Genomic DNA, 57,671 nt, shown 5'->3' on the forward strand with positions numbered 1-57,671 from the left:
GTCCATGTGGTGCTGGTGGACAATGGCCGCTCCACCATCTACCAGGACGACGAACTGCTGGACACCCTGCGCTGCATCCGTTGCGGTGCCTGCATGAACCATTGCCCGGTCTATACCCGTGTGGGTGGCCATGCCTACGGTACCACCTACCCCGGCCCCATCGGCGCGATCCTGATGCCCCACATGGTAGGCCTGGACGAAGGGCGGCACCTGCCCACGGCTTCCAGCCTTTGCGGCGCCTGTGGCGAAGTCTGCCCGGTGAAGATTCCCATCCCGGACCTGCTGGTGCGCCTGCGCCAGGAATCCGTGGACGGTGATACGGTGCACCCCGCAAAGGTTGCCGGCCATGGCGCCAAGCGCAGCACCGTGGAAGCCATGATCTGGAAAGGCTGGAGCTGGATGCATGCCCGGCCAGGGATCTACCGGCTCGGCACCGCCCTGGGCGCACGCTTTCGCAAACTGCAGCCGGGTAAGATCGGCGGCTGGACACAATACCGCACGGCTCCGAAGCTGGCCGCAAAAACCCTCCACGAACGGATGAAGGAGCGCAGCCAGTGAGTTCCCGCGACGCTATCCTGCAACGCCTGCGCCACCGCTCCGGCGGCGAGCTGACCGCTCCGGAATGCGATTTTTCGGTGCTTGACCGGCCCGAGTGGACCACCGCTGAAAAACTGGACATGTTCGAGCAGACCATCGAATCCGTCCATGGCGAAGTACACCGCACGACCGAGTCCGGCTGGATTGACCGGCTGGCAGAAATCCTGCAATCCCGGGGCGCCCAGTCCCTGCTGATTGCGAAGGATCACGAGATCGGCCAAGCCTTGCAGAGCGCCACGAAAGGCCGTGAAGACCTGCCGCACCTGCTTATCTACGACGAGCCGGTGGAAAGCTGGCAGGAAACCCTGTTCAGCGAAGTGGACGCGGGCATTACCTCCACCCGTGGCGGCATTGCCGAAACCGGCTCGCTGATCCTGTGGCCTTCGGTGGATGAACCACGGCTGATGAGCCTGGTACCACCCATTCATATTGCGGTGCTGAAAGCCAGTGAGCTTTACACCACCTTCCATCAGGCCATGCAATCCCAGGGTTGGGCCACTGGCATGCCGACCAATGCGCTGTTAATCTCCGGGCCATCCAAAACCGCCGATATCGAGCAGACCCTTGCCTACGGTGTCCATGGTCCCAAGGAATTGATCGTACTGGTTATTGAATGATCCGAGGCGCATTACTGATCGCCCTGGCCGCCCTCCTCTGGGCGACCACGGGTATTGTTGCAAAATTTCTGTTTACCGGCTCTGAGCTGCAGGCGGTGACCCTTGGCTTTTTACGCCTGGTAGTGGCTCTGCCGTTTTTCTTTGCGCTGATGCGCCGGGAACAGCGAGCGCTGGCCCACCGTTCCACGCCCTTACCGACGTTTACCCGCAAATCACTGATGCCGCTGGTTGCCCTGGGTTTCTTCCAGGCCGTTTACCAGGGCAGCTACCTGCTCGCCGTGGATATGACCGGTGCTGGCATTGCCACGTTGATTGCCCTGTGCCTGTCGCCTGTACTGGTGGCTATCCTGGCGGCGCCGCTGCTGGGCGAAAAACCCGGGCTGGTCACCATCCTGGCTCTGGCCGCAGCCATTGCCGGTACCGCCATGCTGGTCATCAGTGATATGGACAGCGCCGGCAGGCTTCGGCTCGGGGGCATCCTGGTGGCGGTTCTGGCGGCTTTTGTGTACGCCGGCTTCACCCTCACCAGCCGCCACACCTCCACCGGCACTCCGGTGTTCACCACGGCGTTTATCTGCTTCTTTACAGCGGCGCTAATCCTGTTACCGGTAGTGGCTTTCAGTGGTGGCTTTGCAGGGTTGGACAGCCTGGGGCCGGGACAATGGCTGATGGTGGCTTACATCGGCGTAGTGCCGACCTGCCTGGGGTATGTGAGTTTCTTCACTGGCATGAAGACGACGCCAGCGACGCTATCCAGCATCATAGTGACTCTGGAGCCGTTGTTCGTGGCCTTGCTTGCGTGGGTGTTACTGGGCGAGCGACTGGGCGTGATTGGAATAACCGGTGCACTGGTGCTGACCGCGGCTGTCATCATCGCGTCTAAAAGCAGTGCCGGGAACCGGCCCGACACTGCCTGACAGACTTACGCCCCTTATGCTTGCCGGCGCTGTTTTTCTATCATGTTCGGCTGCAGGATTTCGATCCAGTAGCCATCCGGGTCCTTGATGAACGCAAGGCCTTTCATCTTGCCATCGTCCGGCTTTTTGACGAACTCCACACCCAGCTTTTCAAAACGGTCGCAGGCACTGTAGACATCCGGCACGGCTATGCCGATGTGGCCAAAGCCCTGAGGCTCGTTGTTACCGTTGTGGTAGCTGAAATCGTTGTCGTTCTCGGTGCCCCAGTTATGGGTCAGTTCCAGTATGGCTTCACGGCCGAAGGTGTAGGTAGTGCGGTGGCCGTCGTCGTGAGGGACCCTGTTGGCGTGGCGGTCGTCGAGGTAGGCCATGAAGTAAAGCGTGAACTTCATTTCCGGGAATTCGAGCTTTCTGACAAGGCGCATGCCCATTACCCGAGTGTAGAAGTCCATGGAACGCTCGGGGTCTTTGATGCGCATCATGGTCTGGTTGAAGACATAACCTTCGGTTTCGGGCACTGATGCTTCGTGCAGGCCGGGGGCTTGTTCGAAGTGCTTGGGCATGGGGGGCTCCCTTTTTTATGCGTTCAGGATTCAATCTTATACCTGTGTGCGATTCGGGAAGATTTCAAGGGCGGGAGTTAACGGATAAAAAAGACCCCACAGTCAGAGACACAAACCTGTGGGGTCTTGAAAACCTATACCAGTTGGTGTTCTTCGCCTTCGTAGTAGGCCTCTACTCTTGGGTTCATCACCTTCCTCCACAGTGGCGGAATCATTGCCAGGACAACCATGGCGGCGTAGCCGGCCGGGAGCTGTGGGGCTACTTCGTGGTGACGGAGCACCTGGTAGCGGCGCTTGGCCCAGGCGTGGTGGTCGCTGTGGCGCTGGAGGTGGAACAGGAACACGTTGGTGAGGAAGTAGTTGGAGTTCCAGCTGTGTTCCGGGCCAGTGCGTTCGTAGCGGCCGTTTTCGAGCTTGCGGCGGTGGAGGCCGTAGTGCTCCAGGTAGTTAACGATTTCCAGCAGGTTGAGGGCGATGAAGCTCTGGCCCAGGAAGAAGGCGGCACCCAGCCAGCCGAAGGCGACGGTGAAGGCGACCAGTGCCAGCGCGGAGATGCTGTACCACCAGATCAGTTCGTTGCGCCAGCTAAAGGCTTTGTGACCTTTCTTCTCCAGGCGCTTGGCTTCCAGTTTCCAGGCGTTCATGAAGTTGCGGGCGTAGGCCTGGGGCAGGAAGTTGTAGAGTGACTGGTTGTAGCGCGATGACGAAGCGTCTTCGGGGGTGGAGACGTGTACGTGGTGGCCGCGCAGGTGTTCGACCTTGAAACCGGCATAGCACACCAGGGACAGCAGGAAGCCGCCGGCCCAGGTTTCAAGTTTGCCGTCTTTGTGGATAAGTTCGTGGGCGACATTGATGCCCAGGCCACCCACGATGCCGACAGAAAAGATCCAGCCAATGCCGCCGGCCACACTGAAGGTGCCGGAGGCCAGCACGAACATGCTCCATACCAGCAGCACTGCAAAGGCGGCAACCCAGCCCAGGGTGATGAACTTGTAGAATACTTCGGTGTTCATGCGGGGCGTGTCCACTTCCTCGTCCGGGTTGAGGGCGTCTTTGCCCAGCAGCAAGTCAAGGATGGGGATAATGCCGAACACCACCACAGGAACGCCCCAGGCGAACAGGTTCACCCACCCGGAGGCCTGCCCGGCCGCCAGCAGTAACGGTGGTAGCGCCAGAGGCACCATCGCAATCAGATAGCTGTACTTCTTGAGTGTCAACAGCACCTTCCGGCGTGCGGATTCGGTGCCCAGGGTCAATGGTTTGGTACTCACGGGTCTTCCCTCATTGGCTGTTGCATTGGATCTTGGTGATCGCTTGTTGTTATCTGCATTATTGTCCTACAATATTACAGTCGTCAACCTGTGAATGGTATTTTTTGATCAATATCAGCTTTGGCCGGCGGTAACTTCCTGACAATCCAAGACTAAATGGCTGTGATAAACTCATTCCGCATTTCCCCTGTTCAGAGAGCCCTTATGGATTTTCAGGTTCCCAACACCCTTGCCGAGCAGATTGCCAACTACCTCGCCGAGCGCATCATGACCGGCCAGATCCGGCCCGGAGAGCGCTTGCAGGAGGCCACCACCGCCAACGAGCTGAAGGTGAGCCGGGCTTCGGTGAAGGAGGCGCTGTACACGCTGGAGCGCTGGCACCTGATTGAAATCACCCCGCGCAAGGGCGCCTCCGCCACCAAGCTGGACGCGGTGCACGCCTCCGAACTTTATGACGTGTACATGCACTTGCTGATCATGCTGGCGCGGCGCCTGTGTGAGCGTTGGCAGGAGGAAGACAAGGCGGAGTTATTGTTGGCCGTTGAAAAGGTGACCGGCCAGATGCAGAGCAAAGACGCCAATATTGCCGCTGTGGTGGAAGCCAGCTTCAATGTGATGGAGGTGTGCTGCGGGGTGGTGGGCAATCCCTACCTCACCGAGGCGCTGACCAACTTCAAGCCGGCCGTCAGCCGAGCGTATTACCTGAGTGCGGACCGTTACCGGCAGGATCTGGACCGGACCGGCCGGTTTTTCACCCGCCTGACGAAGGCCATCCTGGCGCGGGATACTGACGACTCCGAGGCCCTGGTGGCGGAGTTTGGCGCCCATCAGAAAGAGCTGATCCAGCAGGCGCTGGCCTCTTCGGCCTGACCGGGTCTGTGATCCAACTCACAGACAGCTGTTGCTATCAGGCATACTGTAACAGTCTGTAACAATAATCGGGGCCACCATGACACGTCGAAACACCCGAAAGCGCCTGGAACAAGTCACACCTGCCCTGGGCAGGTTCTTTACCCTGAGCCTTGCCGCCAGCCTGTCACTGCCTGTGATGGCGGACTTCCGGCCGCTGGATGACACCACCATGGGTGAAGTCACCGGCCAGACCGGTGTCACCATCGAGATGGAAACCAGGGTCGAGATGGACCGCCTGAGCTGGACCGATGAAGGCTCACTGAACGTTGATGGCATCCGCCTCTCCGGCCACAACGACACCGTGCTGGACAACCTCAAGTTCACCCTGGATATCGCCGGCCAGGATGAAGTGCTTACCCACGGCTTTTCTGAGATTGCCCGCCGTGCGGACGCTGGCCTGCTGGACACGTCCAATCCGGACGTCGCTGACGCCCTTGCCCGCTATGCAGTGGGCGGTGGTTATGGCAAACAGTTCGACAGCGGCGACCTGGTGATTCACCTGGGCGCTACAGACTACGGCGACCCCACCAGCCTGGACGATTACCTGCAGGCGGTAGACTTTGAACTGGCCGTAGACAGCGTTGAGGCCACCGGTTCTGCCGGTACCGCCAGCCTGTTTTCCAATGTGATGCTGCAGGGCTACATCGGCCCTACCGACCTGGTGATCCGCAACCAGGGCAACAACACCCGCACACTGGCCAATGGCAACGAAGTCTCCGGTTCGGAACTGCAGCTCGACACCCACTTCGAGATCACCGACGGCAGCCTGGACTGGGATGCCGCCGACGTCATCCTGCTGTTCAACTTTGCCGCGGTCGGTATTGAGGGACTGCAGATCCATAACCGCCGGGGCGACGACACGCTGGGGCACTTCGGGATGGCCAGCGCCACCGCGAAGCTCTCACGGGGCACCAGCGCAGTGTCCGGCAAAGAAGGGTTGTCCATCCATGACGTGGATTTCCGGGCCGATATCGATATGCCGGTGTTCAAGGTAGGTGGCACCAGCATTGGTTCGGTGCAATTCACGGACTTTGCCATTAAAAACACCACCATGATGGTGTATGGCCACTAGACAAGCCCCCCGCTAACAACAGTAAACTGCCCGTCTCCTAATGGCGGGCAGGTCATGACCAACATCCCGGATCGAGATTACCAACAACGCGCGTCCTGGCGCAGGCTGACTGCTTTCAGCCTGATTTTTATTGCCATGACGGCGGCCGGGCTATACGCGGTGTACGACCAGTTTGCCGGACGTAGCGTCACCTTTGACATGCGCCTGGTTTCCACGCAAGCCCTTGTATCCATTGTTGCCCTGCTGATCGTTTATTTCACGGCCGACGGGCTGCGGCTGCACTTTACCCTGCGGGCCCTGGGGCACCGATTGCCCTTCCCGGTGATTTTCCGGCTGGTGTTCATTAACCTGTTCTTCTCCAACGTCACCCCCATGGCTACCGGCGGCGGCTTTGCGCAGATCTGGTACCTGCAGCATCATGGGGTTCCGGTTGGGCGGGCCACGGCAGCAACCACCATCCGCACTGTCATCGCGGTGATCTTCATTTTTTCCCTCACGCCGGTCTTTCTGCTTACCCTCAGCGCACTGGACAACCAGCCCCTGGTGGGCGAACTGGGGCCGATACTGGCTTTGCTGATCCTCCTCTATCTCGGATTTTTCATGGTGCTTCTGTTCCGCACGCAGTGGTTGATTGGCCCACTGGGGCGACTGCTAGGCTTATTGCACCGGTTCCACCTGATCAGTGAGCGCAGGCATCGTCGCTGGCAGTTCAAGGCCAAACGGGAGATGCTGCGCTTCGCCCTCAGCTTTGGCCACTACCTCAAGGGGCCAAAACAGTTTGTTGCGCTGTCAGTGATATTCACCTTCATATTCCTGCTCAGCCTGTTCAGTTTTCCGGCGCTGCTGATCTCGGCACTGGATTACGATGTAGACTATATGGTGAGTACGGGCCTGCTGGTGGTAACCACCTTCGTGATGTATTTTTCACCAACACCCGGTGCATCCGGCATATCGGAAGGCGTATTCGGCAGTTTCTTCCGCGACATACTCACGGCCAATCACCTGGTACTGGTGACCATCAGCTGGCGATTCATCACCATTTATATCGGAATGCTGACAGGGCTTGTGGTTCTGCAGCGGGAACTGGTGAGGAACCGAAGGGAAGCCCCATGACACGGCGTCATCCACTAAAAATCCTTTTCTACGTCACCCTGGCGATCGTCATCCTGCTGATCGGGTACAAGGGCTACCTGAATTTTTTCGAGCCGGATTTCGAGGCTCTGCACACGGAGCAGGTAGCCCGTATCAGTGACGAACTGTCCGATGCCGGAGGTTTCAGCTTTGCGGTTGTGGGCAATATCAACAACTCCATTGGCGTCTTCGAAGAACGCATGATTCCGGTACTCAACCAGGCGAACCTGGACTTTGTCGTTTCGGCCGGCAACGCCGTCAGCGGAGGTGGCGAAGACAAGTACCGGGCCATCCAGGGCACCCTGTCCCACCTGGAGATCCCCTACCTGCTCACCTTTGGTGAGAATGAGTACGAAAACTTCGGCAGTTACCGGTTTTACGACCATTTCGGCCCCCACTTCTTCAGCATAAAGGCGGGCGGTGCCCGGTTTATATTTCTGGACAGCACCGGCAAAACGCCCTGGCAGTGGCAGATCCGCTGGCTGAACGACCTGTTGGATCAGGAGCCCAACCAGTTGCGTTTTCTGTTCATCGGGCACCCGTTGCTGGAACCGGATCAGCAGGCCCCGTTCGAGCGGGACGATGATTTCCTTGAGCCGCCGGAGTTCCGGCAAGCCCTGCTTGAGGCCATTGCCAGGCACGATGTGGATATGGTGTTCTCCGCCAACCTGTCCCTGTATGCCGACCAGGTTCAGGGCGATACCCGTTTCATCACCACCGGAGGGGCCGGGGGGCTGGTGCTCAACGATGACACCAGCTTCTACCATTACGTGCGCGTGGATGTGAGCGAAGACGGGGAGATCAGCCACTCACTGGAGCGACTGGAGGCCGCGCAACATCCGGTGCTGAGCACGCTGGAATCCCTCTGGTTCTTCATCTACTCCCTGTTCTATGTTGGTTATGTGAACTTCATTTTGCTGGTCGCTGTATTCGTGCTGATCAGCATCAAGCTCTACACCGCCATTTTCGTGGAGAAAGACTACTACCCGGACTATGACCTGGACCCACAACCCTGGCTGTCCCGGCCATTGCGGGTCGCCATGTTTACCAACAACTACCTGCCATTTATCGGCGGCGTCCCCATCTCTATCGAGCGCTTGCGCAAAGGCCTGGAAACCCTGGGCGATGCCGTGCTGATTGTGTGCCCGAGGTATCGTGACCAGCCCAGGCAGGAAACCAACGTGGTTCGGGTTCCGTCACTGTTGTCCATGGGCGAGGATCGCGAATTCCGGCTGGCCAATATTTTCCTTCCTCAGATCCGTAAGCGACTGAGGGCCTTCAAGCCGGACATCATCCACCTGCACCACCCGATCTGGCTCGGGGGATCCCTGGGGCTGTTCATCGCCCGGCGTCTGAAAGTGCCGGCGGTGTACACCTACCACACGCGTCTGGAGCATTACGCACACTTTGTTCCCCTGCCGGGCAATCTGTTCCGCAATCTGATTTCTCACGAGCTGATCAAACACTTCGCCAACAAATGCGATGGCGTTATCGTGCCCACCTACTCCACCGAGGAGTACCTGCGGATGATTGGCGTCAAGAGCCCCGTGTTCGTTCAGCCGACCGGCATTGAGTACCAGCGTTTCCAGGAAGTGGATGATGAAGATGTCCGCAAGTTGCGGGATTCCCTGGGAATCAGTGATGAAACCGTGTTCATCAGCGTCTCGCGGCTGTCCAACGAAAAGAACATCGATTTCATGATCAATGCCATCGACGAGCTGCGCCGGCGTTCCGACCGCCCATTCCGTTTTCTGATGATTGGTGAGGGCCACCAGCATCAGCGGCTTCAGCAGCGTATCGATGAACTGGGATTACAAAAGCACTTTACACTGGTTGGCTCCATCCCCCCGGATGATATGGCCACCTGGTATCACCTGGGCGATGCCTTCCTGTTTGCCTCCAAATCCGAAACCCAGGGCATGGTTATCCTGGAAGCCATGGCCGCGGGGCTGCCAGTGGTTGCAGTGCGTTCGAGCGGCATTGATGATGTCGTGCGCCATGGCCATAATGGATTCAAGACACCGGAGAAACAGGATCAGTGGTGTGATCGCGTTCAGCAACTGCTGGAGGATGAAGCGCTACGCGAAAAACTGGCCGCCCACGCCCTGGAATTTGCGGCAGATTATTCGGTGGAACAGTTCGCCCGGGATGTGCGGGAAATCTATGCCCTTACCCTGGCACGATCGGCTTCCCGGTGACCGTATCAAGGTTACACTTCCAACACAGAATATGATCGGTTTAGACTGGGAAAACGTACCTGTCAGGTACCTTTTAATTCCGGAGACAGACTGTGACAGGCATTCCCGTTGGTATCAGCACCTGCCTGCTGGGCAAGGAAGTCCGCCATGATGGCGGCCACAAGCATTCCCGCTTTTGCACCCAGGTGCTTTCCCGCCATTTTGATTTCCGCTCCATCTGCCCGGAGCTGGAAGCAGGGCTGGGTGTGCCCCGCCCCGCCATCCATCTGCGGGAATACAAGGATGGCCTGAGGCTGATCGAATCCAAAGGCACGGCAGACCATACCGACGCCATGCAGGGATTTATCGACCAGGTAATGCCCACTCTGGCGGATCTTCGCGGATATATCCTGATGGCCAAATCACCCAGTTGCGGCATGGAGCGCATCAAGGTGCACAACGCTGATGGCAATGTGACCCGCCGCGATGGCCGGGGTCTGTTTGCGGAGGCGCTTATGCATCACTACCCGTTGCTGCCGGTGGAGGAAGAAGGTCGCCTGAACGACGATGCACTGCGGGAAAACTTCGTTGAACGTGTGTTCGCCTACGATGACTGGATGCAGAACGTGGCCGGTGACAACCTCACTGCCCGTGCCCTGATTGAGTTCCACACCCGCCACAAATTCCAGCTGCTGGCCCACTCCGAGAAAATCTACCGCCAGTTGGGGCCGATGCTCGGAGATCTGAAATCAGAGCCGCTGAAAGACATTGCTGCCCGATACATTGCCTCCTTCATGGAAGCAATGACCCTGCGGGTGAGCCGCGGCTCCCATGTGAATGCCATGCAGCACCTGATGGGCTACCTGCGTGATTCCATGGCGGATGAAGACCGGAAGGTGCTGATGGAGCAGATCGAGGCTTACCACCGGGGTGAAGTGCCCCTGGTGGTGCCGATGACGCTGCTGCGGATGGCCCAGCGGCGGGAACCGGTGGATTACCTCCATACCCAGAAGTATCTGACCCCCTACCCGGACGAGCTGGGGCTCCGGAACCGTGTTTAACGGCTCGAATCAGAAGCCGTAAAGCAGCGACAGGGAGATTTCGGTATCGGTATCGTCTGCACCCTCAGGCTCATCCGAAATATGCTGCACCAGGTAGGCCAGCTTCATTGAAAGGTTGCCAACAACCGTGGCCTGCAAGGAGGTTTCGGACTCTGTCACGGTGTTGTTTTCGTCCAGCCCAATTTCTGTGCTCAGCTTCTGGCGAAACAGGGCATTCTCAGACAACGCGCAGTCGAACTGGCCCGCCAGCCGGGCGATGGCCTCTTCTTCGTCCCGGTTGCCGTCTGAATCAGGCTCCTCCAGTTTGTTGAACCGGTAACCGAGACCAGCCGACAGGTCGAGGAAGGAGTCCTCACCGCGCTGCCAGATCTGGTTACCGTAACCGGTGGTCAGGGAGGACTGAAAATCGTACCCGGAGAAACGATCGTCCTCGTAGGCGCCACGGACAAATACGTACTGACTGCCCTCGAACTTGTAGTCGGACTGCAGATTCGCCCGGTATTTCTCGGCAGTGGTGACATCGTCTGACCGGGAGTAGGCAGAGCGAAACTCACCCGTGTTGCGCCATTCAGCCTCTTCGTATTTCAACGCAATGCGGCTGTTAATGTTGGTCTCCTCTGTGTTGCCCGAGGTTATCAGGACACCAACCTCACCCTCACCGTCCCAACTTTCAATGTCGTCACCGAATGCCAGGGGTGACATGGCCAGTAAAACAAGTGCAACGGTTGTTCTGAACTGCATGAAATCTCCTCGTTTAAGGGTCAGGATCTGGCGCGACGCCCGCCAAGGGCGCTTTTTCGGGCTTGCTGTTCACGCTCTGCCTTTTTCCGGGCCTTTCGCTCTGCAATGATGCGCGCAGCATCGCCACCGACATGGGCTTCGCCACGCTCCTCAGCCAGACGCATCTGCCGCTCACGCTCGGCAAAGCGGGCTTTCTGCGCCTCTGTCAGCGAGTCGATACAGCGGTGACAACTCACCCCCTGCTCATACTCCGGGCGCTGCTTGTCTTCCTCGGTGATCGGCCGGCGGCAGGCATGGCATTGGTCGTATTCGCCTCGCTCCAGCTTGTGGTTCACCGTTACCCGGTCATCAAATACAAAGCACTCACCGCGCCACAGACTCTGCGATTCCGGAACTTCTTCCAGGTACCTGAGAATGCCACCCTTGAGGTGATACACCTCCTCAAAGCCCTGCTCTTTCAGGAACGCCGTGGATTTTTCACAACGGATGCCCCCGGTGCAGAACATGGCAACTTTCTTGTGCTTTGACGGATCCAGGTTCTCCTTCACATACTCGGGGAACTCGCGGAAGGTATCCGTAGCCGGGTTCCTGGCATTCTCGAAGGTTCCGATCTCCACTTCGTACTGGTTACGGGTGTCCACAACCATTACATCCGGGTCTGAGATCAGATCATTCCACTCCTTCGCGTCCACATAGGTGCCCACGATGCGTTTCGGGTCGATACCTTCCACACCCATGGTGACGATCTCTTTCTTCAGCTTCACCTTGGTGCGCTTGAAGGGCTGGATATCCACAAAGGATTCCTTGTAATCGATGCCCTCAAATCGCTCATCGGCGTCCAGCCAATTGCGGATGGCATCCACACCCGCACGGCTGCCGGCGATGGTGCCATTGATGCCTTCACGGGCGAGCAGCAAGGTGCCGTGCACATCTCTTTCAAGCATCAGGTCCAGCAGCGGCTGGCGAAGGGCTTTGTAATCATTCAGAACTGCGAACTTGTATAGCGCGCAGACAACAACATCCTGGCTCATGAGTCTGGTTACTCCTGCGGGCCGGACCGTAAATCCGGAGCATGGTTAATAATCGCCCAAGGGCGCGAGGCGGCCATTCTAACGAATCCGGGCGCAGGAAAGTATTACGGGGAGTTACAGGGGCAATTCTGAGCAGAACCCGGCACCCGGGAGGGCGCCGGGAAATCACGTGCTGATGCAGATCAGAACAGTACTGCGAAACCGATGGAGACGCCTGAGATTTCCGCGCCGTCCTTGTCGATATACTGCATGTACTCGCCGTTGACCTGGAAATCTTCATTGATGTTCAGGTTGGCACCCAGGCCATAGGAAATGTCGGACTCCGACTCTGAAAGACTGGCTGAGCCACCAGGTCCGGTCGCCGATACTGTCAGCTCACCCTTGGTCGCACCAACAATAACGTAGGGATAGACGGGGCTTTCGTTAGGAAGACCCAGCGCCATATAGCCACCGACCATGTAATCGAGTTCCAGGTCAAGGGAGACGTCATTGAAGCTGGTTGAGTCATCCCCGGCGCCAAAACCGGCACGGAACTCGGCGGAGAGGTAGGGGTTGATCCGCACGCCGGCTTTTCCGACCAGTGCGCCCAGATCGAATTCTTCGGAAATACCGTCTTCCTCATAAGTCAGGAAGGCATAATTCAGGCCGACATAGCCGCCTTCAACAGCGTCCTGAGCGGAAGCACCGGATGCAAATGACGCCAATACGGCAAGCGCAGACCCCAAAACAATCTTGTTCTTCATTGCTTACTCCTTTATAGGGCCAGCCCAGCGACCCCAACCACATGTGTTTATCCATCACTTTTCGGGCGGGTGGATAATAATTCATTTTTCACTCCGTTTCTTTGAGGCCAAACAAAAAACTCCCGCAGAGCGGGAGTTTTCAGGAACTTGAACAAGGAGTGAGAGCCCTCAGTCAGCCAGTTCACGCTCGACAACGGCGGATAGCTGCCCCCAGCCCGGGCGGGTCAGGCGGACGTTATCGACGAGCACGGTTGGCGTGCTGGTGACACGGAGTTGCATGGCTACGCGCCGGCTCTGCTCGATTTCTTCAATGTGCAGGTCGGTATTCATACAACGGCGGAACCTGCGATCTTCAAGTCCCAGGTCATTCGCGTACCGGCTGAAGGTGTCTATGGGGCTACCGGAACCACTCCACTCGGTCTGCATATCAAACAGCTGGTCATGCATTTCCCAGTAGGCGCCCTGGTCACCGGCACAGCGTGCCGCCTGGGCGGCAGGCATGGCGTTGTCGTGTTGCTGAAGCGGCAGGTCAAAGTACACAAAGCGTACCTTGCCAGAGTCGACATAGTCCTGCTTCAACTGCTGGGTGGCGTCTGAAAAGCGCGCACACGCCGGGCACTGGTAATCCGCAAACTCCCGCACTACCACAGGCGCGTCATCGTCACCCATTGATACCCCGTAACGGTCCAGCTCTGCAGGAAACGGATCGGCGTTGGGGGCTGCAACCGGCAGTTCATCGGATGTGGGGGACGGGCTTGCGGTGAGGAAAAACACACCAACCGCAACAAACACCAGAACAATAACGCCAAGGCCGGCATAGAGTGGCTTGCGATCTTTCTGCTTGCGGGGCGGTGGCGCACCGGTTTCCTGTCTTCTTTTTGCTTCGCCCATGATGGAGCTCCTTGTTGTTTATTCGTTTCTGATCGTTTTCAGGCGGTAACGAGCACGCTAAGATCCTTTATACCGTACATAAGTTCCAACAGAAATTAAGGAATTCTCATGGCGTTACCTGAATCACTGACAAACTCGCTGAACCTTCCCCTGGTTGCGGCACCGATGTTTCTGATCTCCGGCCCGGAGATGGCGCTTGCCTGCTGCAAACAGGGCATCGTTGGTAGCTTCCCCGCGTTGAACCAGCGCAGCAGCGAGGATTTCGAGAAATGGGTGATTCAGATGAACGAGGGCCTGGAAGATTTCCGCCAGACCCATCCGGACCAGAGAATCGCGCCCTATGCGGTCAACCTGATTGTCCACCGCACCAACCCACGCTGGGAGGCTGACCTGGAACTGTGCGTGAAACACCAGGTGCCCATTGTGATCACTTCCCTTGGCGCCGCCACCCGCGTGACCGAAGCTGTGCACAGCTACGGCGGCCTGGTTTTCCACGATGTGACCAACCAGAAACACGCCCACAAGGCAGCGGAAGCGGGAGTGGATGGCATTATAGCGGTCTCCGCCGGCGCGGGCGGCCATGCCGGCACCATCAACCCGTTCGTGCTGGTGCATGAAATTCGCGAGGTGTTTGACGGTATTATCCTGCTCGCTGGCGGGTTGTCCAAAGGCGAAGATATTCTGGCAGCCCAGGCCATGGGCGCTGACCTGTGCTACATGGGCACCCGGTTTATCAACACGACCGAATCACAGGCGGAAGCGGCCTACCAGAACATGATTATTGAGGCGGTATCCGGGGACATCATTCATACCCCGGCGGTTTCAGGTATTCCTGCCAACTTCATGCGCCAGAGCCTGGAAGCGGCAGGCTACCCCATGGACAAACTGAACCAGGTGGCAGAGCTCGACTACGGTGAAAAGCTGAAGCCGGTGGATGACGAGGCCAAAGCCTGGAAAACCGTCTGGTCCGCCGGCCAGGGGGTGAGCCAGATTACGGATGTGGTTTCGGTCAGTAATCTGGTTGAACGTATTGGCAACGAATATCGGGAAGCCCGTTCGCGGCTTTGCGATTAGTCGTCGTCATCTTTTTCGAGTTCGATTTCGGTGGCCACCAGGTTTCCATTGTTGAGCTGATCGTATTCGACCTCGATGAGAGGGCGCTCTCCGTCATCGACCAGGCTGAGTAAAGCATCAAAGGTGGTGTCGTCAAACTCTGTACCAGTGTTGGTCTCGATGCTTACGCCCAGAACATTAAATGCAGTACCCTGGATGCTTCGCAAGCGACCGACCAGCTCGAACTCTCCGTCAGCCTGGTCATCATCAATCTCAACCTTGAATGCTTCGAGGTAAACACCCCCATCGGTGTTGACTCGCTCGACACCGCTGACTTCAACCTGTTCAGGGCCACCAAGATCCTCGAGTCTGATGTTGTTTTCATCCTCGCGGACCATGGCGGTAAGAGGTGTGACCTGAACCAGAACACCTCCGATTCGGAAGCTCTGATCATTCACATTGACACTGTTGACGCCAATGCGCCCCTCAACTTCTGACTCGCCTTCGCGCAGCGTGATTTCTTCTGCTTCAACCGTCCCATCGTCGAGGAATTCGCCTTCCACCTGAATCAGAAGATCAGGCGTTAGGTCCTCGTCGGTCAGCCCGTCGTCAAACTCGGTATCGTCGGTCACTCGGACAAACAGGCCGTTGATCTCGAAAAGGCGGGTTTGCGGATTAATTGCCAAGCTCACCGGACCGGCAAATTCGATGTCATCGTCATCCCCCCCGCGATATCGACGAAGATCGTCCTCTGCAATCTCACTGGCGAAGAGCACATCACCTTCAAAGCTTCCTTCAACCTCAACAAAGGGGCTGCCGGCAAGCTCGGAAATGCCGATTCCGTCAAACCCGGTATCATCACGGTCACACGCGACCGTAATATCTCCTATTTCGAATCTGCACAGGTCCGCATCAAAATTGCTGACCTGGCCCTCAAGTTCAATTTCATTTTCCTGGTCAAAGGTCCCCGATGCAGAGTCTGAAAGAGCGCCCACGAAGCTGGCCCTGAACTCCCCATTTGGCAGTCGCCAGGCGCTGACCCTGACGAAATCGCCGCTGATCAGCTCGATAACCTGTTTGCCTTTTACCACCGTCTGGTTATCGATGTGAACAACCAGGCCATACATGCTGAGCCTGGCGGTCTTGGTTGCCGGGTCCCACGGCTGCGTAATGACGACCTCTCCCCGGAGCGTATCGTCATACTCAACGCGGTTAGCCGTACCCTGACCATCATCCCGCCATTCACCATCAACCCGCAGAATCATTCCCTCGTCCAGTTCCGACTCTGTGGTTATGCCGTCATCGCTCTGAACCTGTCCGTTCAGACTGCCGGTATCAAACCGGACCCCGTTAACAAACACACTGCCGAACCCCGAAACCGGCCCCACACTGGACCCCGTGCCACGGATGCCGCCGTCCGCGACATCGAGGTTGTCACTGCCACCGCCTCCGCATGCGGTCAGGATACCGATGGCCAGTGCGCTTAACGAAAAACGGGTAATCAGGTGGATGGACTTCGGTTTCATGGGGGTGTCTCCCTGGCACTGGCGAATAACAGCGTGGTTACCAGATCCGTGGGCTGCCAGCAGTGCCCGGTTTGTGGAAAGGTTTCACGGTTCGTCATTCCTGTTCTCCACTGACATCTGGCTGAACAGGGTCTTCAAAGTAGAAAATGCCCACTCCGGTTCTGACAGCTTCCCCGGTCGCCTTGTTTTCACCATGGCCTGCAATATCTCGGTCATGGGGGCCGAGCCACTTGTCCAGTTGTTCCAGCATGGCCTGCGACTGTTGCGCCGCATACCGGCGCCAGCGCCCCATGACTTCCGGCGGGATATTGTCGTATACCAGCGTTCTCTGGAACAGGGGCTGACCGTCAGCCCCACTGCCCACCAGATTATGATCAATGGTCGCTATCAGATCTGATACGTCCTCACCGAAGATCTGGAGCATTTCTTCGCTGTCACCCGTCGGAACATAAGCCCTTTGGCGCAATGCCAGCTTCCCGGAGGCCTCAGTTGCCACCACGCCTACCCGCATCAGTTCTTCCAGGACGGCTCGCGGGGTCATGTCGCCGCTGTAGCGCTTCACGAGCTCACTGAAGCTGAGCGGGCCATCGAATGGAAGTTCTGCCGGCGCGCCCTCACCGGTCTGGAATGCACAATCATGAACCCAGCCGGAGACCACGCGGGAGGCGCGATTTTCATGCCGGGCGCCCGGGGTACCCTCATGTTCCCCTGCCAGGATTTCCCGCTGCTTTCTGACTTCCTTTCGCGTCAGGCCCGTCATCACCGCAGCGCGGGAATCCGTTGGTTTTTTACGGTTGTCGGCGAAATCTTCCAGGGCGGCATCCACGTAGGCACGCCTGACCAGCTCCGCAAACTCCGCAAACGGAATACCGTTGCGGAGCAGCAGGCGTGCCATGGGGCGCAGAATGCGATACAGCGCCCTATGCAGGGGGGTGGTATCGGAGCTTTTCATATTTGGGATTGTATTCCCATTAAGACATCAGCACCAATCAGTCATCTTCCTCGATCTCGTCGATCACATAGTCACCGCCAGTATTGCGGAGGTAATCGATCTCTACCTGATTCCCCACGCTGATATCAGAGAAATCCGCCTCACCGCGGAGCAATGTGAGGCCAAGGACCGTAATTGAGCTGTCGGTAACGGCTGTTACCCGTCCTTCCATCTCATAGCCATCGTCATCATCGTCGTCTTCACGCTCGATCTTGATGGCTTCCAGGTAATCGCCTCCGGACGAGCGCTGGCGACCTTCCACCTCAATGAAATCGCCAGCACGAAGGCTTTCAATATCGCGGGTTCTCATCGTGATGCTGTCATCATTGTCGTCATCGTCATCTTCGATGAGCGTGTTGCCGGTCAGCACCACACGAACGCCGCTGACGACCAGTTCGTCGTCACTCTTCGATTCAATGACACCTTCCAGTTCTGCATCACCGTCACGAGACTCGATCTCTTCGGCTATCAACACACCGTTACGGAAACTGCCCTCGACTTTCACCAGCAAGCCATCGCCAAGCTCACTTTCCCGCAGGCCATCGTCAAACCCGGTACCGCTATTAACCCGGACAGTAATTCCGTTGAGGCTGAACTGCCGGCTGACATCGTCGTAGTCACCGGAAATGGCCCCGGCAATTTCGACATCATCGTCGTCATCGAAAAGGTCGTCTTCATCCTCGATTTCCTCTGCGATCAACACTCCGTTCTGGATATAACCTTCAATCTCCACAACGATGCCGTTTGCGAGATCGTCCCGCTCCAGGTCGTCATCGAACTCGGCGCTCTGGTAATCCACATCAATGCCGTTGATCTGGAAGGTCTGGGCGACTGTGTCCAGGTTGCGGACCACACCTTCCACTTCCACTTCGTTCGCATCGCCGAAATCATCGCTCACCGGCTTCACGCCCACGTAGCTGGCGCGGAAAGTGCCATCATCAAGGCGCCAGGCACTGATCCGAACCCGGTAGGTGCCGGGGCTGACACCGTTCAGTTCTGCCGGCGTGGCACCCTTGAAGACCGTCTGCCCGTCCACCAGAATTTCCTGCCCGGCGACTATCAGCGTGCCGTCACCATCAAGCAGGTCGGGACCGTTCCAGGTAGCGGACTGAAGTTCGCCACGGAGAGTGTCGTCATAATCCAGGCGATCGGCCTCGCCCTGTCCATCATCGTCCCAGCGGCCACGAACCTTGAGAATCATACCTTTCTCGAGCTGGGTCTCCCGCTCGATACCGTCGTCGCTGTTAACACTGCCATTGGTATTAAACCGGGTGCCATTTACGTACACACTGCCAAACCCGGACAGCGGCCCGACACTGGCGCCGGAAGATGCGGTGTCACTACTGGACGAACCGGAACCACCACCGCCACAGGCGGCCAGGGAGCCTGCGATAACACCGGTCATGGCCATTTTGATTGCTGTTGCCAAAGGATTGCGTTTCATCGGCCTTCTCCTATTCATTGGGATTATTTTCCCAAATCTATAATTGGGAAAATATTCCCATTTCTGGAAGTTGTCCAGTTTCTGAACATGAAGATTTTGTGAACTTTCCGGCCCCATGGGCGTAAGCTACTGAACACACGAATGAAAACAGGGGAAGAATAATGCTGGGATTTCTGAAGGGCGATCCGAAGAAAAAGCTGCAGAAAGCGTATGAAGCGAAGCTGCAAAAGGCGCTGCACGCCCAACGCAACGGCGACTTGCGCACCCATGGCACGCTGATGGAGGAAGCTGAGAAGATTTACGCGGAACTGCAGAAATTAGAGAAGGAGTAGGTTTTTTTGCCTGGTGGGTGGGCCGGCTGGCACACCCCTGTTCAAAACACGCCCGTAAATACGTCCCTGTAGGGCTCGGTCGCGCCATCCCTGGCGCTCCACGGTTTTGAACAGGGGTGTGCCAGCCGGCCTTCTGACTACGAGTCGCCTAAAAACTGCCTGAGTTGCCGGTTAAGGCGATCGACTTCACGTCGCATTTCCTGGACCTCATCAAGGAGCTCAAGCGACATCGCCAGGCCAGGCAGGTTCATCTTCAGATCCCGCTGCAAACGCTGGGCCTTGCGGAGACGAGCCAGGGCGTCGAGATCGAACTGCCATTGGCGTGCTTCCGGTGATTCCTCCACAGGAGCGATCACACCGTAGTTCACCAGTTTGATAACGAACTCCGCATGGCAATCACCACGCTCGCAGACCTCCCGCAAGGTGAATGTAGCGGTTGGTTCCACCAGTTCGGCGCTCAGAATCCGGTCTTTATCAGTCATCCTTCACCCCGCTCACACATGCAGTTTGCTGCGTGGATTGAACCCTTTTTCAGCCTCGGCCAGCTGCTTGTACAGCGCCTCGGCTTCTTCGCTGTGCCGCTCCGGCATCACAATCTGCAGCACCACAAGTTGATCCCCCGGATGCTTGCCTGGCAGGCCTTTGCCCTTGAGGCGCAATTTACGGCCGCTGGAAGAACCCTTGGGCACCTTCACGTTCACCTTTGAGCCAACGGTGGGCACCGTGACCGAGGCACCGAGAGCGGCTTCCCAGGGTGCAATGGGCACGGTCACAAGTATATCCCGCCCTTCTACCGTGAACATGGGGTGCGGTGCGTATTCCACTTCAATAAACAGGTCGCCATTCTCCGCACCACCAATCCCGGGCGCGCCCTGACCTTTCAGGCGGATATGCTGCCCTTCTCTCATGCCGGCGGGGATCTTCACGTTCAGGGTTTTCTGACGTGGCACTACGCGGCCGTGGGCATCCGGCTCATGAACACTGAACGACACCTGCTTATCGCAGCCGTGGAAAGCCTCCTCCAGGAACAGCGCCAGCCGGGCGTGAACGTCTTCACCCCGCATGCGCATGGAGTGGCGCTGCCCGCCGAAGCCAGCCCCCGGACCGGCTCCCCTGCGACGGCCACCGCCGAAGATTTCCTCAAAGAAGTCACTGAACTGCGCTGCATCTGCTTCAGTATAACCACCGCCACCAAAGCCGGACGCACTCTCCCATCCAGGAGGCGGCTGGAATGACCCGTCTTGCCGGGCACCATATTTCTTCAGCTCGTCATATTCGGCGCGTTTTTCGGGGTCTTTCAGCACTTCATAGGCCTCGCCGACGTCTTTGAATTTGTCGGACGCATCAGCTTCCTTACTGACATCCGGATGGTATTTCCGGGCCAGTTTGCGGTAGGCCTTTTTGATTTCCTCGGGGGAGGCAGACTCACTCACACCAAGTACGGCGTAATAGTCTTTGAAGTCCATTCTTTTCCTCACACCTGTTTAGAATGCTGGGCATTGTTTACCCGGTTACTACCACTATATTTGATGAGGAAGTGGAAATTACAAGGTGGGGGCGTATCAGAATTGATGCGTATCAGTTGTCTGGCCATGGTTGTCCGCTTGTTTTCACCCCCTGGCCTATCTAGGCTTGATGAGAGATGAGAAACATTTCAGGCAAGATGTGCCCCTTATTTTCGTTTCCGTTACAGGAGGTGATCTCCCATTACCCAAAAAGCAGATCTGGAGCGAAGGGCCGGCTGGAAACGTTCTCCCATACTCGGGATGCTGGCCAGCATCGCTTTTGTGGGTGTTATTCTTGCGATCCTCTATTCCCTGGGGATCCATGAACGGGTCGTGGTCATGCTTCAGTGGTTTGAAGACCAGGGCGCCTGGGCTGCCCTGTTATTCATTCTGCTGATGACGGTCACTGTGGTTGCCCTGCTGCCCGGCGTTTTGTTTACCACTGGCGCGGGCTTCGTATTCGGGGTGATGGAAGGCACCGTGTATGTGGTCACCGGGACGGTGTTGGGGGCTTCCCTGGCTTTCCTGATAGCCCGGCATCTTTTTGGCGAACGGGCAAAAGAATTTGTGATGGCCAGAGCACGCCTGCGGCTGATGAGCAATGAGCTGACGCCCCATGGCTGGAAAATCGTGCTTCTGACCCGGCTGATTCCGTTTTTTCCCAGCAAGCTTTCAAACTATTTCTTCGGCCTGACCCGATTTTCGTTTCGTGGCTTTGTCGGAGGTTCCGCCATAGGTTTCATACCTTTCTCGCTTCACAACGTTTACCTGGGGTCTATCGCAGCCGACCTGACCGTTCTGGGAGTGCGGGAGACCGGCCGCTCCCCTCTGGAGTGGGCCATATACGGCGCCGGGTTCGCCGGCACCCTGGCCGCTGTCATTTATCTCAACATCCTCGCCCGCCGCGCCCTGTCCAAATACGCTGACGAAGAGCACAGCCTGGAGATCAAACAGTGACCTGGATGAAATGGCTACCCTGGCGTTTCGTGGTTAAAACCGTCGCCCGCAAACACGGCTTTCTGGACCCCATCGCCCTGCTCTCCAGACTCCATGGATTTGCCCAGCCTTCGGAAGTCGGCGAACCCATCGAGCTGCTACGGGCCGGTGTGGTTTTCCACGCCCGGGGCCTGATCAACAGCCGGGTTATCCAGCACAATCTGGACTGGGTCTGGCCCTACTGGATTGAGCGGCAGTTTGACCCAAAGGATCCTTCGTTCATTCCCCGGGCGTTTTCCATTACCCATATCAACCTCAGCAACCGGAACTGGACGGCAGTGGGGCACCCCGACTGCGACGAACTGCCAATCGTGGACCCGAGGGGCCTGCTGACACCGTTTTTCGACAGCTGGTCACTGGACGGCTGGCTGCTGGCTGAAGACGGCCGCTGCCTGCTGCCCTCACGGGTAAAGGATTCACGCCAGTGGCAGGATGTGGGCGAGGTGATCAGCGTCAATACCGAGTCATCCATGGACGGCCTGGAACTCGGCAGCAAAGCCTGGGTGGAGCTGGAATCCGGCGTTCCGGTGTGCAAATTCCGGCTGCGGGCCAAGTCGCAGGTAGCCGGTTCACTGGTGCTGGCACTGCGGCCGTCCAATCCCGAGGGAGTGAGTTTCATAAACCGCGTCAGTCTCTCGAAAGACCGGGATGCCTGGACGGTGGAGGGCGATCGCTCAGTCACCTTCAGCGCTCCTGCCGAGCGGCACCATGTCTCGGATTACCGGAACGGTGACGTGCACATTCATTTGACCGACCGCGAGGACCAGACCGAGGGCGTCTGTGATGTGGGCATGGCCACCGCGGCAGCGCTGTTTTCCGTGAAGGCCGGGGAAACCCGCGAAATCACCGCCAGCATTCCCCTGAGCGACACCCGGGCACGGCTACCCCTGGCCGATGCCTGGCAGACAGAACGGGAAGGCCACGCCCGCCTTGTGTGTCCCGAACCTCACTACCAGTTTCTCTATGATGCTGCGGTTGCGTCCCTGATCCTCCACTCTCCGGACGATGTCTATCCCGGCCCATTCACCTACAAGCGGTTCTGGTTCCGCGATGCGGCCTTCATCATCAACGCGTTACTGTGCATCGGACTGACCGGACGGGCTAAGCGGGCCCTGTCCCGCTTCCCCCAACGCCAGACCAGTCGCGGTTATTTCCGCTCCCAGGAGGGCGAGTGGGACGCCAACGGAGAAGTACTCTGGATACTCAAACGCTTTTTTGACCTGACGGGTCGTCGCCCGGAAAAACACTGGCATGACCCCATAAGTCGTGGCGCCCGGTGGATTACCAACAAGCGCCTGCGCAAGGAAACCGAAGCGCCCCACGCGGGGCTACTGCCAGCAGGTTTCAGCGCAGAGCACTTGGGCCCGAATGATTACTATTACTGGGATGACTTCTGGGGCATCGCGGGGCTTAATGCCGCTGCGGACATGCTGGCGGTCGACAGCCCGGAAGACAGCCGGGCTTTCCGGGAAGATGCGGTCGATTTTACGAAGGCAGTCGACCGCAGCCTTGAGCGCTGCCAGACGCGTTTGAAGCGGCCAGGCATGCCAGCCTCCCCTTACCGGCGCCTGGATGCGGGCGCCATAGGCTCCCTGGCGGCGGGTTACCCGACCCAGCTCTGTGCTCCCGATGATCCACGCCTGCTGGACTGCGCTGAATTTCTGCTGGAGCGGTGTTTCGTCGATGGGGCCTTTTACCAGGACATGATTCACTCCGGCCTGAACGCCTACCTGACCCTGCACGTGGCTCAGGTGCTTCTGCGGGCGGGAGATTCCCGCTATCTCCAGCTGATGGATTCAGTGGCCGAACTGGCTTCGCCTACTGGCCAGTGGCCCGAAGCCATCCATCCCGGCACCCTGGGAGGCTGCATGGGAGACGGCCACCACGTCTGGGCGTCAGCCGAATGGGTGCTGATGGTGCGCAACTGTTTTGTGCGGGAAGAAGGGGAACGCCTGGTACTCTGCGGTGGTATACCCGAGCGCTGGCTGGAACAGAACGAGACCATCAGCTTCGGCCCAGCGCCCACAGGCTTTGGCACTGTCTCCGTCAGCGTAAGGCCGGACGCAGCTGGTTCACACAAAGTGGAATGGACGGCCGAGTGGCACTCGGAAGAGCCGCCCATCGATGTGAAGCTGCCAGGGTACGAACCGGTAGTCGCGAGCCCGGGTACGGGCTCGGCGACACTGGAAAGACCCTGACTACAACGTTTACTTGACCTTGGGGTCCAACTCGCCAGAAGCGTAACGCTCAAACATGCGCTCGAGGTTAACCGGTTTGATCTTGCTGGCGTTGCCGGCAGTTCCGAAGGCTTCGTAGCGGGCAACGCAGACTTCCGTCATTGCCTTCATGGTTTCCTTCAGGAACTTGCGCGGGTCGAACTCGGCGGGATTCTGGGCCAGAAAGCGGCGGGTTGCACCGGTGCTGGCAAGACGCAGGTCGGTGTCGATGTTGACCTTGCGAACACCGTGCTTGATGCCTTCCACGATTTCCTCAACCGGCACACCGTAGGTCTCGGGAATTGCACCACCGTATTCGTTGATGATCTTCAGCCACTCCTGGGGTACGGAGCTGGAGCCGTGCATCACCAGGTGAGTATCCGGAATGCGGGCGTGGATGGCCTTGATCTGGTCGATGGCCAGGATGTCACCGGTCGGTGGACGGGTGAACTTGTAGGCGCCGTGGCTGGTGCCAATGGCGATGGCCAGGGCATCCACGTGGGTTTTCTTGACGAAATCCGCGGCTTCTTCCGGGTCGGTCAGCATCTGGCTGTGATCCAGGGTGCCTTCGGCGCCAATGCCGTCTTCTTCACCGGCCTGGCCGGTTTCCAGGGAGCCCAGGCAACCCAGTTCGCCTTCTACGGAGACGCCACAGGCATGCGCCATTTCCACAGTGCGGCGGGTGACATCGACGTTGTACTCGTAGTCCGTCGGAGTCTTACCGTCTTCACCCAACGAGCCGTCCATCATCACCGAACTGAATCCCAGCTGGATGGAACGCTGGCACACAGACGGGCTGGTGCCATGGTCCTGGTGCATGACCACCGGAATATGGGGAAACTCCTCAATGGCCGCCAGAATGAGGTGACGCAGGAACGGCGCACCAGCGTATTTGCGGGCGCCGGCAGAGGCCTGAACAATCACCGGAGAGTCGGTTTTATCGGCCGCCTCCATGATCGCGCGCATCTGCTCAAGGTTGTTCACGTTGTAAGCCGGCACACCGTAACCATGCTCGGCGGCGTGGTCCAGCAGTTGCCGCATCGAAATCAGGGCCATGGGGTTGTCTCCTCAATTAATTAAATGTCTCTGGCAGACTTTCAGATCTGGAGTCTGCTGCGGAGGGCCGAGAAGCCCTACCGGAACACGCTGTGAATACGTCCCTGTACGCTCGACAAAAACATCCATGTTTTTGACGGTCCCGGTAGGGCTTCTCGGCCCTCCTTGCGATTCAACTATCTGCTATTCGCCGCGTTCTTCTAGAACGGCGACGGCCGGTAGCGTTTTTCCTTCCACGAATTCCAGGAAGGCACCGCCGCCGGTGGAAATGTACGAGATTTTGTCACTTACACCGTACTTGTCAACGGCGGCGACAGTATCACCACCGCCAGCCAATGAGAAAGCATCGCTTTCAGCGATGGCTTTCGCCAGGGACTGGGTGCCGTTGCTGAACTGGTCGAATTCGAAGACGCCAACCGGGCCATTCCAGAGGATGGTTTTGGCATTTTTCAGCAAATCAGCGAACTGGCCAGCGGTTTCCGGACCAACATCGAGGATCATGTCGTCATCACTGACGTCGGAGATGTTCTTGGTGGTGGCGGTCGCGGTTTCCGAGAATTCGCTGGCGACCACGACATCCACTGGCAGCGGGATTTTAACGCGGGAGGCGATTTCCCGGGCGGTGTCGATCAGGTCGTGTTCGCACAGGGATTTGCCTACCGGGTGACCGGCAGCTGCCAGGAAGGTGTTGGCGATACCGCCACCGACGATGATCGAGTCGCAGACTTTTTCCAGGGCGTTCAGCACGTCCAGCTTGGTGGATACTTTGGAGCCGCCGACAATGGCGACCACGGGCTTGACCGGGTTGTCCAGGGCCTTGCCGAGTGCTTCCAGTTCGGCCGCCAGCAGCGGGCCGGCGCAGGCTTCGGGCGCGAAACGGGCAACACCATGGGTTGAGGCCTGGGCGCGATGGGCGGTGCCGAAGGCGTCCATTACATACACATCGCACAGGGCGGCGTACTTTTTGGCGAGCTCTTCGTCGTCTTTCTTCTCGCCCTTGTTGAAGCGCACGTTTTCAAACAGAACCACTTCGCCGTCGGCTACTTCAACGCCGTCCAGGTAATCGGTGATCAGGCGCACGTCCTGGCCCAGCAACTTGCCGAGGTGATCGGCCACCGGCTTCATGGAGGAAGCTTCGTCGTAAACGCCTTCTTCCGGGCGACCCAGGTGGGACATCAGCATAACCCTGGCGCCGGCGTCTTTTGCGGCCTTGATGGTGGGCAGCGAGGCGCGGATGCGGGCGTCGCTGGACACTTCACCATTTTTTACCGGTACGTTCAGATCTTCACGGATCAGTACCCGCTTACCGGCGAGGTCCAGATCGGTCATTCTCTTGATGGCCATAACATTCTTCCTTTGATCAGATCTTTTGCGTTTGGGTCGTGGTTGGGTGTCGGATTACGGCTTCGCCTAATCCGACCTACGGGTGGTCGGTCGTAGGTCGGTTGTAGGTCGGATTAGGCAAAGCCGTAATCCGACAATCAGCCGCTGGTTTTCTTCAACCAGCAATGGCTGACGTCCAGCATCCGATTTGCGAACCCCCACTCGTTATCAAACCAGCACAGCACCTTTACCATGGTGCCGCCGGTTACCCGCGTCTGGCCCCCGTCCACGATTCCGGAATGGGCGTCGTGGTTAAAATCGGAGCTGGCCAGCAGCTCATCGGTGTAGCCCAGAATGTGCTTCAACGGGCCACGGGCGGCGTTTTTTAACAGGTTATTCACCGCCTCCACAGAAGTGCTTTGCCGAACGTTCACTACCATATCGATGGCCGACACGTTCATGGTGGGCACGCGCATGGCCACGGAGCTGAACCTGCCTTCCATATGGGGAAGCAGGCGTTCGATGCCTTTGGCCAGGCCGGTGTCCACGGGAACAATGTTGTGCAGGGCGCTGCGGGTGCGGCGCAGGTCCTGGTGATGGTAGGCATCAATAACCGGCTGGTCATTCATCGCGGCGTGAATGGTGGTGGTGCTCCCCTGCTCCACACCCAGGGCCTCATCCAGTATCTGGATGACCGGCACCAGGCAGTTGGTGGTGCAGGAGGCTGCAGCCACGATGCGGTCCGTTTCGGTTAACTGGTCCTGGTTTACGCCATAAACCACCGTGCGATCCACGTCGGATTCGGCCGGCTGTGAAAACAGCAGGCGGGCAGCACCGGCGTTCAGGTGTTGCTCCGCCGTGGCCCGGTCGGTGAAGGCACCGGAGCACTCCAGCACCAGATCCACGCCCAGTTCATCCCATGGCAATTCCGAAGCCTCGGGATGGCGAACCACGCAGATCTGGTCACCGTTCACCACCAGGGAATCGCCCTCGACCCTTATCTCACCCTGAAATCGACCATGGGTGGAGTCGTAGCGGGTGAGGTGGGCAATGGTGTCGATATCCGCCAGCTCGTTAATCGCGACCACCTGCAGGTGGTCGCGAAAACCGTTCTCATAGAGCGCCCGCAGGACACACTGGCCGATACGGCCGTACCCATTGATGGCGATGCGATGCGGTGCAGCGGTACTCATCAGGCTTCCAGCAGCTCCCCGGCGACGGCGATCACGTTGTCGACAGTAAATCCGAACTCCTTGAACAGCTCGCCCGCAGGTGCGGACTCACCGAAGGTGCTCATGCCCACAATGCGGCCGTCCAGGCCAACGTACTTGTACCAGTAGTCTTCGATGCCGGCTTCGATGGCAACGCGGTTGGTCACTTCCAGTGGCAGGACTTCCTGCTTGTAGGCCGCGCTCTGGGCATCAAAGGTGTCCGTGCTCGGCATGGAAACCACGCGCACCTTGCTTCCTTTCTCCCGCAGTGCAGCTGCCGCGTCCTGAGCCAGCCCGAGCTCGCCACCGGTGGCAATCAGGATCAGATCCGGAGTGCCTTCGCTGTCGGACAGAATGTAGCCACCTTTGGCCACGTTCTGCAGCTGGGTCGCGTCACGATCCTGATGGGGTAGTCCCTGCCGGGAGAACACCAGGGCCGTCGGGCCGTCGGTGCGCTCAAGTGCAGCTTTCCAGGCAACAGCGGATTCCACCGTGTCGGCCGGGCGCCAGGTGCTCATGTTCGGCGTGGTGCGCAGGCTGGCCAGCTGTTCGATGGGCTGGTGCGTGGGACCGTCTTCGCCGAGGCCGATGGAGTCGTGGGTGAAGACATAGATGGAGCGTTGCTTCATCAGGGCTGCCATGCGCACGGCGTTGCGGCAGTACTCCATGAAGATCAGGAAGGTGGCGCCATAAGGCACAAAGCCACCGTGCAGGGCAATGCCGTTCATGATGGCGGCCATGCCGAATTCGCGAACGCCGTAGTAAATGTAGTTACCGCTGGCATCCTCTTTGGTCACCGGCTTGCTGCCATTCCAGATGGTGAGGTTGGAGCCGGCAAGGTCAGCGGAGCCGCCCAGCAGTTCCGGCAGCAGTGGGCCATAGGCGTTCAGGGTGTTCTGGGAAGCCTTGCGGCTGGCGACGGTCTCGCCCTTGTCCTGACACTCCTGGATGTAGGCCTGGGCCTTCTCCGAGAAGTCCGCTGGCAGCTCACCGGCCATACGGCGCTTGAACTCGGCAGCGAGTTCCGGCTCGGCCTTCTCGTAAGCAGCGAAGGCCTGCTCCCACTCGGACTGAGCAGCCGCACCCTTCTCGCGGGCATCCCAGGCGCCATAGATTTCTGACGGAATTTCAAAGGCACCGTGGTTCCAGCCCAGCTTTTCGCGGGTCAGGGCGACTTCATCTTCACCCAGCGCGGCGCCGTGACAGGCTTCGGTGCCCTGCTTGTTGGGGGAGCCGAAACCGATAATGGTCTTGCAGCAGATCAGGGTGGGCTGGGACGTGTTGGCCCGGGCCGCTTCAATGGCACTGCGGACCGCTTCCGGGTTATGGCCATCAACCTCGGGAATCACCTGCCAACCGTAGGATTCAAAACGCTTGGGGGTGTCGTCGGTAAACCAGCCGTCGACCTCGCCATCAATGGAAATGCCATTGTCGTCATAGAACATAACCAGCTTGCCCAGGCCCAGGGTGCCGGCAAGGGAGGACACTTCGTGGGAGATACCCTCCATCAGGCAGCCATCGCCCAGGAACGCATAGGTGTAGTGATCAACAATGTTGTGGCCGGGGCGGTTGAACTGCTCGCCCAGGGCCTTCTCCGCCAGTGCAAAGCCAACCGCGTTGGCAATACCCTGCCCCAACGGACCGGTGGTGGTTTCTACACCCGGCGTGTAGCCGTACTCCGGGTGACCCGGGGTTTTGGAGTGCAGTTGACGGAAGTTCTTGATGTCATCAATGGAGACGTCATAGCCAGTCAGGTGCAACAGGGAGTACTGCAGCATGGAGCCGTGGCCATTGGACAGCACAAAACGGTCACGATTGGCCCACTTGGGGTTGGCCGGATTGTGGCTGAGGAAATCATTCCAGAGTACCTCGGCGATGTCCGCCATACCCATGGGCGCGCCCGGGTGGCCGGATTTGGCTTTCTGAACCGCATCCATGCTCAGCGCGCGAATGGCGTTGGCGAGATCTGTGCGAGATGGCATTGACGTTTCTCCAGTATTGGTCGGCAAAAAGGTGAACAGTTAAAAAGAAGGCGCGTATTTTCGCCGATTAGTGACCACCGGGGCAAATCGGCGTCACTCTTTTTACGCCTGTTCTCTGTGGCGCTTATTGATGACAGAAATTTTGGCTGACTTTTCAATTAGATCTAACTCTATATCAATTTATTTTGATATAGATATTGATTGGCCGGACAGACACCCCTAAACTTCTCTCCATGACATCCATAACCACGCACGCAAATGACCTGTCCTCAATGGACGCCCTGGCACCGATTTTCAAAGCGAGCGGTGACCCGTTGCGCCTTGAAATCCTGCGTGTGTTGCGCCGGGACACCTTTGGCGTTCTGGAACTGAGCCAGTTGTTCGATATGCGCCAGTCCGGTATGAGCCACCACCTCAAAGTGATGCACAAGGCCGGTCTGCTGGAACCCCAGCGCGAGGGCAACGCCATCTTCTACCGGCGCCCCCTGAACCTGGAGAGCGACAAGCTCACCGACCAGACCATTCGCCAGGTATTTGAAACGGTCGATCGTATCCCCCTGCCACAACACCTGCAGGGAAAAATCGAGGCCATCCGTAACCAGCGTGCTGACCAATCCCAGGCTTTCTTCGCCCGCTATGCGGAAAAATTCCGCGAGCAACAGGAGCTGATTGCCGCGTTCGAGTTGTACGCCGAACCGGTGGCCAACCTGATCCGCAACCGCTCCACCCGGCATGACTGGAAAACCGCCCTGGAAATCGGCCCCGGCGAAGGTGCATTCCTGCCGGTGCTGTCGGCCATCTGCGAGCACGTGGTGGCCCTGGACAACTCCCGAGACATGCTTGCCAAAGCCTCCCGCACCTGCATCGACGAGCGTCTGAACAACGTCGACCTGATCGAAGGCGTGACCGACAACCTGCTTGCCCGGGGGGACGATTTCGACCTGGTGGTGGCCAATATGGTGCTACACCACGTGCCCAGCCCGGCTGATATCTTTCTGGACGCCGCAGCACTGATGAAAACCGGCGGCTGCCTGATGATCAGCGACCTGTGCAGCCACGACCAGGACTGGGCCAAGGAAGCCTGCGGCGATCTTTGGCTGGGCTTCGAACCGGAAGAACTCACCAGCTGGGCCGCAGAAGCCGGCCTGATTGCTGGTGAGTCTTTGTTTATCGGCCTCCGCAACGGATTCCAGGTGCAGGTAAGAGAATTCTGGAAAAACCCGGAGTCTGCCTGAAGGCAAGAAATAAAAACTGTATCAATTTTTTTTGATATAGAATTATGCAGACTCTGAAAACTGATTTACGATAGCGACATTGAAACAGCCGGCAGAAAGCAAACACCCGACGCCGGCGCGAATTTGCAACGCTCACAGAGGAGCAACCCTATGTCTGATTACAGCGTCTTTACCTCCGAATCGGTCTCTGAAGGCCATCCTGACAAACTGGCAGACCAGATTTCTGATGCCGTACTCGACGCCATCCTCGTGGACGACCCCCACGCCCGGGTTGCCTGTGAAACCATGGTGAAAACCGGCGTTGCCATTATCGGCGGGGAAATCACCACCAGCTCCTGGGTTGATCTGGAAGACCTGGTCCGGGAAGTCATCAAGGACATCGGTTACACCTCGTCCGACGTGGGCTACGACGGCGACACCTGCGGCATTATCAACATCATCGGCAAGCAGTCCGTGGACATCGCCCAGGGCGTTGACCGCAAGAAGCCGGAAGACCAGGGCGCCGGCGACCAGGGCCTGATGTTCGGCTACGCCAGCAACGAAACCGACGTGCTGATGCCGGCCCCGATCACCTTCTCGCACCGCCTGGTCCAGCGCCAGGCCGAAGCCCGCAAGAGTGGCCTGCTGCCATGGCTGCGCCCGGATGCGAAAAGCCAGGTCACCTGCCGCTACGAAAACGGCAAGGTTTCCGGTATCGACGCCGTGGTGCTGTCCACCCAGCACGACCCGGACGTCACCCAGGCGGACCTGAAAGAAGCGGTGATGGAACTGATCGTCAAGAACGCGCTTCCGGCAGAACTTCTGCACAAGGACACCCAGTTCCACATCAACCCCACCGGCAAGTTCGTCATCGGCGGCCCGGTAGGTGACTGTGGCCTGACCGGTCGCAAGATCATCGTCGACACTTACGGCGGCATGGCCCGCCACGGTGGCGGCGCCTTCTCTGGCAAGGACCCGTCCAAGGTGGACCGCTCCGCGGCTTACGCCGGCCGTTACGTTGCCAAGAACATTGTTGCCGCTGGCCTGGCGGAGAAGTGTGAGATCCAGGTGTCCTACGCCATCGGCGTGGCGCAGCCAACATCGATCTCCCTGAACACCTTCGGCACCGGCAAGATCAGCGACGACAAGATCATCGAACTGATCCGCCAGAACTTCGACCTGCGGCCGTACGCCATCACCAACATGCTGGACCTGCTCCACCCGATGTACCGTGCAACAGCGGCCTATGGCCACTTTGGTCGCGAGCCGGTTGAGATGACCGTTGGTGGCAAGACCTTTACCTCCTTCCCATGGGAGAAGACGGATCGGGCGGACCTTCTTAAGGATGCCGCTGGTATTTAATTTGGATTTGGATTTGGGTTAGCCCGCTACTGATGGGGTGGCGGCGCTGAGGTAACCCTTTCATGGACACGCTACAAGCACGTCCGTGTGCGCTTGGGGTCGGCCATCCCTGGCCTCCCACAGTCCATGAAAGGGGTCCCTCACCACCGCTTCGCATTTGGTGAGGGCTTCTCTAGACAAGCTAAATGAACGTTTTATGTCTCCCGCTGAGATTTCGACGGAGACGGTTTTAAAGGCCAATTTGATGGCCTTGGTCGTACAAAGACGGCGATCACCAAAATTTGAACGAGGCGGTGGGGGGATTCTCTCCCCGGAATGTGGGAGGCCATGGATGGCCGACCTCAAGCGCACATGGATGTGCTCGTAGCGTTTCCGGGGAGAGAATTCCCCCACCGCCGACACACCGAATTGAGAGGCCACGGAAACAACCACCGAGGCCAAAGAAACGACAGGAGCAACACCATGAGCACTCCAGCAGAAAAACTGAACCAGTCCGATGACTTCAAGGTCCGTGATATTTCACTGGCGGCCTGGGGGCGTAAAGAGATCAACATCGCTGAAGGCGAAATGCCAGCGCTGATCAAGCTCCGTGAAAAGTACAGGGGTGAGCAGCCGCTGAAAGGCGCCAATGTCATGGGTTGTATCCACATGACCATCCAGACCGCTGTATTGATTGAAACCCTGATCGAACTGGGCGCCAACGTGCGCTGGTCATCGTGCAACATCTTCTCCACCCAGGACCAGGCTGCAGCGGCCATCGCTGAGCGTGGCATTCCCGTGTTTGCCTGGAAAGGCGAAACCGACGAAGAGTACGACTGGTGTCTCGAGCGTACCGTCGGTGCCGACGTGGAAGGCTGGGAACCCAACATGATCCTGGATGACGGCGGCGACCTGACGGCGCTGCTGCACGAGAAGTACCCGGAAGTCCTGGCCAAATGCCACGGTGTGACCGAGGAAACCACTACCGGCGTACATCGTCTGCAGGAAATGATGCGGGACGGCAAGCTGAAGGTGCCGGCCATCAACGTTAACGATGCCGTGACCAAGTCCAAGAACGACAACAAGTACGGCTGTCGCCACAGCCTGAACGACGCCATCAAGCGCGCTACCGACCACCTGATGGCCGGCAAGAAAGCGCTGGTGATCGGTTACGGTGACGTGGGCAAGGGCTCTGCCGCTTCCCTGCGCCAGGAAGGCATGATCGTCAAGATCACCGAAGCCGACCCGATCTGTGCCATGCAGGCGTGCATGGACGGTTTCGAAGTGGTGTCTCCGTACCTCGACGGCGTGAACACCGGCACCGAAGCCGGCGTGGACAAGGCGTTGCTGCAGAATACCGATTTGCTGGTAACCACCACCGGCAACATGAACGTGTGTGATGCCAACATGCTCAAGGCTTTGAAGACCGGTGCCGTGGTGTGCAACATCGGACACTTCGACAACGAGATTGATACCGCCTACATGCGCAAGAACTGGGAGTGGGACGAGGTCAAACCGCAGGTACACGTGGTGTATCGCGACAAGGCCACCAACGACCACCTGATCCTGCTGTCCGAAGGCCGCCTGGTGAACCTGGGTAACGCTACCGGCCACCCGTCACGGATCATGGATGGCTCGTTCGCCAACCAGGTGCTGGCGCAGATGTACCTGTTCGAGCGCAAGTTTGCCGATCTGCCGGAAGACGCCCGTGAGAAGGGCATCTACGTTCAGGTTCTGCCCAAGCACCTCGACGAAGAAGTGGCCCGCGCCATGGTGGAAGGTTTTGGTGGCGTGATCACCAAGATGACGCCGGAGCAGGCGAGTTACATTGGTGTACCGGTCGAAGGCCCGTACAAGCCGGAAAGTTACAAGTACTGATCAGGTAGTAGCAGCATGGAAACCCAGAAACAGTTCAAGCGCCGCTTCAGCTTTGAGTTTTTCCCACCCAAGACCGACAAGGGCTGGGAAAAGCTGCAGGGCGTTCGCAACACGCTGGCAGAGGTTGACCCAGATTTCTTCTCTGTCACCTTTGGCGCTGGCGGCTCCACCCGGGACCGCACCGTGCAAACGGTGCTGGACCTGCACAAGCGGGGCGTGTCCACGGCACCGCACCTGTCCTGTGTGGGCGCCACCCGCGACAGCATTGCAGAACTGCTGGACGTGTACCGTGAAAACGGCATCAACCGCATCGTCGCCCTGCGGGGCGATATGCCCTCCGGCATGGGTGCGGCCGGTGAGCTGCGCTACGCCAATGAGCTGGTGACATTCATTCGCGAGCACAGCGGCGATACCTTTAATATTGAAGTAGCGGCCTACCCGGAATTCCATCCCCAGGCCCGGACCGCGGAAGATGACCTGAAGAACTTCGCCCGCAAGGTCGAAGCCGGCGCCAACAGCGCCATCACACAGTACTTCTTCAACGCGGACAGCTACTTCTACTTTATTGACCGGCTGGAAAAAATGGGCGTTACCATTCCGGTGGTGCCGGGCATCATGCCCATCGTCAACTTCTCCAACCTGACCCGCTTCTCCGACATGTGCGGCGCGGAAATCCCCCGATGGATCCGCAAGCAGTTGGAAGCCTACGGCGACGACAGCGACAGCATCCGCAAGTTCGGCGAGGAAGTGGTCACCCGCATGTGCGAAAAGTTGCTCGCCGCCGGGGCGCCGGGGTTGCACTTCTATACCCTGAACCAGGCGGAGCCCAGTGTCAGTATCTGGAAGAACCTGGGGCTTGGTGAGCGGGAGAAGATTGCGTTTTGATGGCGGTTTTTTGTGTCGGATTACGGCCCTGCGGGCCTAATCCGACCTACATTCCAATACCGACAATTTTGCAGTAAACCGTAGGTCGGATTAGGCCCGAAAGGGCCGTAATCCGACAAATTCCTCCTACCTCCCCCCTGAATTACCCCCACCCAACCATTTGATTTCCTGCATTTCTCCGGTTAATGGTCTAAAGTATAAAAGTTGCAGTTCCATTAACTGCCCCCGGGGAGAACTGGCTTGATCAGCCTGCATTTCCGGAGCACTCCACCAGGTGCACGGGCAACAAAAGCAAAAACGGGAGATTGTATGAGCACCAAATGGATTAAAACGGTTGGCGCAACGCTGGCATTCACCGTGGCCGCAGGAACCGTCAGTGCAGAGACCCTGCGTGTCGTCACCGACCCCAGCTTCGTACCTTTTGAGATGATGGATCAGGAAACCGGTGAGATGATCGGCTTCGACATGGAGATCATCCGCGAAGTAGCAGAGCGTGCCGGCTTTGAGATCGACCTGAACACCATGGACTTCAACGGCATCATTCCTGCCCTGCAGACCGGTAACGTGGATATCGCCATCGCAGGCATCACTATCACCGAAGAGCGTGGGGAAATCGTCGATTTCTCCGACCCGTATTACGATTCCGGCCTGCGGATTATGGTGCGCCAGGACAACGATGAGGTCGAAGAGATTTCTGACCTCGAAGGCAAGAAAATCGGCACCAAAATTGGCAGCACCAGTTACGACTACCTGGTGAAAACCCTGGACGAAGACGACGGCGTAACGCCGTATCCGGGCAGCTCCGACATGTACATGTCTCTGATGTCAGGCGCTGTTGACGCGGTTTTCTATGACGCGCCCAACGTTGGCTACTTCGCCAAGACCCGAGGCGAAGGCAAGGTGAAAACCGTTGGCAAGCTTTATGAAGGCCAGCAATACGGCATCGCGCTCAAGAAAGGCAGCGAATGGGTGGACGACGTCAATGACGCCCTGGCTGAGATCAAGGAAGACGGCACCTACAAGGAAATCTACGAGAAGTGGTTCGGCCCCCTGCCGGAAGACAAGTAAAACTGAGAACCACAGCCGGGGCGCACAATGCCCCGGCTGGCAACTCCCCATCCAACGGAGACATCCACTGTGGAATTCCAGTTTCAGTTTGACTGGCAGGCTGCCATCAACTCGATTCCTTACCTGCTTAAAGGTATTCCCTACACGCTTCTTATTTCCTTTGGCGGCCTTGCCATCGGCTTTGTTCTCGGCATCATTTTCGGCTTGCTGAGTATCAATAAAAAGTGGTTCTTGCGCTGGCCTGCCACTGCCTACATCGAAATTTTTCGCGGCACCCCGATCCTGGTTCAGGTGCTGTTCATCTTCTATGGTTTGCCCGATCTGGTGGGCGGCCCGATTGACCCGCTGACCGCCGGTATCGCAGCCATTGCCCTGAACTCTGGCGCCTACATCTCGGAAGTTGTCCGGGGCGGCGTGCAGTCTATCGACAAGGGCCAGACCGAAGCGGGCCTGTCGCTCGGGTTGTCGCGATCCCAGACCTTCTGGTCGATCATCTGGCCCCAGGCTTTCCGCCGCATGATCCCGCCACTGGGCAACCAGGCGATCGTGAGCATCAAGGACACCTCCCTGTTCTCGGTCATCGGTGTGGGTGAGCTGGTTCGTCAGGGCCAGGTGTATATCGCCAATACCTTTACCGCCTTCGAGGTCTACTTCGTGGTGGCGCTCATGTACCTCGCGATTACCCTCTCCCTCTCTCTCGTGCTCCGCTACATCGAGCGGCGCGGACTGGCTTCTGTCTGAAGGATAGGTACCCATGACTCAGATCGTGCAAATGCGGGGCTTAAACAAGTACTTCGGTACCCTGCATGTCCTCAAGGAAATCGACCTTACCGTTGAAGCCGGCGAAGTGGTGGTGATTATCGGCGCCAGTGGCTCCGGCAAATCCACGCTCATCCGCTGCGTCAACGGCCTGGAAGAGTTTGAATCCGGCAAGCTGATCGTGGACGGCAATGAGCTTGCGCCGAAAAGCGGCAATCCGAAAGCCCTGGCGGAAATCCGCAAGGAAGTGGGCATGGTATTCCAGCAGTTCAATCTCTTCCCGCACCTCACCGTGAAGAAAAACATCATGCTGGCACCCATGAAGGTCAAGGACACTCCCCAGACCATCGCCAATGCGACCGCAGAGCGGTTGCTGAACCGCGTGGACATTGCCAGCCAGGCAGACAAGTACCCCACCCATCTGTCCGGCGGCCAGCAACAGCGGGTAGCCATTGCCCGTGCGCTGGCCATGGAACCCAGACTGATGCTGTTCGACGAACCCACCTCGGCGCTGGACCCGGAAATGATCGGCGAAGTGCTGGATGTTATACGGGAACTGGCCAGGGAAGGCATGACCATGATGGTGGTCACTCACGAGATGGGCTTCGCCCGGGAAGTCGCCGACCGCGTGATCTACATCCACGAAGGCCAGATTGTCGAGGAAGGCAAGCCGGCGGATGTGTTCGACAACCCGCAGAATGAGCGTACCCAGTCGTTCCTGAGCCGGGTGCTGTCGCACTGATCATCTCACCCGTCACGCGCTCTAGAGCAACTGGCGGGTGATTCTGTACTCCTTCTCGATCTTGGTATGGGAATCATCCGCCAGAAACCGGGCAATCTTCTTGCCCAGCAGTGGCACTTCGCACAGGACATTCAGCGTGACGTAGTTGATACAGGCCCGGTCTGTGCCCTGAAGCCGCATGTTGCCCTTGATTTTTGCCGGAACGCCCTCGATCCGCACCCGGAATTCGCAATGCCATTCGCCGTCGTCCTTGCGGAGCCAGTGCTCTTCCTGCCGCACCCGGTTCCACTCCCGGTGAAAGCCGGAGAGAATACCGGGCACCTCGGTTGAGGCCATCATTTCCCGTTCCACCACAACCTTCGCCGATAGCTCATCGCGGCTCAGTTCCGGTACCCGCACGTTACGGGAACCCAGTCGCTGGTTTTTCTCGTGGATGTGGGCTTCGTCGAAGAAGGCGCCCAGCACCCGCTCCAGGCCAGCATCGTATGAATGTCTCAGTTCCAGTTCCATAACGGCCTCCGTGAATGAATGACCCGATTGTGGGCAAGGCGTGCTGCAGGCACATTGGCCCACCGGTCATTGGTGGTTGGCACAGTGGTCAGCGGCCGCTGTTAACTGTAATATCCGCACAGGTTAACCGCCGAGAATTCATAACCTGAGCGTCTGACGGAGATTTATCATGCGTAATGCTGACCTCGTCGCCCGCGGCCTTAAATCCGTATGGCATCCCTGCACCCAGATGAAAGACCATGAAGGAACTTTGCCACTGGTTCCGATCAAGCGTGGTGAAGGCGTCTGGCTCGAGGATTTCGAGAACAACCGTTACATTGACGCGGTGAGCTCCTGGTGGGTCAACCTGTTCGGTCACGCCAATCCGCGAATCAACGCCGCGATTCAGGAACAGATCGGCCAGCTGGAGCATGTGATCCTGGCCGGATTTACCCACGAGCCTGTGGTAAACCTGTCAGAACGGCTTATTGAAGTGACCCCGGAAGGCCTCAACAAGTGCTTTTACGCCGACAACGGCTCTTCCGCGATCGAAGCGGCGCTCAAGATGAGCTTCCATTACTGGAAAAACCACGGCAAGCCGGGCAAGAAAAACTTCGTGAACCTGAGCAACAGTTATCACGGAGAAACCCTGGGCGCCCTGGCCCTGGGCGATGTTTCACTCTACAAGGACACCTATCAGCCGTTATTGATGGAAGTGCTGACGGCGCCCTCTCCGGACGCCTTCAACAAGGAGCCGGGTGAAACTGACGAGGAATACGCCCTGCGGCAGTTCGAGGCCATGGAGGCGCTGCTCGCAGAAAAACACGATGAAATCTGCGCCGTGGTGGTGGAGCCCCTGATCCAGTGCGCCGGTGGCATGCGCATGCACCACCCCATTTACCACACCAAACTGCGTGAAGCCTGTGACCGGTATGGCGTGCACCTGATCGCCGACGAGATTGCCGTGGGATTCGGCCGCACCGGTACCCTGTTTGCGTGCGAGCAGTCCGGCATTACGCCGGACTTCATGTGCCTGTCCAAAGGCCTGACCGCCGGCTACCTGCCGCTGTCCGTGGTGCTCACCACCGATAAGGTCTATAACGCTTTCTACGACGACTATGAAACCCTGAAGGCGTTCCTGCACAGCCACAGCTACACCGGCAACCCCATCGGCTGCGCCGTTGCCCTGGCGACCCTGGACATCTTCCGCGACGACAATGTGATCGAGAACAACAAGCGCCTGAGCACCTGCATGGCCGACTCCGTGGCCCACCTGGCGGACCATCCCAACGTTGGCGACATCCGCCAGCACGGCATGACCCTGGCGGTGGAAATGGTCAAGAACAAGGCCACCAAGGAGCCTTTCCCCTGGCAGGAGCGCCGCGGCATCCGGGTATACCAGCACGCCCTCACCCGACAATCGCTGTTGCGGCCGCTGGGCAATGTGGTCTACTTTATGCCCCCTTATGTGATCACCGAAGAACAGATCCGCCACTTGGCCCAGGTGGCCACTGAAGGCATCGAAATCGCAGTACGGGACTGACCAACACACCATGCGCATCCCTCGTATCTACACCGACTCTCCTCTGAAAGAGGGAGCCACGGCTGACCTGGACGACAACGCGGCACAGCATGTTGGCCGCGTGCTGCGCATGCAGCCGGGCCAGGAACTGCTGCTGTTCAACGGCGACGGCAACGACTACCCCGCCACCATCACCGAGTCGGGCAAAAAACGGGTGGAAGTCCGGGTTGGCAGTCCGATGGAAAACGCCACCGACTCTCCCCTGGAGATCGTCCTCGGACAGACACTCTCCAAGGGTGACCGCATGGACTACGCCGTTCAGAAAGCCGTGGAAATGGGCGTCACCCGCATCGTGCCCCTGACCACCGAACGCTGCGACGTAAAACTCAAGGGCGACCGCGAAGACAAACGCCTGCGCCACTGGCAATCCGTCGCCACCAGCGCCGCCGAACAATGCGGACGCGCCCGGGTGCCCGAGATATTACCCGTGATGACCCTGGAGGACTGGTTCGAACACACCGGTAACTGTGACCTGCGCCTGGTCCTCCACCACCGCACCGAACAGTCCCTGAACACCATGACCAAACCCGCCCGGGTCGCCCTGATGATCGGCCCTGAAGGCGGCCTCAGCGCGGACGAAATCAACGCCGCCGAAACCGCCGGCTTCCTCCCCGTCGCCCTCGGCCCGCGCGTCCTCAGAACCGAAACCGCGCCGGTCGCCGCCATGGCCCTGTGCCAGTGGCTATGGGGCGACATCGGCAGTTAAACAATATCCGACCGTGCCGCCGTCGCATGCAGGCAGCCAAGTCATTGACAGAAGCGACGCCTGACAACATGATCCCTGTCGAGTAAAAAGCTGAATCTGTGGAAGACAACTCCGTGATTCGGGCTGCATGACGGGGAGGGTTCTCCAAAACTGTGCGGAGCCATGGATGGCGGAGCTCAAGCGCCACATGGATGTGCTTGAGCGTGTTTTGGAGAACCCTCCCCGTCATGCAGCAGGCACCAAATCACCAATAACCAGCAAAAAAGCGAACACCGGATGACAAGCCTGCTAAGCAACCCAGAATTCTGGCAATACCTCAGTATCCCGGTCATTGCCGCCCTGATTGGCTGGACCACCAACTGGCTCGCCATCAAGATGACCTTCTACCCGCTGGAATTCGTCGGCATACCACCATTATTGGGCTGGCAGGGCATCATCCCCTCCAAGGCGCGAAAAATGGCCGCCATCAGCGTCGACGCCACCATCTCCAAAATTGGCACAGTGCGGGAAATCTTCCAGCAGATCGACCCCAAGGTACTCGCCGCCCACATCATCTATACCGTCGAACCCCGCACCGAAGAATACGTCGATGAACTGATGCTCAAAGAGCACCCCACATTCTGGGAAAACCTGCCGGCCTCCGCCAGAAACATGGTCTACGACCGGGTACGGAAATCCACGCCGCAACTGGTGGACAACCTGGTGGGCGACGTATCCGACAACATCGAAGACCTGCTGGACATCAAGAGCATGGTCATCGAACGTCTGGCGAAAGACAAACGCTTGCTGAACCGGATATTTATAGAGTGTGGCGAAGTGGAATTCCGCTTCATCATCAACTCCGGCTTCTACTTCGGTTTCCTGTTCGGCCTGATACAAATGACCGTCTGGTACTTCTACCAGAGCTGGTGGGTGCTGCCCTTCTTTGGTTTGCTGGTGGGCTGGGCCACCAACTGGATCGCACTGAACGTGATCTTCCGGCCGCTGCATGAGAAGAAAGTCGGGCCTGTCCGGCTGCAGGGGCTGTTCCTCAAGCGCCAGCAGGAAGTGGCCGAGTCGTTTTGCCACATCGTGACCCATGAAATCCTCACCGTCGGTAATATCATCAACGCCATACTCGAAGGCCCGAAAGGCGACCGTGCACGCAACATGGTCAAAAAGCACATCAAGCCACTGGTGGATGAAACTGCGGGCATGGGCAAGGCCCTGACCCAGGTGGCCTTTGGGCCAACAGGATTCGCGACCCTGAAGAACCAGGTAGGACAGAAAGCCATCGATATTTCCCGAAGCTCGTTCAACAACCCGGTGTTCGAAACGGACCGGGCCAGAGCCGTGGAAACCATCATGGTTGAACGCATGATTGCCCTGTCCTCGGAAGAGTTCCAGGACCTGCTGCGCCCCTGCTTCCAGGAAGACGAGATCAAGCTGATACTGGTGGGTGCCTTCCTGGGCTTCGCAGCCGGCATCTGCCAGCTGGTCTTTGTATTCGGCGGCTCGATTCTCTGATTTTTAGCGCCGGAAAACGGACAGTTATGTCGGTTTATGCTAGGCATAACGGCTGCCGGGATCTATACTCCGAGAGTACGGGTATGTATTTCCCGGCGACTATTCTTTTCCCGGAGGCATCGGATGCCAGGCTTTTTTTCCTGGATTTCAGGACTATTCACTTCCGACGAGCCAGTCATCGCCTCAACCCCTGAATCCCGCCTGCTTAATCCATCTGCGCCGGTGGATGACAATTCAGCCACAGATCCCGCACTGATCGACCAGCTGGAAGAAAACCTGTTCTGTTGGCTGCTGGACTCGCCCCCGGCGACGCTGCGCTCAGAGCCCGGACAATGGGAGCACGTTCTGGGCAACCTGCGCGGGCGAATTGCCAACCAGGAACTGGACGAGTTACCACGCCAACCCATGACCCTGCCCATGCTGATGCGGGCTCTCTCCGATGAGAAGTCGGACCGCCACCATCTGACAAAGATCATCCTCAACGATCCGGCACTGACCGACCAATTGCTACAGGTTGCCAACAGCCCCTATTTCCGGCCCGGCGACCAGCCCATAGACTCTGTGGATCAGGCCGTATTTTTGCTGGGACTGGACGGCATTCGCAACGTGATTTCAGCCGCTATCATGCGGCCGATGATGGCGGCCCGAAACAGCCGCGAAGCCCTTTTCGCCCAGAGGGTCTGGCGCTGGGGGCTTACCTGCGCCCGAAGTGCGGAGCTGATTGCCAGGATTCAGGGCCAGGATACCAGCGTCTTTTTTGTGGCGGGGTTGCTGCCGGCGCTTTCCTACATCACCTTGCGAAGAGAGCTGCAGCGAATCTGCCGTGCTGAACCTGGAATGACAGAGGCGCCGCCCTCACTGATACACAGCGCCCTCTCCCGCTACCAGTGGGCCACGTCACAGTTGCTGGCCAACGAATGGAATCTTCCACCCAAGTACCACGCGCAACTGCTGGCGGCAGAACGCCCCGCTCCGAATCAGAAGCAATCCCCACTTAATGACGGCATCATTGTCGGCACCCGGGAGGTGTTGCGGCATGCACACCAGCGCAACATGCCTGAGGGAGACGTGCTGCGTATCATTCATATCTCCGGTGAGCAGTTTACCCGGGTGCGAAAATCCATCCTCGATGTTCTTGAGGCCGGTGCCAAAACCCGCGCCTAGGCTTCTTTCGGGCCTTCCGCTTCCTGTCTCAGCAATTCGGCGAAAGTGACTGATTCGTCCTCTGGCGCTCTGGCTCTGAGTCTTTCGGGGATCCGGTAAGGCAGACGGTCAACCACACGATCCTCATCGTGACGAATAGCCTCAAGAACGCCTCCGATGGTAATCCGGTCCAGCGACTGGCCCGGAACCAGGCAGTCACCGTTACGACCCGCCAACGCCAGCAGTCGTGCACGAATGAGCTTGTCGCTGATTCCGCGGGTTACTTCGCCGGGCACTCGCAGGGTATGTTCAAGATCTTCCTGTTGGGGGGCCGGCCGGCCTTCACTGAATGGTTTTGCCACCAGCCACATCAGTGCCAGGCCGGTATTCTCCTGCAGTTCCGGGGATAACCTTACCTGGCTGCGCTTGGCGACTGCGCCGGGATTCTGCAGATAGAATGCGATGCTGGAGCCCAGCAAAAGGATGATCCAGTTCAGGTAGAGCCAGATAAGCAGGATGATACCGATGGCGAAACTGGAATAGATGGCGGCGTATTTCGCCGAGCCTGCCACAAATGAAGCAAACAGCATTCCCGCAGCCTGCCAGGAAATCCCCGCCACCAGGCCACCAATCAAGGCGTATCGAAACTTGACTCTGGTGTTTGGAATAAACACGTACACGAAGGTGAATGCCCCGACCACCAGCAGGAACGGGGTGAATCGGGTGGCGAAGATGACCACCTCCCCCAACGGCTCCACTGCCATCAACGACTGGACAAACGCCGACGAGAAAATGGTAGCGCTGATGCCTATGGCAGACACCATCAGCAGCGGGCCAATCATGATCACGCTGAGGTAGTTGCTGAAGCGCTGGGCCATGGACCGCATATCCGGCACCCGCCAGATCATATTGAAGGAACGCTCGATTTTCTGCACCAGCGAAATCACGGTATAGACCAGCAGAGCCAGGCCCACGGAGCCCAGCACACCTACCTTCATATTATCCACGAACCCCAGAATCTGTTCGGCAATCTCGATGCCCTGTGGGCCCATGGGCTCAAAGAACTGGTACAGGAAGGGCTCCATACGCTGGTGCACGCCCAGCGCCTTGAGCACCGAAAAGCTCAGCGCCAGCAGCGGCACGATGCTCAACAGGGTGGTATAGACCAGACTCATGGCGTGCAGGGTCAGGTTGCCGGCGATGATGTCCCGCCCCAGCGCATAGGCAGTACGTCCGGTTTTATACAGCCAGGTCCATGGCCAGCTTTGCGGTGGGTTGGGATTGGCCAGAATCCAGGTTTCAGCTTCCTGAAGCCGGTCTTTGAGTTGGAAAGAAGCCACACGACGTCCTGTTTGCCAGAGTTTTGTACAGATTATCAGTCAGATACCAAATCACAACAAAGTATGGCGTATTGTGTGGCTTTTACTAGCAAATTCGCCTCAGTAGCTGCAAGTCACTCAGTTGCTAACGTAGTGCCGTCGCGTCCAGCCACGCATCTCATCCAGGCGCTCGAGCCGGCCGGCGGCCAACACCCCCACGAAAGGTTTGCCGGGCTCACCGTTTACCCTAGGGACAGATTATGCGCCGTAATTTCAACAATCCTCTGCCTCGCCTCCCGGCTCGCCCAGGCCGAATGGGGTGTCACTATCAGGTTGGGAATATCGTCCGCCAGCAGTGGGTTGCCATTGCGGGGTGGCTCTTCCGTCAAAACGTCAAAGCCTGCACCGCCAATGGTTCCGGCCCGCAGGGCATCGGCCAGTGCCTGCTCGTCCACCAGGCCACCACGGCTGGTGTTGATCAGCAGCGCCTCCCTTTTCATCATCTTCAGCTCGCGGGCACCGATCATATTCCGGGTTTCGTCCGTCAGCAGGCAATGCAGGGATAGCACGTCCACCCTGGGCAGCAGCTCATCCATGGGAATGCGAGAGTAGGCATCCACCTCGCCAGCGGCCTGACCCGGCCTGGCACCCAGCAGGATGTTCATTCCGAACGCCTTCGCCCGCTCAACAACTCCCTGTCCCAGATCGCCATAACCGACAATCCCCAGCGTACGCCCTTCCAGCTCCATGATGGGGTGATCCATTAAACAGAACATCGGGCTCTGCCCCCAACGACCGGCGCGGACATCCCGGTCGTAATCCAGCAACCGCGTGGCCAGCGCCAGCATCAGCGCCATGGTGTGCTGGGCCACAGTGGAGCGGCCGTAGTTGGTCACGTTCATCACCCTGATGCCGTGCGCCCTCGCCGCCTCCTGGTCTATGTTGTTCAACCCCGTGGCCACTACCGCAATCGTCTTCAGCTCCGGGCACGACTCAAAATGCCTCCGCTTCAGCACCACCTTGTTCACCAGCACCGTATCGAAGCCCCGGATACGCTCCAGCACCTCCTCCGGTGACGTGCGCGGGTGCTTCACCATCTCTCCGGTTACGGCTTCGATCGGCGACAGGTCCACATCATGACCCAGTGTGTCTGCATCCAGAAATACGGCTTTCATCCATCGATCCTTATTCGTGATGTTTTCGATCAACCAACAGTCTCCAAGATTAAGTTAGACTGATTAAAACCTCCAACCCGTGAACAAGGGGAACACACATGGAACACGAATTCTGGCACGAACGCTGGGCCAAGAAAGAAATCGGCTTCCACGAAGGCACCGTGAACCAGTACCTCCACGACCACTGGCCCGAGCTTGCCGGCAGCGGCACGGGTGCTGTCCTCGTGCCCCTGTGCGGCAAAGCCCATGACATGTGGTGGCTTCACGACCGCGGCCATCCCATCATCGGGGTGGAGCTGAGTGACGTTGCCTGCAAAGACTTTTTCGAAGAGGGTGGCGAGAAAGCCAGGGTCCACCCGGGTGAACCGTTCACTACGTTCAAACATGGCGATCTTGAGCTCTGGTGCGGCGACTTCTTCCAGCTGGCGCCGGAAGACCTGAAACATGTAAGGCTTGTCTATGACCGCGCTGCCCTGATCGCCCTGCCACCGCATATGCGCAAGGACTACGTTGACCACCTGACAGCGGTCATCCCGGATGGCACGCGAATCCTGCTGATTACCCTGGATTACGACACTGACATCAAGGGTCCTCCCTTTAACGTCAGCGATACAGAAGTCCGGGAACTGTACGCCGGCGATTACGAAATCGAACACATCCTCACCAATACCCTGGCGAAAGATCACCCCTTTACCAAGCGCAAAGGCCTTGCTGGAGCTACCGAGAGCGTGTTTCGGCTGCAGAAACGCTGATACACAATTTAATGAACCTTAACGCTTCTCCTCCTGTCCAAGTCCCAAAGCTTGAACTAAGCTCAAAATAACCGGGCCGACATAAACGCACCAGCGCAATTCGGTCCGGTACTTCCTATACTTTCACTCATAACCATAACTACCGTCCGGGGCGACGGATCCAACAGCAACGGGGAAATTGCGTGAACTAAAGGCTGTCTTTCAAACAGTTAGAGAGCAAGCGAGGGGCCATCTATGACCATTATGCAGCACTTCAAAGACCGGTATGAAGCAACTCAGGAGGAGGAATACACCCTTGAGGAATACCTGGAGATCTGCAAAAAGGACCCAACGGCGTATGCCACCGCCGCAGAGAGAATGTTGCTGGCAATCGGAGAACCAGAACACATCGACACATCCCGTGATTCCAGGATGTCTCGTATTTTTTCCAACAAAGTCATCAAGCGCTATCCGGAATTCTCCGAGTTCTATGGCATGGAAGAGGCCGTAGAAAATATCGTTTCCTTCTTCCGCCATGCTGCCCAGGGCCTGGAAGAGAAGAAGCAGATCCTCTACCTGCTCGGCCCCGTTGGTGGTGGTAAATCCTCGCTGGCTGAAAAGCTCAAGTCATTGATGCAGAAAGTACCCTTCTATGCCATCAAGGACTCCCCGGTGAACGAGTCCCCGCTGGGCCTGTTCGATCCGTCCGAAGACGCTGCGATTCTGGAAGAGGAATACGGCATTCCTCCCCGCTACCTCAAATCCATCATGTCGCCCTGGGCGGTGAAACGCCTGCACGAGTACGGCGGCGATATCAGCCAGTTCCGGGTGGTGAAAATGTACCCTTCGGTCCTGGACCAGATCGGTGTTTCAAAGACCGAGCCGGGGGACGACAACAACCAGGACATTTCCGCACTGGTGGGCAAGGTCAACATCCGCATGCTGGAAGACTATTCCCAGGATGACCCCGACGCCTACAGCTTCAGCGGCGGCCTGTGCAAGGCCAACCAGGGGCTGATGGAATTCGTGGAGATGTTCAAGGCGCCGATCAAGGTTCTGCACCCCCTGCTGACCGCCACCCAGGAAGGCAACTACAACACAACCGAGGGCATGGGTTCCGTGCCTTTCGACGGCATCATTCTGGCCCACTCCAACGAGTCTGAATGGCAGACGTTCCGTAACAACAAGCACAATGAGGCCTTCCTCGACCGGGTCTACATCGTCAAGGTGCCCTACTGCGTACGTGTGACCGAAGAGATTGATATCTATCGCAAACTGTTGCGTGACAGCTCCCTGGCCGGCGCGCCCTGTGCCCCGGACACGCTGGATATGCTGGCGCAGTTCTCCATCCTGTCACGCATCAAGGAGCCGGAAAACTCCAGTATCTTTTCCAAGATGCGGGTGTACGACGGCCAGAACATCAAGGATACCGATCCCAAAGCCAAGTCGATGCAGGAATACCGCGACGCGGCCGGTGTGAACGAAGGCATGGACGGGCTTTCTACCCGTTTCGCCTTCAAGATCCTGTCCAAGGTATTCAACTTCGATACCACAGAAGTGGCTGCCAACCCGGTACACCTGCTCTATGTGCTGGAAAAACAGATAGAACAGGAGCAATTCCAGGCCGAAACCCAGGACCGCTACCTGCGGTTCATCAAGGAGTTCCTGGCGCCCCATTATGTGGAATTCATCGGCAAGGAAATCCAGACCGCCTACCTGGAAAGCTACAGCGAATACGGGCAGAACCTGTTCGACCGCTACGTGACCTATGCCGATTTCTGGATACAGGACCAGGAGTACCGCGATCCGGAAACCGGGGAAATCCTCGACCGTTCGTCCATCAACGACGAGCTGGAGAAAATCGAGAAACCCGCGGGTATCAGCAACCCGAAAGACTTCCGCAACGAGGTGGTGAATTTCGTGCTGCGGGCTCGGGCCAACAACCAGGGCCGCAACCCGTCCTGGCTCAGCTATGAAAAACTGCGCAGCGTAATCGAGAAAAAGATGTTCTCCAATACCGAGGACCTGCTGCCGGTTATCTCCTTCAATCCGAAGGCCAGCCAGGAAGATCAGAACAAACACAAGCAGTTCGTCGAGCGTATGGTCGATCGAGGCTACACGGAAAAACAGGTTCGCCTCCTTGCGGAATGGTACCTGCGTGTTCGTAAGTCTCAATAAGTCAGCTGCCATGCGCTGAACTGGAGTGAAACTATGGGTATGACCCACGTAGTCGACCGGCGACTGAACGGAAAAAACAAGAGTGCGGTGAACCGGGAACGGTTCCTGCGCCGCTATCGCCACCATATCAAGAAGGCGGTGGCAGATGCGGTTCACCGTCGCTCCATCACCGACATTGAGCGCGGCGAGAACGTCAGCATCCCTTCCAGGGATACTGACGAGCCGATATTCCATCACGGCCAGGGAGGCAAACGGGAGGTCATCCACCCCGGCAACAAGGAGTTTGTGACCGGTGATACCGTGCCCAAGCCTCCGGGAGGAGGCGGTAAAGGCCAGGGGCAGGGGCAGGCCAGCCCCGATGGCGAGGGCATGGACGAGTTTGCGTTCCAGATCACCCAGGAAGAGTTCCTGGATTTCCTCTTCGATGATCTGGAATTACCCAATCTCGCCCGCAAGAAGCTGAAAGATACCGAGGCGTTCAAGTACGTTCGCTCCGGTTTCTCCACCCAGGGCGTTCCGGCCAAGCTGGATGTGGTGCGCTCATTGAGAGGCGCCCATGCGCGGCGGCTCGGCCTCGGCGGAGCCCGCAAGAAGAAGATCCGTGAGATGGAGGCGCAGTTGGCGGCACTCAAGAGTGCCCCGCAGGATCTGGACCCGGCCTTCAGCCACGAGGACCAGATCAAGGCGCTGGAAGATGAGATAGCCGAACTGAAGGCCAATGTCCGTCGCATCCCCTTTATCGACGAGATTGATCTGCGTTACCGCCAGCACCTCAAAAAGCCACAACCGGCCACCAGTGCCGTGATGTTCTGCCTGATGGACGTATCCGGGTCCATGACCCAGATGCACAAGGACATCGCCAAACGCTTTTTTATCCTGCTGTACCTGTTCCTGAAGAAGAACTACAAGAAGATCGAAGTGGTGTTTATCCGCCACCACACCAGCGCCAAGGAAGTGGACGAGGAGGAATTCTTCTATTCCCGCGAAACCGGCGGCACCATCGTCTCCAGCGCTCTGAAGCTGATGCACAAGATCATTGAGTCCCGCTACTCCCCCGCCGAGTGGAATATCTACGCAGCCCAGGCCTCGGACGGTGACAACTGGAACGATGACTCGCCCATCTGCAGCAAGTTGCTGGCCGACAGCATCCTGCCGCTGGTGCAGTACTACGCCTATGTGGAGATCACGCCCCAGGATCACCAGATGCTGTGGTACGAGTACGAGAAGATCCAGGAGCGATTCCCCCAGAGCTTCGCCCTGCAGCAGATCGCCGACCCCGGTGAAATCTATCCGGTCTTCCGCCAGTTGTTCGAGAGGAAAGCCGCATGACCGACACCATGGACAGACCCAACGAGCCGAGAACCCGGGAGCCGATTTCCACCAGTTCCGAGTGGACGTTTCCGCTGCTTGAAAAGTACGACGAAGAGATCGCCAAGTGCGCGGCAGAGTTCGGGCTGGACACCTACCCCAACCAGGTGGAAGTGATCAGTGCCGAGCAGATGATGGACGCCTACAGTTCCGTAGGTATGCCCGTGGGATATCATCACTGGTCCTTTGGCAAGCAGTTCCTGTCGACCTCCAAGGGGTACCAGCGGGGCCAGATGGGGCTGGCGTATGAGATTGTCATCAACTCCAACCCCTGCATCGCCTACCTGATGGAAGAGAACACCCTGCCCATGCAGGCCCTGGTGATTGCCCATGCCTCCTATGGCCACAACTCTTTCTTCAAAGGCAACTACCTGTTCCGTACCTGGACCGATGCCAGCGCCATTATCGACTACCTGGTCTTCGCCCGGGATTACGTGGCCGAATGCGAGGAGCGCCACGGTGTAGACGCAGTGGAGCAGATCCTCGACTCCTGTCACGCACTGATGAACTACGGCGTGGACCGTTACAAACGCCCTGCGCCTATTTCCGCGTCTGAGGAGGCACGCCGACAAAAAGAGCGGGAGGAATATCAGCAACGCAGGCTCAACGACCTGTGGCGAACCATTCCGAAACTGGGCGACGACGAAGACCCTGTCAGGCGCAAGCAGCGTTATCCGGAAGAGCCCCAGGAGAATATTCTCTACTTCATTGAAAAAAATGCGCCGCTACTGGAAACCTGGCAACGGGAACTGATTCGCATCGTGCGCAAGCTGGCGCAGTATTTCTACCCCCAGCGCCAGACCCAGGTGATGAACGAAGGATGGGCCACCTTCTGGCACTACACCCTGTTGCACCGCATGTATGACAAGGGCCTGGTCAACGACGGCTTCATGCTGGAGTTCCTGCAAAGCCATTCCGCGGTGGTGTACCAGCCGCCGTTCGACAGTCCCTGGTACTCTGGGATCAACCCGTACACCCTGGGTTTTTCGATGTTCACCGACCTGCGGCGTATCTGCGAAAACCCGACCGATGAGGACCGGGAGTGGTTCCCGGATATTGCCGGTACCGACTGGGTGGAAACCCTGCATTTCGCCATGAAGAACTTCAAGGATGAAAGCTTCATCCAGCAGTTCCTGTCGCCCAAGGTGATGCGGGACATGAAGTTCTTTGCTATCCAGAACGATGATGAAGAAGACGTTTACCGCATTACCGCGATTCATGACGATCCGGGCTACCGGATCCTCAGGGAAAAGCTGGCACGTCAGTACAATCTGAGCTATCGCGAGCCCAACATCCAGGTGTGGAACGTGGATGTGCGCGGTGACCGCTCCCTGACCCTGCGGCACATACCCGTGGACCGGGTGCCCCTGGGTGACGATACCGAAGAGGTGCTGCGTCATGTACACCGGCTGTGGGGCTTCGACGTGCATCTGGAAAGTGTGGATGATGGCCAGGTGGTCGACGAGGCCCACTGCCCGCCAAAGGATCTTGATGAGGAGTAACCGTAAGGTCACTCCCCATCAGGATTCATTTACGCCGAGACTGACGGCAATCCCGACAGGGCCATTGCCATCTCCTGCTCACTGTATTCGTGGTCGCTCAGATCACCGGCGAAATACGAGGTGTAGGCCGCCATATCAAAGTGACCATGCCCACACAGGTTGAACAGGATTACTTCTTCCTTACCTTCCCGCTTGCAGCGCAGGGCTTCGTCGATGGCTCCCTTGACCGCGTGGTTGGCTTCCGGTGCCGGCACAATGCCCTCATGGCGGGCGAACAGCACGCCCGCCTCGAAGCATTCACGCTGAGTGTAAGACACCGCATCAAACAGGCCCAGCTCCTTGGCGTGGGATACCATCGGTGCCATACCGTGGTAACGCAGACCGCCGGCGTGGAAACCCGGCGGGGTAAAGTCAGAACCCAGGGTATGCATCTTGGTGAGCGGCGTCATATGCGCGGTATCGCCATAATCGTAGGCGTACTTGCCACGGGTCAGGGTCGGACAGGCTGAAGGCTCCACTGCGACTATCCGCGATTTCTGGCCGCCCCGCAGGGCATGACCCATGAACGGGAACGCAATGCCGGCGAAGTTGGAACCACCACCGGTGCAGCCAACGATGACATCCGGCCAGCAATCCGCCATTTCCATCTGCTGCATGCATTCCAGGCCAATGATGCTCTGATGCAGCAACACATGGTTCAGCACCGAACCCAGGGCGTACTTGGTGTTCGGGTCCTTCACTGCGAGCTCCACCGCCTCGGAAATGGCAACACCAAGACTGCCGGTGTGATCCGGGTTCTCCGCCAGCACCTTGCGCCCGAATTCTGTCAGCTCCGACGGTGAAGCCACACATTTCGCGCCGTAGGTTTCCATCACTGCCCGGCGATAGGGCTTCTGGTCGTAAGAAACCCGAACCTGGAACACGGTCACGTCCATATCGAACAGGGACCCGGCAAACGACAGCGACGTGCCCCACTGGCCAGCGCCGGTTTCCGTGGTCAGAGTGCGAATGCCGGCTTCGCGGTTATAGAATGCCTGCGGAATAGCGGTGTTGGGCTTGTGGCTGCCCGCAGGACTCACGCCCTCGTACTTGTAGAAGATTTTGGCAGGGGTACCAAGAGCTTTCTCGAGACGATGCGCCCGGTATAGGGGCGCCGGGCGCCAGAGTTTGTAGACATCCCGTACCGGCTCGGGAATCTCGACTTCCCGCTCTGTCGTTACTTCCTGTTCAATCAGCGACATGGGAAACAGCGGTTCAAGATCCGAGGGCCCGACTGGTTGCTGCGTCACCGGGTGGAGCACCGCTGGCAGCGGCTCCGGAAAATCCGCCTGCAGGTTGTACCAATACTTCGGCATCTGGCTTTCTTCGAGAAGAAACTTGGTTTGCATGGTTATGAATACCCTGAGGTTCGTGTTGTTATCAGCCCTCAGAATACCCATTCCACGCCGGCATAAAAAGTTCTTCCTGGCGCGGGCTCATAGTAGCCACGATCTTCCACGGGCCGGTCAGCATTGGCGTTGATGCGGATGTTGCTGAAATAGTCTTCATCCAGCAGATTGCGAATGCCCCCGTACAGGTTCAGGCTCTGGCGGCCGAAGCGAACCGTGTCTCCTGCCCTGATCCCGAACAGCCAATAGTCGCTGACCTTCGTCTGGTTGCTGTTTTCCGCATACAGATCACCTACGTACTGCCATTCCAGTGCAGCAAAACGCCTACCATCACCCCGCCACTCCACTTCGGTTACCCACTGCTCACGAGGCAACCCGGGCAGGCGGTTGCCATCGGCATTATTGCCCTGCTCATCCTCGAAATCGCGCAGCGTGTAATCCGCAAGGGTCAGGGCACTGGTTATGCGCCAGGTGTAGGAAATGTCCCACCCCACCCCCAACTCGACACCATTACGCTCGGTACGGCCGGCATTCTCGTAAAATGTCCGGTTATTGATTTCGAAGGGCAGGATTTCATCATCAACCCGGATGGAAAATAGTGCCAGGTCATAGCTGAGCCCCTCACCAAAGCCACCACGTATGCCTATTTCCCGGTTGACGGCCTGTTGCGGCTCGATGTCGGGGTTGAAACCGCCGCTACCATCCGGGTTGGCAAACTCGGTAAAGGTTGGGGCTTCAAAAGCGGTACCAATGGTCGCATACAGCTGCTGACGCGGGGCAACGCGATAGCTGGCGCCGGCGAATCCGCTGAACTCGTCGTATGTGCGACTGCCGGAGTCGTCACCATCGACCAGGCGGTTGTCGTCCACCGATAGCCGCAGGCGGTCGAAGCGGGTTCCCAGAGACAGGTTAAAGCGCTCCGTCACCGCCAGATCCCCCTGGGCAAACACGGCGGCGGTGGTGCCATTCTGGGTTTCTTCCTGGGTCTGGGCGGTGACGTCCCCGTTGAACGACACTGAATACCGGCGGCGTTCGTCAACCTGGCGATGCAGGTCCGCGCCCACCACCCAGGTCAACGGTAACCCAGCCACGGCACTGCCTTGCTGATAATCGGAACTGATGCCGTAGAACTGGCGGTCGTAGGCGATCAGGCTGGGACCGGGGAACGGCAGTTGCTGGGTAAAGTCGCGGCGGGTAAAGAAGGTGCTTACCGTCAGCTCACCGGCTCCGCTGACAGGGGCTTCGTACAGCAGTCCCAGCGTCTGCTGGTCAACGTCCTGGCCCGCATCGAGTCGTTCGGCATTGGGCGTGGCCTGGCGACGATCCTCTTCGACCTGTGCGGCAGTGAGGCCGGCAGGGTCTTCGGCTTTCGGTGTGTGCAAGGCATTGAAGGTAGCCGTCAGCCGTTGCCCGTCATTCCATTTATGGGACAGGCGGCCGTTGAACAGCCCTTTTTCCACTTCGCTCTGATCACGGTAACCGTTGTAGTTCAGCCACGACATCGTTGCGATACCGCTCGTCGCTCCCTGGCTCCCGTTGGCCTGAGCGGTGGTTTTGTAATAATCGTCGCTCCCCACATCCTGGCGCAGCCGTGTTCCTGCCGGCTGGTCGTCGCCCCTGGCGGTGGTGATATCAATCACCCCTCCAGACGCATTGCCATACTGGACCGACGAGGGCCCGCGAATGACCTCGATGCGCTGGGCCGAGTCCAGGTCCACGGCGTCAATCTGGGACTGGCCATCCGGCAGGGTGTAGGGAATGCCATCCACCTGGATACGGATACCGCGAATACCAAACGGCGCCCGGGCGCCAAAGCCGCGGGTAGACAAGCGCAGGTTCTGGGCGAAGTTGTAGCGATTCTGGAAAAACAGGCCGGGGACGGTGTCCAGGGATTCATCCAGCTGGAGGCGTTGCTGCCCTTCGCGGATATCCGGTGTATCGACGACCGACACCGCTGCGGGTGTCTCGTAAAGATCCCGTACTAATCGGGGGGAAGTAACCTTGATGACGGTTTCAGGCGTGCCCTGGGCCTGCTGAGCCTTTGCGCCGGGGAAGGCAAAGGCCGCCGCCAGACCAGAAAAAACCACTACCGATGCCCTGAAGAATTCCATTGCGCCTCCTCCGCCTCTAAATCCCGATCAAGTCCACCAACCATGGCACAATCAGGGCCGTGGCAAATGCCGATAATGCCATTGCCAGCCCGGAAAACGCACCCATCTGGGAGCTTACCTGAAAAGCCCGTGCAGTGCCGATGCCATGGGCCGCCACACCCATCGCAATGCCTTTCACGCTGTCATCGGTAATACGCATCCATTCGAACAGTTTGGTACCCAGTACGGCGCCCACAATACCCGTTGCCACCACCAGAACAGCGGTCAGAGATGGAATGCCGCCAATGGTTTCTGAAATACCCATGGCGACAGGCGCCGTTGCAGATTTTGGCGCCAGTGACATCTGGATTTCCGTGGAGCCTCCAAGCAGCCAGGCCAGACCGATGGAGCTGCCGGCGGCAATCATCACACCACAAACCAGGGAGATAGTCACCGGCAACCAGAGCTGCCGTAGCCGGGAAAACTGCTGGTACAGAGGCACCGCCAACGCCACGGTTGCTGGCCCCAACAGGAAGTGGACAAACTGGCCGCCCTCAAAATATTCGCTGTAGGAGGTGCCGGTAACCATCAAAAGCGCGATCAGCATCGCCACGGACGTTACCACCGGGTTGGCAAGCGGGCTGGAATTGGACTTCAGGTACAGCCGGTAGGCCAGGCCATAAGCCACCAGCGTTATGGTCAGCCCCAGCAGTGGCGAGGCGGACAGGTAAACCCAGATATCACGGATGGCTGGTTCATTCATCTCTTTGCCCTCCCCCGTTCTCAGACCGGGCAAACCACCGGGTGGTTAGTTGCATGATGCCGGCGGTAGCGACCATAGTAATGATAGTGGAGAAAAACAGCGCCAGGGTGATCGGCAGCCATTCATCCGCGATACGGTCAAAATGGGCCATCATGCCGACACCGGCCGGCACAAACAGCAACGACAAATGGCTGAGCAACGCGGTTGAGGCGTTCTCCAGTGGCTCCGGCGTACGGCCCCGGATCATCAGGGTCACGAACAGCATGACCATGCCCAGAACCGGCCCCGGTATGGGCACCACCAGGAGACGAACGGTGACCTCGCCGACCAGTTGATAGACCAGCAGCAGAGTCATTCCGTTGAGAAAATTCATGGCGACGGCTTCGCAATGATCGGGGCGGGAATGATTTTCCGACCATAGGCTGCCAGTACAAAGCCAAGGGGGAACATCAGAACGCCGTAAACGGCCGCCGGAATCGACATGGCACTGGACTCCAGCAATGTCAGAGTCACCAGCAGGGCAATGGTACTGTTCTTGATGCCGAGCTCCACGGCAACGGCGATGGACTCGCGCTGACTCAATCCGGTCGCGCGCCCGGCAAGAAGCCCCACGAAGATCCCGGCCAGGTTCAGCAACAATGTTGCAGGGCCGGCCTGACGCAGCAGATCCCATATCTGGTCGCGCACGCTCCAGATCAGGCCCACCACCAGCAGGGCCAGAACCACGCCTCCGAACACACTCACGGCACTTTCAGCACGGCGGGACAACTCGGGGGCGCGAGTGCGAAACACCATGCCAACGGCCACCGGAAATAACACAATACCAACCAGCATGCCCACCGTTCGACCCACTGGCAGGGTGATGGATTCTTCCGTTCCCGCGTATAGCTGCAGGGCGTAATTGGTCAGTATCGGAAGAGTGATGATCGTAATGAGGCTGGCTGTCACCGTCAGTACAATCGACAGGGCAATATTACCCCGTGCCAGCAATACAAACAGGTTGGAAGTGGTTCCCCCAGGGCAGGCCGCGATAATCACCAGGCCCACGGCAATCGCGGGGGACAGATCAAGGATGGAGGCCAGCGCAAAGGCAATCAGCGGCATCAGCAGGATCTGGGCAACGGTCCCCACAATCATGCCTTTCGGATAGACCGCCACCTGGCGAAAGTCCCTGATCGAAAGAGTCATGCCGATACCGATCATGATAATAAACAGGGCGATCGGCAACCCCGCAGAGATCAGTGGACTCGATTCCACAATGCCTCCAGGTTTTTGTTTTGATGAGGTTCATCAGCCTTAGAAAATAGCACAGGCGGCTTCAAAAAAGTGAATCGATATTCGATACAACATGTAACGAAAATATGACAATAGCTTGTTCTACCAATGTCGCATTCTGTTAATCTCTCGCTCGCTCTTCCGACGAAAGTTGGAGGTACGCATTCAGAAAACCCAAAAGAACACAAAAGAAAGGTCTACCATGAAAAAAGGATTTCAGGGGTGGTTGTTAGCCGCCACTTTGCTTCCCGTCGCAGTCTCAGCCGAGAGCCTCAGTTACAACTTCATCGAAGGTGGTCTCGCGCTCTATCCCAGCTATGAATCACAAACATTCATTGGTGTAGATACCCGCGGCTCTATTGCCCTCAACGACAACGTTTTTGCGTTTGGCGGGCTGAAGTTTCTCACCGACGATGTCGATTTGACGGCCCTTCATATTGGTGCTGGTTATCGTCACGGCATCGACCCCAAAACCGATCTCTGGGGCGGTGTGACCATTGAATATCAGGATGTTGATTACTCCGGTGCCTGCAACTTCTGCGGCTCGGTGGATGATACAGCCCTTGGCCTGCGCGGCGGCATTCGTCACCAGGTCGACGAAAAACTGGAAGTGGGTGGCGGGGCCCGCATCATCACAGGCGACCTGGATTACGTCGGCCTGACCGCCACTGGTCGTTATGCCATTGAACGCAACCTGAAGCTGTTCGGTGAAGTCGACCTGTATGATGGCGAACTCGGGCTGATTGGCGGCCTTACTCTGGAGTTCTGAGAACCGGAACGCCTGTGGTCCCGCAGTTTGTGATGCGGGACCGACTGCACTAAAAATCCCGACAAAAAGTCGAACCTTTCCCCCTGTATGGTCGTGTGATTATCCTCGTTGTTGCGTATACTTGCGAACAACAACTATGTGAACGGAAATGCCCGGGACGGCTTACCGTTCAGCACAACAAAAGTAAGAGGACGAGCAATGAAACGCCTGGGAACACTGGACGCATCCTGGCTGGCTGTGGAGTCGGAAGATACTCCGATGCACGTTGGCAACCTGCAGATTTTTTCGTTACCGGAAGACGCCCCGGAAACCTTTCTGAGGGACATGCTTACCCGCATGAAAGCCGACGCCGATATTGCACCGCCCTGGTGTTACAAGCTGGCCTTTTCCGGTTTTCTCGGCCGTGTGGTGGCCCCTTCCTGGAAAGTGGACAAAAAGCTG

Annotated in this window: 52 protein-coding genes (2 of these 52 only partly in view); 29 read left to right on the top strand and 23 right to left on the bottom strand. The window is 58.0% G+C overall.

Going from position 1 to position 57,671, the window contains the following annotated elements; all coding sequences use genetic code 11:
* The 3 genes in view from FDP08_RS08215 to FDP08_RS08225 are tightly spaced (each overlapping or abutting the next) and all read left to right on the top strand, a layout consistent with a single transcriptional unit that may run on beyond the window.
* Positions 1-558 carry the 3' portion of a LutB/LldF family L-lactate oxidation iron-sulfur protein gene (locus FDP08_RS08215; RefSeq protein WP_137435486.1) on the top strand. 882 nt of this gene lie to the left of the window's left edge, so only the last 558 of its 1,440 coding nucleotides appear in the window; the start codon falls outside the window, past its left edge; it ends in the stop codon at positions 556-558.
* Positions 555-1,214: a LutC/YkgG family protein gene (locus tag FDP08_RS08220; protein ID WP_137435487.1), complete on the top strand. Its 660-nt coding sequence runs from the start codon at positions 555-557 to the stop codon at positions 1,212-1,214. The genes FDP08_RS08215 and FDP08_RS08220 overlap by 4 nt, the downstream gene beginning before the upstream one ends.
* Complete coding sequence (locus tag FDP08_RS08225) at positions 1,211-2,131, top strand: DMT family transporter (protein ID WP_137435488.1); 921 nt, start codon at positions 1,211-1,213, stop codon at positions 2,129-2,131. The genes FDP08_RS08220 and FDP08_RS08225 overlap by 4 nt, the downstream gene beginning before the upstream one ends.
* Before the next feature lie 14 nt (positions 2,132-2,145).
* On the opposite strand, the gene gloA is transcribed toward FDP08_RS08225, so the two are convergent.
* Both gloA and FDP08_RS08235 read right to left on the bottom strand, forming a co-directional pair.
* Positions 2,146-2,694, bottom strand: coding sequence for a lactoylglutathione lyase (gene gloA, locus FDP08_RS08230; RefSeq protein WP_137435489.1), 549 nt, complete (start codon positions 2,692-2,694; stop codon positions 2,146-2,148).
* A 134-nt stretch (positions 2,695-2,828) separates the two neighbouring features.
* Positions 2,829-3,965 carry an alkane 1-monooxygenase gene (locus tag FDP08_RS08235; RefSeq protein ID WP_137435490.1) on the bottom strand — a complete coding sequence of 379 codons (1,137 nt, stop codon included), beginning with the start codon at positions 3,963-3,965 and terminating at the stop codon, positions 2,829-2,831.
* A gap of 204 nt (positions 3,966-4,169) precedes the next feature.
* On the opposite strand from FDP08_RS08235, the gene FDP08_RS08240 reads away from it, so the two are divergent.
* From FDP08_RS08240 to FDP08_RS08260, 5 genes are all read left to right on the top strand, one after another.
* Positions 4,170-4,835: a GntR family transcriptional regulator gene (locus FDP08_RS08240; protein ID WP_137435491.1), complete on the top strand. Its 666-nt coding sequence runs from the start codon at positions 4,170-4,172 to the stop codon at positions 4,833-4,835.
* Between the two features lie 79 nt (positions 4,836-4,914).
* Positions 4,915-5,949 (top strand): DUF6160 family protein, encoded by a 1,035-nt coding sequence (locus FDP08_RS08245; protein WP_228263263.1) that lies wholly within the window; start codon positions 4,915-4,917, stop codon positions 5,947-5,949.
* Between the two features lie 54 nt (positions 5,950-6,003).
* Positions 6,004-7,062 carry a lysylphosphatidylglycerol synthase transmembrane domain-containing protein gene (locus tag FDP08_RS08250; RefSeq protein ID WP_137435492.1) on the top strand — a complete coding sequence of 353 codons (1,059 nt, stop codon included), beginning with the start codon at positions 6,004-6,006 and terminating at the stop codon, positions 7,060-7,062.
* Positions 7,059-9,278 carry a glycosyltransferase gene (locus FDP08_RS08255; protein ID WP_137435493.1) on the top strand — a complete coding sequence of 740 codons (2,220 nt, stop codon included), beginning with the start codon at positions 7,059-7,061 and terminating at the stop codon, positions 9,276-9,278. Before FDP08_RS08250 ends, FDP08_RS08255 begins: the two co-directional genes overlap by 4 nt.
* 92 nt (positions 9,279-9,370) lie before the next feature.
* Positions 9,371-10,318: a YbgA family protein gene (locus tag FDP08_RS08260; protein ID WP_137435494.1), complete on the top strand. Its 948-nt coding sequence runs from the start codon at positions 9,371-9,373 to the stop codon at positions 10,316-10,318.
* Between the two features lie 9 nt (positions 10,319-10,327).
* On the opposite strand, the gene FDP08_RS08265 is transcribed toward FDP08_RS08260, so the two are convergent.
* The 4 genes from FDP08_RS08265 to FDP08_RS08280 all read right to left on the bottom strand — a co-directional run bounded on the left by FDP08_RS08265 (position 10,328) and on the right by FDP08_RS08280 (position 13,724).
* Positions 10,328-11,059, bottom strand: a complete 732-nt coding sequence (locus FDP08_RS08265) for a DUF481 domain-containing protein (protein WP_137435495.1) — start codon at positions 11,057-11,059, stop codon at positions 10,328-10,330.
* 20 nt (positions 11,060-11,079) lie between these two features.
* Positions 11,080-12,090 (bottom strand): oxygen-dependent tRNA uridine(34) hydroxylase TrhO, encoded by a 1,011-nt coding sequence (gene trhO / locus FDP08_RS08270; protein WP_137435496.1) that lies wholly within the window; start codon positions 12,088-12,090, stop codon positions 11,080-11,082.
* A gap of 182 nt (positions 12,091-12,272) precedes the next feature.
* Positions 12,273-12,833, bottom strand: a complete 561-nt coding sequence (locus FDP08_RS08275; RefSeq protein ID WP_137435497.1) for a porin family protein — start codon at positions 12,831-12,833, stop codon at positions 12,273-12,275.
* 168 nt (positions 12,834-13,001) lie between these two features.
* Positions 13,002-13,724 (bottom strand): DsbA family protein, encoded by a 723-nt coding sequence (locus tag FDP08_RS08280; RefSeq protein ID WP_137435498.1) that lies wholly within the window; start codon positions 13,722-13,724, stop codon positions 13,002-13,004.
* Between the two features lie 108 nt (positions 13,725-13,832).
* Between FDP08_RS08280 and FDP08_RS08285 the strand changes: the two genes are divergently transcribed.
* Positions 13,833-14,798: an NAD(P)H-dependent flavin oxidoreductase gene (locus FDP08_RS08285; RefSeq protein ID WP_137435499.1), complete on the top strand. Its 966-nt coding sequence runs from the start codon at positions 13,833-13,835 to the stop codon at positions 14,796-14,798.
* Here the strand turns inward: FDP08_RS08285 and FDP08_RS08290 are convergent.
* The 3 genes from FDP08_RS08290 to FDP08_RS08300 form a co-directional block, all read right to left on the bottom strand.
* On the bottom strand, positions 14,795-16,303 hold the full coding sequence (locus FDP08_RS08290) for a DUF5666 domain-containing protein (RefSeq protein ID WP_137435500.1): 1,509 nt from the start codon (positions 16,301-16,303) through the stop codon (positions 14,795-14,797). The two genes, FDP08_RS08285 and FDP08_RS08290, sit on opposite strands and share 4 nt — an antisense overlap.
* Positions 16,304-16,397: 94 nt before the next feature.
* On the bottom strand, positions 16,398-17,255 hold the full coding sequence (locus FDP08_RS08295) for a DUF6502 family protein (protein ID WP_137435501.1): 858 nt from the start codon (positions 17,253-17,255) through the stop codon (positions 16,398-16,400).
* Positions 17,256-17,292: 37 nt separating this feature from the next.
* Positions 17,293-18,738 carry a DUF5666 domain-containing protein gene (locus FDP08_RS08300; RefSeq protein WP_137435502.1) on the bottom strand — a complete coding sequence of 482 codons (1,446 nt, stop codon included), beginning with the start codon at positions 18,736-18,738 and terminating at the stop codon, positions 17,293-17,295.
* A gap of 161 nt (positions 18,739-18,899) precedes the next feature.
* Between FDP08_RS08300 and FDP08_RS08305 the strand changes: the two genes are divergently transcribed.
* Positions 18,900-19,070 carry a DUF6435 family protein gene (locus FDP08_RS08305; protein ID WP_137435503.1) on the top strand — a complete coding sequence of 57 codons (171 nt, stop codon included), beginning with the start codon at positions 18,900-18,902 and terminating at the stop codon, positions 19,068-19,070.
* A gap of 137 nt (positions 19,071-19,207) precedes the next feature.
* Here the strand turns inward: FDP08_RS08305 and FDP08_RS08310 are convergent, their stop codons facing one another.
* On the bottom strand, positions 19,208-19,552 hold the full coding sequence (locus FDP08_RS08310; protein WP_137435504.1) for a chaperone modulator CbpM: 345 nt from the start codon (positions 19,550-19,552) through the stop codon (positions 19,208-19,210).
* 12 nt (positions 19,553-19,564) lie between these two features.
* Complete coding sequence (locus tag FDP08_RS08315; RefSeq protein ID WP_137435505.1) at positions 19,565-20,536, bottom strand: DnaJ C-terminal domain-containing protein; 972 nt, start codon at positions 20,534-20,536, stop codon at positions 19,565-19,567.
* 300 nt (positions 20,537-20,836) lie between these two features.
* On the opposite strand from FDP08_RS08315, the gene FDP08_RS08320 reads away from it, so the two are divergent.
* On the top strand, positions 20,837-21,532 hold the full coding sequence (locus tag FDP08_RS08320) for a TVP38/TMEM64 family protein (protein ID WP_137435506.1): 696 nt from the start codon (positions 20,837-20,839) through the stop codon (positions 21,530-21,532).
* Positions 21,529-23,769 carry a hypothetical protein gene (locus tag FDP08_RS08325; protein WP_137435507.1) on the top strand — a complete coding sequence of 747 codons (2,241 nt, stop codon included), beginning with the start codon at positions 21,529-21,531 and terminating at the stop codon, positions 23,767-23,769. Before FDP08_RS08320 ends, FDP08_RS08325 begins: the two co-directional genes overlap by 4 nt.
* Positions 23,770-23,778: 9 nt before the next feature.
* Here FDP08_RS08325 and fba read toward each other — a convergent pair whose 3' ends face one another.
* The 4 genes from fba to tkt form a co-directional block, all read right to left on the bottom strand.
* Positions 23,779-24,843: a class II fructose-bisphosphate aldolase gene (gene fba, locus FDP08_RS08330; RefSeq protein ID WP_137435508.1), complete on the bottom strand. Its 1,065-nt coding sequence runs from the start codon at positions 24,841-24,843 to the stop codon at positions 23,779-23,781.
* Positions 24,844-25,026: 183 nt separating this feature from the next.
* Positions 25,027-26,187 carry a phosphoglycerate kinase gene (locus FDP08_RS08335; protein WP_137435509.1) on the bottom strand — a complete coding sequence of 387 codons (1,161 nt, stop codon included), beginning with the start codon at positions 26,185-26,187 and terminating at the stop codon, positions 25,027-25,029.
* A gap of 137 nt (positions 26,188-26,324) precedes the next feature.
* The gene (gene gap / locus FDP08_RS08340; RefSeq protein ID WP_137435510.1) at positions 26,325-27,359 is read right to left on the bottom strand and encodes a type I glyceraldehyde-3-phosphate dehydrogenase; all 1,035 of its coding nucleotides are present in this window, start codon (positions 27,357-27,359) and stop codon (positions 26,325-26,327) included.
* Positions 27,359-29,359 carry a transketolase gene (tkt, locus tag FDP08_RS08345; protein WP_137435511.1) on the bottom strand — a complete coding sequence of 667 codons (2,001 nt, stop codon included), beginning with the start codon at positions 29,357-29,359 and terminating at the stop codon, positions 27,359-27,361. The genes gap and tkt overlap by 1 nt, the downstream gene beginning before the upstream one ends.
* A 233-nt stretch (positions 29,360-29,592) precedes the next feature.
* Here tkt and FDP08_RS08350 point away from each other — a divergent pair, with 233 nt between their 5' ends.
* The 7 genes from FDP08_RS08350 (at position 29,593) to FDP08_RS08380 (ending at position 37,246) form a co-directional block, all read left to right on the top strand.
* Positions 29,593-30,594, top strand: coding sequence for a metalloregulator ArsR/SmtB family transcription factor (locus tag FDP08_RS08350; RefSeq protein WP_137435512.1), 1,002 nt, complete (start codon positions 29,593-29,595; stop codon positions 30,592-30,594).
* Between the two features lie 150 nt (positions 30,595-30,744).
* Positions 30,745-31,935, top strand: coding sequence for a methionine adenosyltransferase (gene metK, locus FDP08_RS08355; protein ID WP_137435513.1), 1,191 nt, complete (start codon positions 30,745-30,747; stop codon positions 31,933-31,935).
* A gap of 462 nt (positions 31,936-32,397) precedes the next feature.
* Positions 32,398-33,792 carry an adenosylhomocysteinase gene (gene ahcY, locus FDP08_RS08360; protein ID WP_137435514.1) on the top strand — a complete coding sequence of 465 codons (1,395 nt, stop codon included), beginning with the start codon at positions 32,398-32,400 and terminating at the stop codon, positions 33,790-33,792.
* A gap of 15 nt (positions 33,793-33,807) precedes the next feature.
* Positions 33,808-34,677 (top strand): methylenetetrahydrofolate reductase [NAD(P)H], encoded by an 870-nt coding sequence (gene metF / locus FDP08_RS08365; protein WP_137435515.1) that lies wholly within the window; start codon positions 33,808-33,810, stop codon positions 34,675-34,677.
* A gap of 309 nt (positions 34,678-34,986) precedes the next feature.
* Positions 34,987-35,745 carry a transporter substrate-binding domain-containing protein gene (locus FDP08_RS08370; RefSeq protein ID WP_137435516.1) on the top strand — a complete coding sequence of 253 codons (759 nt, stop codon included), beginning with the start codon at positions 34,987-34,989 and terminating at the stop codon, positions 35,743-35,745.
* A 69-nt stretch (positions 35,746-35,814) separates the two neighbouring features.
* A complete protein-coding gene (locus FDP08_RS08375) occupies positions 35,815-36,486 on the top strand; it encodes an amino acid ABC transporter permease (protein ID WP_137435517.1) in 672 nt (223 codons plus the stop codon).
* A 13-nt stretch (positions 36,487-36,499) separates the two neighbouring features.
* Positions 36,500-37,246 carry an amino acid ABC transporter ATP-binding protein gene (locus tag FDP08_RS08380; protein WP_137435518.1) on the top strand — a complete coding sequence of 249 codons (747 nt, stop codon included), beginning with the start codon at positions 36,500-36,502 and terminating at the stop codon, positions 37,244-37,246.
* A 21-nt stretch (positions 37,247-37,267) separates the two neighbouring features.
* Here the strand turns inward: FDP08_RS08380 and FDP08_RS08385 are convergent, their stop codons facing one another.
* Positions 37,268-37,756: a DUF2505 domain-containing protein gene (locus FDP08_RS08385; protein WP_137435519.1), complete on the bottom strand. Its 489-nt coding sequence runs from the start codon at positions 37,754-37,756 to the stop codon at positions 37,268-37,270.
* A gap of 169 nt (positions 37,757-37,925) precedes the next feature.
* Here FDP08_RS08385 and FDP08_RS08390 point away from each other — a divergent pair, with 169 nt between their 5' ends.
* From FDP08_RS08390 to FDP08_RS08405, 4 genes are all read left to right on the top strand, one after another.
* Entirely contained in the window at positions 37,926-39,278 is a 1,353-nt protein-coding gene (locus FDP08_RS08390; RefSeq protein WP_137435520.1) for an adenosylmethionine--8-amino-7-oxononanoate transaminase, read from the top strand.
* Between the two features lie 10 nt (positions 39,279-39,288).
* Entirely contained in the window at positions 39,289-40,023 is a 735-nt protein-coding gene (locus FDP08_RS08395; protein WP_137435521.1) for a 16S rRNA (uracil(1498)-N(3))-methyltransferase, read from the top strand.
* A gap of 276 nt (positions 40,024-40,299) precedes the next feature.
* A complete protein-coding gene (locus FDP08_RS08400; RefSeq protein ID WP_137435522.1) occupies positions 40,300-41,529 on the top strand; it encodes a DUF445 domain-containing protein in 1,230 nt (409 codons plus the stop codon).
* 123 nt (positions 41,530-41,652) lie between these two features.
* Positions 41,653-42,693, top strand: a complete 1,041-nt coding sequence (locus FDP08_RS08405) for an HDOD domain-containing protein (protein WP_137435523.1) — start codon at positions 41,653-41,655, stop codon at positions 42,691-42,693.
* On the opposite strand, the gene FDP08_RS08410 is transcribed toward FDP08_RS08405, so the two are convergent.
* The gene (locus tag FDP08_RS08410; RefSeq protein WP_137435524.1) at positions 42,690-44,012 is read right to left on the bottom strand and encodes a YihY/virulence factor BrkB family protein; all 1,323 of its coding nucleotides are present in this window, start codon (positions 44,010-44,012) and stop codon (positions 42,690-42,692) included. The two genes, FDP08_RS08405 and FDP08_RS08410, sit on opposite strands and share 4 nt — an antisense overlap.
* Before the next feature lie 221 nt (positions 44,013-44,233).
* Positions 44,234-45,166: a D-2-hydroxyacid dehydrogenase gene (locus tag FDP08_RS08415; RefSeq protein ID WP_137435525.1), complete on the bottom strand. Its 933-nt coding sequence runs from the start codon at positions 45,164-45,166 to the stop codon at positions 44,234-44,236.
* Between the two features lie 98 nt (positions 45,167-45,264).
* On the opposite strand from FDP08_RS08415, the gene tmpT reads away from it, so the two are divergent.
* From tmpT to FDP08_RS08435, 4 genes are all read left to right on the top strand, one after another.
* Positions 45,265-45,918: a thiopurine S-methyltransferase gene (gene tmpT / locus FDP08_RS08420; RefSeq protein ID WP_137435526.1), complete on the top strand. Its 654-nt coding sequence runs from the start codon at positions 45,265-45,267 to the stop codon at positions 45,916-45,918.
* A gap of 234 nt (positions 45,919-46,152) precedes the next feature.
* Positions 46,153-48,075 carry a PrkA family serine protein kinase gene (locus tag FDP08_RS08425; protein ID WP_137435527.1) on the top strand — a complete coding sequence of 641 codons (1,923 nt, stop codon included), beginning with the start codon at positions 46,153-46,155 and terminating at the stop codon, positions 48,073-48,075.
* A 33-nt stretch (positions 48,076-48,108) separates the two neighbouring features.
* Entirely contained in the window at positions 48,109-49,404 is a 1,296-nt protein-coding gene (locus tag FDP08_RS08430; RefSeq protein ID WP_137435528.1) for a YeaH/YhbH family protein, read from the top strand.
* Positions 49,401-50,945 (top strand): SpoVR family protein, encoded by a 1,545-nt coding sequence (locus FDP08_RS08435; protein ID WP_137435529.1) that lies wholly within the window; start codon positions 49,401-49,403, stop codon positions 50,943-50,945. The genes FDP08_RS08430 and FDP08_RS08435 overlap by 4 nt, the downstream gene beginning before the upstream one ends.
* 29 nt (positions 50,946-50,974) lie before the next feature.
* Here FDP08_RS08435 and FDP08_RS08440 read toward each other — a convergent pair whose 3' ends face one another.
* From FDP08_RS08440 to FDP08_RS08460, 5 genes are read right to left on the bottom strand one after another with little or no spacing between them, the layout of a single operon-like run.
* Positions 50,975-52,333: a TrpB-like pyridoxal phosphate-dependent enzyme gene (locus FDP08_RS08440; protein ID WP_137435530.1), complete on the bottom strand. Its 1,359-nt coding sequence runs from the start codon at positions 52,331-52,333 to the stop codon at positions 50,975-50,977.
* A 38-nt stretch (positions 52,334-52,371) separates the two neighbouring features.
* Positions 52,372-54,444 carry a TonB-dependent receptor family protein gene (locus FDP08_RS08445; RefSeq protein WP_137435531.1) on the bottom strand — a complete coding sequence of 691 codons (2,073 nt, stop codon included), beginning with the start codon at positions 54,442-54,444 and terminating at the stop codon, positions 52,372-52,374.
* A 16-nt stretch (positions 54,445-54,460) separates the two neighbouring features.
* Entirely contained in the window at positions 54,461-55,186 is a 726-nt protein-coding gene (locus FDP08_RS08450; RefSeq protein ID WP_137435532.1) for an LrgB family protein, read from the bottom strand.
* Positions 55,179-55,559, bottom strand: a complete 381-nt coding sequence (locus tag FDP08_RS08455; RefSeq protein ID WP_137435533.1) for a CidA/LrgA family protein — start codon at positions 55,557-55,559, stop codon at positions 55,179-55,181. The genes FDP08_RS08450 and FDP08_RS08455 overlap by 8 nt, the downstream gene beginning before the upstream one ends.
* The gene (locus tag FDP08_RS08460) at positions 55,556-56,443 is read right to left on the bottom strand and encodes a bile acid:sodium symporter family protein (RefSeq protein ID WP_137435534.1); all 888 of its coding nucleotides are present in this window, start codon (positions 56,441-56,443) and stop codon (positions 55,556-55,558) included. Before FDP08_RS08460 ends, FDP08_RS08455 begins: the two co-directional genes overlap by 4 nt.
* Before the next feature lie 220 nt (positions 56,444-56,663).
* Here FDP08_RS08460 and FDP08_RS08465 point away from each other — a divergent pair, with 220 nt between their 5' ends.
* Positions 56,664-57,230 carry a hypothetical protein gene (locus tag FDP08_RS08465; RefSeq protein ID WP_137435535.1) on the top strand — a complete coding sequence of 189 codons (567 nt, stop codon included), beginning with the start codon at positions 56,664-56,666 and terminating at the stop codon, positions 57,228-57,230.
* A gap of 198 nt (positions 57,231-57,428) precedes the next feature.
* Positions 57,429-57,671: the start of a WS/DGAT/MGAT family O-acyltransferase gene (locus tag FDP08_RS08470; RefSeq protein WP_137435536.1), read on the top strand. Its footprint extends 1,239 nt past the window's final position; only the first 243 of its 1,482 coding nucleotides appear in the window; the start codon lies at positions 57,429-57,431; its stop codon lies beyond the right edge, outside the window.

Origin of the sequence: Marinobacter panjinensis (genome assembly GCF_005298175.1) — a bacterium.
GTDB lineage: Bacteria > Pseudomonadota > Gammaproteobacteria > Pseudomonadales > Oleiphilaceae > Marinobacter > Marinobacter panjinensis.

What these genes read in the sequence shown, in the direction of transcription:
- FDP08_RS08430 (WP_137435528.1), top strand. Translation starts at nt 48,109, where the DNA reads ATGGGTATGACCCACGTAGTCGACCGGCGACTGAACGGAAAAAACAAG.
- FDP08_RS08255 (WP_137435493.1), top strand. Translation starts at nt 7,059, where the DNA reads ATGACACGGCGTCATCCACTAAAAATCCTTTTCTACGTCACCCTGGCG.
- FDP08_RS08245 (WP_228263263.1), top strand. Translation starts at nt 4,915, where the DNA reads ATGACACGTCGAAACACCCGAAAGCGCCTGGAACAAGTCACACCTGCC.
- FDP08_RS08350 (WP_137435512.1), top strand. Translation starts at nt 29,593, where the DNA reads ATGACATCCATAACCACGCACGCAAATGACCTGTCCTCAATGGACGCC.
- FDP08_RS08275 (WP_137435497.1), bottom strand. Translation starts at nt 12,833, where the DNA reads ATGAAGAACAAGATTGTTTTGGGGTCTGCGCTTGCCGTATTGGCGTCA.
- FDP08_RS08295 (WP_137435501.1), bottom strand. Translation starts at nt 17,255, where the DNA reads ATGAAAAGCTCCGATACCACCCCCCTGCATAGGGCGCTGTATCGCATT.
- FDP08_RS08310 (WP_137435504.1), bottom strand. Translation starts at nt 19,552, where the DNA reads ATGACTGATAAAGACCGGATTCTGAGCGCCGAACTGGTGGAACCAACC.
- FDP08_RS08395 (WP_137435521.1), top strand. Translation starts at nt 39,289, where the DNA reads ATGCGCATCCCTCGTATCTACACCGACTCTCCTCTGAAAGAGGGAGCC.
- FDP08_RS08305 (WP_137435503.1), top strand. Translation starts at nt 18,900, where the DNA reads ATGCTGGGATTTCTGAAGGGCGATCCGAAGAAAAAGCTGCAGAAAGCG.
- fba (WP_137435508.1), bottom strand. Translation starts at nt 24,843, where the DNA reads ATGGCCCTGATTTCGATGCGGCAACTGCTGGACCACGCCGCCGAGCAT.
- FDP08_RS08290 (WP_137435500.1), bottom strand. Translation starts at nt 16,303, where the DNA reads ATGAAACCGAAGTCCATCCACCTGATTACCCGTTTTTCGTTAAGCGCA.
- FDP08_RS08265 (WP_137435495.1), bottom strand. Translation starts at nt 11,059, where the DNA reads ATGCAGTTCAGAACAACCGTTGCACTTGTTTTACTGGCCATGTCACCC.
- FDP08_RS08435 (WP_137435529.1), top strand. Translation starts at nt 49,401, where the DNA reads ATGACCGACACCATGGACAGACCCAACGAGCCGAGAACCCGGGAGCCG.
- FDP08_RS08285 (WP_137435499.1), top strand. Translation starts at nt 13,833, where the DNA reads ATGGCGTTACCTGAATCACTGACAAACTCGCTGAACCTTCCCCTGGTT.
- FDP08_RS08380 (WP_137435518.1), top strand. Translation starts at nt 36,500, where the DNA reads ATGACTCAGATCGTGCAAATGCGGGGCTTAAACAAGTACTTCGGTACC.
- FDP08_RS08400 (WP_137435522.1), top strand. Translation starts at nt 40,300, where the DNA reads ATGACAAGCCTGCTAAGCAACCCAGAATTCTGGCAATACCTCAGTATC.
- FDP08_RS08240 (WP_137435491.1), top strand. Translation starts at nt 4,170, where the DNA reads ATGGATTTTCAGGTTCCCAACACCCTTGCCGAGCAGATTGCCAACTAC.
- metK (WP_137435513.1), top strand. Translation starts at nt 30,745, where the DNA reads ATGTCTGATTACAGCGTCTTTACCTCCGAATCGGTCTCTGAAGGCCAT.
- FDP08_RS08300 (WP_137435502.1), bottom strand. Translation starts at nt 18,738, where the DNA reads ATGAAACGCAATCCTTTGGCAACAGCAATCAAAATGGCCATGACCGGT.
- ahcY (WP_137435514.1), top strand. Translation starts at nt 32,398, where the DNA reads ATGAGCACTCCAGCAGAAAAACTGAACCAGTCCGATGACTTCAAGGTC.
- tmpT (WP_137435526.1), top strand. Translation starts at nt 45,265, where the DNA reads ATGGAACACGAATTCTGGCACGAACGCTGGGCCAAGAAAGAAATCGGC.
- FDP08_RS08455 (WP_137435533.1), bottom strand. Translation starts at nt 55,559, where the DNA reads ATGAATTTTCTCAACGGAATGACTCTGCTGCTGGTCTATCAACTGGTC.
- gloA (WP_137435489.1), bottom strand. Translation starts at nt 2,694, where the DNA reads ATGCCCAAGCACTTCGAACAAGCCCCCGGCCTGCACGAAGCATCAGTG.
- FDP08_RS08370 (WP_137435516.1), top strand. Translation starts at nt 34,987, where the DNA reads ATGAGCACCAAATGGATTAAAACGGTTGGCGCAACGCTGGCATTCACC.
- FDP08_RS08335 (WP_137435509.1), bottom strand. Translation starts at nt 26,187, where the DNA reads ATGGCCATCAAGAGAATGACCGATCTGGACCTCGCCGGTAAGCGGGTA.
- gap (WP_137435510.1), bottom strand. Translation starts at nt 27,359, where the DNA reads ATGAGTACCGCTGCACCGCATCGCATCGCCATCAATGGGTACGGCCGT.
- FDP08_RS08250 (WP_137435492.1), top strand. Translation starts at nt 6,004, where the DNA reads ATGACCAACATCCCGGATCGAGATTACCAACAACGCGCGTCCTGGCGC.
- FDP08_RS08385 (WP_137435519.1), bottom strand. Translation starts at nt 37,756, where the DNA reads ATGGAACTGGAACTGAGACATTCATACGATGCTGGCCTGGAGCGGGTG.
- FDP08_RS08465 (WP_137435535.1), top strand. Translation starts at nt 56,664, where the DNA reads ATGAAAAAAGGATTTCAGGGGTGGTTGTTAGCCGCCACTTTGCTTCCC.
- FDP08_RS08315 (WP_137435505.1), bottom strand. Translation starts at nt 20,536, where the DNA reads ATGGACTTCAAAGACTATTACGCCGTACTTGGTGTGAGTGAGTCTGCC.
- FDP08_RS08225 (WP_137435488.1), top strand. Translation starts at nt 1,211, where the DNA reads ATGATCCGAGGCGCATTACTGATCGCCCTGGCCGCCCTCCTCTGGGCG.
- FDP08_RS08405 (WP_137435523.1), top strand. Translation starts at nt 41,653, where the DNA reads ATGCCAGGCTTTTTTTCCTGGATTTCAGGACTATTCACTTCCGACGAG.
- FDP08_RS08280 (WP_137435498.1), bottom strand. Translation starts at nt 13,724, where the DNA reads ATGGGCGAAGCAAAAAGAAGACAGGAAACCGGTGCGCCACCGCCCCGC.
- FDP08_RS08415 (WP_137435525.1), bottom strand. Translation starts at nt 45,166, where the DNA reads ATGAAAGCCGTATTTCTGGATGCAGACACACTGGGTCATGATGTGGAC.
- FDP08_RS08440 (WP_137435530.1), bottom strand. Translation starts at nt 52,333, where the DNA reads ATGCAAACCAAGTTTCTTCTCGAAGAAAGCCAGATGCCGAAGTATTGG.
- FDP08_RS08450 (WP_137435532.1), bottom strand. Translation starts at nt 55,186, where the DNA reads ATGAATGAACCAGCCATCCGTGATATCTGGGTTTACCTGTCCGCCTCG.
- metF (WP_137435515.1), top strand. Translation starts at nt 33,808, where the DNA reads ATGGAAACCCAGAAACAGTTCAAGCGCCGCTTCAGCTTTGAGTTTTTC.
- FDP08_RS08390 (WP_137435520.1), top strand. Translation starts at nt 37,926, where the DNA reads ATGCGTAATGCTGACCTCGTCGCCCGCGGCCTTAAATCCGTATGGCAT.
- FDP08_RS08445 (WP_137435531.1), bottom strand. Translation starts at nt 54,444, where the DNA reads ATGGAATTCTTCAGGGCATCGGTAGTGGTTTTTTCTGGTCTGGCGGCG.
- trhO (WP_137435496.1), bottom strand. Translation starts at nt 12,090, where the DNA reads ATGAGCCAGGATGTTGTTGTCTGCGCGCTATACAAGTTCGCAGTTCTG.
- tkt (WP_137435511.1), bottom strand. Translation starts at nt 29,359, where the DNA reads ATGCCATCTCGCACAGATCTCGCCAACGCCATTCGCGCGCTGAGCATG.
- FDP08_RS08320 (WP_137435506.1), top strand. Translation starts at nt 20,837, where the DNA reads ATGCTGGCCAGCATCGCTTTTGTGGGTGTTATTCTTGCGATCCTCTAT.
- FDP08_RS08425 (WP_137435527.1), top strand. Translation starts at nt 46,153, where the DNA reads ATGACCATTATGCAGCACTTCAAAGACCGGTATGAAGCAACTCAGGAG.